The sequence below is a fragment of the Streptomyces sp. NPDC127092 genome (assembly GCF_042722475.1).
Lineage (GTDB): Bacteria > Actinomycetota > Actinomycetes > Streptomycetales > Streptomycetaceae > Streptomyces.
Window position 1 is genome coordinate 57,304 of the sequence record NZ_JBHXFE010000032.1, and the last position, 47,598, is coordinate 104,901.

A 47,598-nucleotide genomic window follows, 5' to 3' on the forward strand; every position below is an offset into this window, starting at 1 on the left:
GATAGAAAGGGAGCCCTGGACGGGCGGAGGAAGGAGGGGGCGAGGGGGCGGGAGGGGCACGGGGATCTGTTTCCTCGCCCGCCGTGCACGTCGAGGGGCTGTGGAAGCGTTTCGGCCAGCAGATCGCGGTGAACGGGATCGATCTGGTGCTGCCCGCCGGTCGGTTCATCGGCCTCGTCGGCCCCAACGGCGCCGGCAAGACCACCACGCTCTCGATGATCACCGGCCTGCTGCGGCCCGACGCGGGCCGCATCCGGGTCGCCGGACACGACGTGTGGGCCGATCCGGAGTCCGTGGCCCAGGTCAAGGCACGGATCGGCATCCTGCCCGAGGGGCTGCGGCTCTTCGAGCGCCTCTCGGGCCGTGAACTCCTCGCGTACAGCGGCCGGCTGCGCGGGCTGCCCGGTGCCGAGGTCGACAAGCGCGCGGCGCAGCTGCTCGACGTGCTCGACCTGACCGGTTCGCAGCACAAGCTGGTGGTGGACTACTCGACCGGCATGCGCAAGAAGATCGGTCTGGCCGCCGCGCTCCTCCACAACCCCGAAGTGCTGTTCCTCGACGAGCCGTTCGAGGGCGTCGACCCGGTGTCGGCGCAGACCATCCGCGGCGTCCTGGAGCGCTACACCGCGTCCGGCGCCACCGTCGTGTTCTCCAGCCACGTGATGGAGCTCGTGGAGTCGCTGTGCGACTGGGTGGCCGTCATGGCGGCCGGGCAGATCCGCGCGCAGGGCCCGCTGGAGCAGGTGCGGGGCGACGCGCCGTCGCTCCAGGCCGCGTTCCTGGAGCTGGTCGGCGCGAACGGGCGGGACGCCGGGGAGTCCCTGGACTGGCTGGGCGGTTCGGCTCGATGAGCGCATGGAACCCGCCGGCCCCCGGCCAGGGCCCCGCCGTGGGCGCCGCCCCGGCCGCGACCGCCGCCGCGCCCTCGCTGACCTCGGTCTTCGTACGGCTCAAGCTGTCGCTCCTGAAGAACGGCCTGAAGCAGTCGGGCGGCCGCACCGCCGCCTACGTGGTGTCGATGGTCGTGTCGGTGCTCTTCGCCGTCGGCATGGTGCTCGGCTTCCTGCTTCTGCGCGGGCACACGAACGCCGCCACCGTCACGGTCCTGCTCATCGGCGTCCTCACGGTCTCCTGGGCGGTCATGCCGCTGTTCGTGGGCGGCGGCGACGAGACCCTCGACCCCTCGCGGCTCGTGATGCTGCCGCTGCGGCCCCGGCCGCTGGTCCGGGCGCTGCTCGTGGCCTCCCTGGTCGGCATCGGCCCGATCCTCACCCTGTGCCTGGCGGTCGGCGCGGCCCTCGCGCTCGCGCGCGGCGCCGCCGGGACGGTCGTCGCCGTGCTCGCCGTACCGCTCGTGGTCGCCGTGTGCGTGGCGCTGTCGCGGGCCGTGGCCGCGGCGAACGTACGGCTCCTCACCTCGCGCAAGGGCCGCGACCTGGCCGTGCTGTCCGGCCTGGTGATCGCGGTCGGCATGCAGCTGGTGAACTTCGGCGCCCAGCGGCTCAGCCAGGCCGGCGGGTTGTCCTCGCTGGAACCGGCCGCCGAGGTCGTGGCCTGGCTGCCGCCGGCGTCCGCGGTCTCCGCGATCGACGCGGCGGGCGACGGCGACTACGCGGTGGCCGCCGCCAGGCTGCTGCTGGCCGCGGTCGCGCTGTTCGGCCTCGTGCACTGGTGGCAGCGGTCGCTGGTGCGGCTGATGGTGGAGCCGGACGGCTCGACCGTCAACGCGGCCTCGGGCGGGGCCGCGGCCAAGGACAAGGCGGCCTCGTCCGGGCTGCTCGGCCGGCTGCTTCCGGGCGGGCGCACGGGCGCCGTGATGGACCGCAGCCTGCGCTACGTGTGGCGTGATCCGAAGACGAAGGCGGCGTGGGTGACCTCGCTCGCGATCGGCGCGATCGTCCCGCTCTTCAACGCCCTCCAGGGCACGGGCACCGTCTACTTCGCGTGCTTCGCCTCGGGCATGCTCGGCATCCAGATGTACAACCAGTTCGGCCAGGACACCTCGGCCTTCTGGATGGTGGCGCAGACCATCTCGACGAAGGCCGACGCGTACGCCGAACTCCGGTCGCGCGCCCTGGCGCTGCTGCTGATCACCGTCCCGTACACGGCGCTGGTGACCACGGCGACGGTCGCCGTCCTCGGCCGGTGGGACCAGCTGCCGGAGGGCCTGGGCCTGTCGTTCGCGCTGCTCGGCGCGATGATGGCGACGGGTGCGGTGGCCTCGGCCAACTTCCCGTACTCGATACCCCAGGACAACGCCTTCAAGAACGTGGCTCCGGGCCAGGCCGGTCTGGCCTGGATCTCGATCTTCGGCGGCATGCTCGCCGCGGCGCTCCTGTGCGCCCCGGTCCTCGGCCTGACCCTCTTCCTCCACCTCGCGGACCACGACTCCCTGCTGTGGATCCTGCTCCCGCTCGGCGTGCTCTACGGCGCGCTGATCGCCTGGGCGGGCCTGAAGGCGGCGGCGCCGCGGGTGGCGAAGCGCCTGCCGGAGATCCTGGCGGCGGTGAGCAAGGGCTAGTCGCCGCTCGACCCGTGACGAGACCGAGGGCCGGACTCCCGCGGGGAGTCCGGCCCTTCGGCGTGCGGCCCCGGCGCTGCCGCTCGCCGCTCACCGCGCGGGGTCGGAGCCTCTTCCCGGTGCGGGGGAGGCTTCTGGTCGACCCGGGACGGACGTAAGTCCTCCAAGTCGCAACCATTTTCGAGTCGGTGCAGGTCAGGCGGTCGTCCGGCATTGAACCGCCGGAGGCGGCGGTCGGAGAGGAGAGGCGGCGGGGGCGCCGGGATCCTTGCGCCAACTGCCCGAACGACCAGTCGGTCGGGCTCGTTCAGGCGGATCGGCCGGAAAGCGACGGACGGATGTGCGATCACCCTCCGCGTCGACAAGACTCCGTTGCGCAGCCGATCGGCTCGCACACATCCCCCGTCTTCCCCCGAAGGGACATCCCCGTGCGTTACTTCCGTGCTCTCGGCGCCACCGCGTTCGCCACCGCGACCGGTCTCGCCCTCGTCGGCACCGCGTTCACCGGCACCGGCACCGCCGAGGCCGCCCCCGCCGCACCGGCCGGGCCCGCCGGCCTGTACGCGCCGTCGGCGCTGGTCCTGACGATCGGCCAGGGCGCGCGCCCCGCGACCGCCACCGTCGTCCGCGCGGTCACGCTGTCCTGCTCCCCCGCCCCGTCGGGCACCCACCCCGCGCCGGAAGCGGCGTGCGCGGAACTCGACGCCGTCGAGGGCGACTTCGGCAGCCTGACGGTCTTAACGGGCGACCGCCGCCCCTGCACGCGCGAGTGGAACCCGGTCACCGTCACCGGCGACGGCGTGTGGGAGGGCAAGCGGGTGCGCTGGTCGGCCACCTACGGCAACACCTGTGAACTCCAGGCGCGTACGGCGGAGGGCGCGGTCTTCGCGTTCTGATCGCGACGGCTGATCCCTAGGCCGGCCCTCAGGAGCAGAAGTAGCCGCCGATGGACTTGTCGGCTCCCGCGTGGAGGTCCACCGCCTGGACGAGCCACGCCGTGTAGCAGCGGTGCACCTCGGTGGGCGTGAAGGTGAACGAGAAGCCGTGGGCGTCACCGTAGCCCGGGTACGCCGCACCGACGTCCGTACGGGTCTGGCTGGCCGGGTAGGGGCCGTAGGTGTTGCCGTCGCTGTACTGGACGTACACCTGCGTGGACGCGGCGGTGTCCGGGTCGAGCGCCCAGCCCCACATGGTGACCGAACCACCGTCGACCCGGTAGCCGTCCAGATGGCCGACGGGGTCGTGGCTCACCGAGTTCGAGCAGCCGAGGCCGGTGTCCGTGCCGTAGCCGGTGTTGATGGCGGTGGCGCAGACCTGGCCGGTGGCGGTGGGCACGCTGACGAAGCCCGAGAACCTGCCGCCCGACTGGTTGGCGTCCAGGGTCGCGATCCATGTGCCGCCCACGGTGATCTTCACCCGGGTCGCGCCGGTGCCGTCTGGGTCGGAGGCCCAGCCGGAGACGTTGACGCCGCCGGGGACGCGGGTCGCCGAGGTCAGCGCGCCCTCGGGGTCGTAGTCCACCGGCGGGTCCTCGACTCCGCCGCCGTCGCACCACTCGGGCGGCGTGGGCCCGTCGCAGATGCTCTGCGCGTGCGCGGCCGGGGCGGCGGCGAGCACGCCCGCCCCGAGCGCCAGGGCGGCGACCGTGGCCGCCAGTCTCTTACGTGTCGTCATTTCTGGTTTCCTCACCGGGAATGCGCATCGTCGCGTGAGGTTCAGGCTGGCAGCCCGGGCGCCGCCCGCCCATCCCAGAAATCTGGGGTGTTCGCCTTCCGTCCGTCAGGACGTGAGGACGCCGTTCAGGAAGGGCGCCACGGCCTCCCACCAGGCGTCCGCGTGTTCGTAGTGGAGGAGGTGGCCCGCGTCCGGGATCTCCGCGTACGCGCCGTGCGGGAGGACGCGGACCATCTCCTGCGCCTCGGCGCGGCCCAGTTCGCCGTCCAGGCCCCGGACGACCAGGGTGGGGCAGCGCACCTGGGCGAGGGAGTCCCAGTGGGCGTCGTGGACCCAGGTCTCGCGGGAGGTGAGCATCTGGGCCGGGTCGAAGACCGGGCGCCAGCCGTCGGCCTGTTCGGCCATCACCTCGGCGAAGAAGGCGCCGCGGGCGGGCCGGGGGCGCTCCACCCAGGGGTCGTCCTCGCCGAACCACTGGCGGACGGCGTCGAGCGAGGGGAAGGGGACGGGCCAGCGGCGGAACCAGTCCTGCCACTCGCGCTGGGAGGCCGCGCCGAGCGCGGAGGCGCGCATGTCGCAGATGACGAGGGCGTGGACGAGGTCGGGCCGCTCGGCGGCGAGCTGCCAGGCGGTGAGGGCGCCCATCGAGTGGCCGACGAGGGTGACCGGGCCGAGGCCGAGCCGCTCGACGGCGGCGATCGCGTCCGCCACGTACGCCTCGCGTGTGAAGGGTCCGGTCGTGGGCTTCTCGCTGTGGCCGTGGCCGCGCTGGTCCAGCGCGACGGTGCGGTGGCGCGGGGCGAGCCGGCGGGCGGCGGGCGCCCAGTGGGAGGCGCGGCCCATCAGTCCGTGGAGCAGTAAGACGCCGGGGCCGGTCTGTGGCGCCGTACGTTCCGTGAAGTCCCAGGCCGCCAGGCGTACGCCGTCGGCTCCCGTGACGTCGAGTCGTCGCACCATGCTGCTCGGCACCCCCTCTTTCCCGTGGAACTGCGCCAGACTATCGAACCTGTATTCGAAAATGCGCTTCTGCCGCTCAACACCCCACGTTCGAGTGACAGGGCTCAAGGATTGACGGCTGCGGCCGAGGGGAGATCTTCAACGGGAGGCGGGCCGCTCGGGGAAAACGGTCCGACGGGAATGACCCTGGGAGCTCGGGGCTCCGGGTCAGCACAGGGGAGGACGGACCCCGGCGCCGTACGGCGCCGGGGTTCCTTGTCGTCCTCGTCGTCCTTCTCGTCCCTGTCGTAGGGAGGGCGGCCCTCATCCCACCAGCGTGGCACGGGAGGGGCCGCGGGCGTGGCGATTCCGCCGTAAAACGGGCCCGGAGACCTGGCTCGGGCGACCCGGAGCCGGCCTAGCGCTTGGCGACGAAGACGTGCGCCGCGACCTCGCTGTCCAGCTCGGCCGCCTCGCCACTGCTGCCGACCAGGACACCGCCCGGGGACTCCGTCACGGAGACCACGGACCCGGGCTGCACGCCCGCCCGCCGCAGCGTGTACATCAGCTGGGCGTCCGTCTGGATCGGCTCGCCGATACGGCGGACGATCACCGTCTTGCCCTCGCCGCCGGCGTCCAGGTCGGCGAGCGAGACCATCGAGTCGTCCAGGAAGGACTCCGTCTCGGCCTTCTCGCCGAGCTCTTCGAGGCCCGGGATCGGGTTGCCGTACGGCGACTCCGTCGGGTGCCGCAGCAGCTCGAGGACGCGGCGCTCCACGGCCTCGCTCATCACGTGCTCCCAGCGGCAGGCCTCGGCGTGGACCTGCTCCCACTCCAGACCGATCACGTCCACGAGCAGACACTCGGCCAGCCGGTGCTTGCGCATCACCCGGGTGGCCAGGCGGCGGCCCTCCTCCGTGAGCTCCAGGTGACGGTCGCTGGCGACGGCCACCAGTCCGTCGCGCTCCATGCGGGCCACCGTCTGGCTGACGGTCGGACCGCTCTGGTCCAGCCGCTCGGCGATCCGGGCGCGCATGGGGACCACACCTTCCTCCTCGAGCTCAAGGATGGTGCGGAGATACATCTCCGTGGTGTCGATCAGTCCGGACATACGTGCCCCTCGATGAGTCGTGCGCTGGCCCTGCACCAATTCTTGCGCATCGCGCCGACAACCGGGGCCCGCCGGGGCGAGGCGGTATTGACAGAGCAATGGTCCAGACCGCACCGTGATCCGCGACCACGAGCAGAAGGAGTCGCCGCCATGGGCGAGAGCAAGCTGGCCGGACAGTTCTTCGACGCCGCCATCGGCCTGCTCCAAAAGGTGCGGGACGAGGACGCGGCGGAGATCGCGGCCGCCGGTACGGCCATCGCCGAGGCCGTCGCGAACGGCAACCGACTCTTCGCGTTCGGCGCGGGGCACTCCTCGCTCGCCGCGCAGGACGTGGTCTACCGGGCCGGCGGCCTCGCCCTGATGAACCTGCTGGCCGTCCCCGGCGTCGTCGGCGTCGACGTCATGCCCGCCACCCTCGGCTCCGCGCTGGAGCGGGTCGACGGCCTGGCCGGCGCGGTCCTGGACTCCTCCCCGGCCAGGGCCGGCGACGTCCTGATCATCATCTCCCTCTCCGGGCGCAACGCCCTGCCGGTCGAGATGGCGATGAACGCGCGGGCGCTCGGCCTGACCGTGATCGGCGTGACCTCGGTGGCGTACGCGACGGAGACGAAGTCCCGGCACGTCTCGGGCACCTTCCTGAAGGACCACTGCGACATCGTCCTCGACTCCCGCATCGCCGTCGGCGACGCCGAGCTCACCCACGACGGCATCGAGGCCCCCTTCGCGCCCGCGTCGACCGTCGTCACCAGCGCCCTCATGCAGGCCACGATGGCGGCGGCGGCCGAGGAGATGGTCCGCCTGGGCATCGAGCCGCCGCTCCTGCGCTCGGGCAACGTGGACGGCGGCCACGAGTGGAACGGCCGGGTGATGACGGAGTACGGCGACCGGATCTTCTTCCGCCACTGAGGCCGGAAACGAACGACGGGGCCGCGGCGAGAACTCGCCGCGGCCCCGTCGCTTTCTGTCAGGTCCTACGCCACGTAGTAGCCGGCGACGTCGGCCAGCAGGTCCACGGACCCGTTCTTGTTGTAGAAGCTCACCTTTCCGTTCACCACCGGCACCACGACCAGGTTGGGGATGGTGGTCCCGGCGGTGAAGTTGAGGTTGGACGCGGAGGTGCGCTGCGTACCGTCCGGGAAGACGGACACGAAGCTCGCCGCCGTCGGCGCGACCGCCGTGACGTTCAGGACGACGGCCGTGACCCCGGACGCCGGAATCCCGCCCTGCCCGGCCACCTGCAGCGTGACGGTCTGCCCGGCCCCGACCTTCGCCTTCGCCACCCCGAGCCCGGAACGGGTGTCCATCAGCCGGGCCGGCGTGACCGGCTGGTACGCCGAACCCGTGCCCTCGGTGGTGAAGTAGCCGGCCACGTCGGCGAGCAGGTCGACGGACCCGGACCTGTTGTAGAAGGTGACCTTGCCGTCGGCGCCGACCGGGACGACGACGAGGTTGGGGATGGTCTGGCCGGCGGTGAAGTTGAGGTTCGACGCCGAGGTGCGGGCCGTACCGGACGGGTAGACGGACACGAAGCTGCCCGCCGTGGGTCCGGTCGCGGTCACGTTGAGGACGACGGCGGTGACCCCGGAGGCGGGAACCCCGCCCTTTCCGGTCACCTGGAGCGACACCGTTTCGGCCGCCCCGACCTTGCCCTGGCGGACGCCGAGTCCGGACCGGGTGTCCATGAGACGGTCGGGCGTGACGGGCTGGTACGTGGCGCCCGAGCCGTCCGTGACGTAGTAGCCCGCCACGTCGGCGATCAGATCCACCGAGCCGTTCTTGTTGTAGAAGTCGACCTTGCCGTTCACGACGGGCACGACCACGAGGTTCGGGATGGTCTGCCCCGCCGTGAAGTTGAGGTTGGTGGCGGAGGTGCGGGTCGTGCCGTTCGGGTACACCGACACGAAGCTGCCCGCGGTCGGCCCGGTCGCGGTGACGTTGAGGGTCACGGCGCTCACCCCCGTGGCGGGGACCCCGCCCTTGCCGGCCACCTGCAGCGTGACGGTCTGTCCCGCGCCGACCTTCCCCTGACGCACGCCCAGACCCGAGCGGGTGTCCATCAGACGCGTCGGCGTGAGCGCCTTGTACGTGCCGAGACCGGCGGTGGCGGGCTTGCTGACGGTGAAGGTGCCGCGCTGGTACTCGTAGGAGTCGCGGACGATGACGCTGACGTTCCAGGTGCTCTCGCCGACGGACGTCAGGTCCAGGGTCGCCGTCAGGGTCCGGGCGTCCGGGGACACGGACACCGTGGTCGCCTTGAGCGTCTGCGAGCCGTTGGTCAGCCGGACGTAGTCCCTCATGCCGAGAGCCGTGCCGGTCACCGTGAGCGTGACGGCCTTGCCGCCCTGGCCGGAGAGCGGCGAGACCGTCCCGATGGATATCGCCTCGGTGCCACAGGGGATCGCGTCACAGTCGAGCCGGGCGCTGAAGTCCGTCAGGGGCGCCTTCTCGGGAAGGCCGAGGACGAAGGTGGTGGGCGACGCCCCCGAGGTGCCGGACACGCCGCACTGGTAGACCCCCGACGAGCTGTAGCACGGGTCGTTGCCCTTGGCGTCGTACAGCCGGGGGACGGCGGTGTCCGTCCGGCCCTCGGTGTCGGCGACCGCCACCTTGAACCGGTCGCCCCCGGCCGTGGGCAGCGCCAGGCAGACCGCCGTGTGCTGCTCGTCGAGCCGGCCCGTGAACGGCCCGTACCCGTAAGGGATGCTCGCGACCCGGGTGCATTCCGGGGCCGGTCCGGCGGGCGTGCCGATGCGCAGCGCGTCGAAGCGGTACGTCTCGGCGGCCTTCAGGTTCGGCGGCACGGTCACCACGACCTGGTAGCGGGTCGAGCCGGTGACCACGCAGGACCGGTTGCGGTAGCCACAGGTGGTGGCGTTGCCGGACGCGTCGTAGGCCAGGATGTTCGCCGTACCGAGCGGGTCGCGCACGTCGAGGTGCAGGACGTCACCGGCGTTCCCGGTGGTCACCTGGCGGCAGCGCAGCTCGCCGGGGGCGCCCATTGCGCCCTCGAAGGAGGCACCGCCGACCGCCGTCGCCGGGGTCGCGGTGCAGCCCTTGGCCGTCTCCGTCACGTCCCGCCGGGCCAGGGTGTAGGCGGACGAGGTGTCACGGCCCACGACCAGCACGGTGTGGGCGAGGCCCGGGGTCAGCGCGCAGGTGGCGAAGCTGCCGAAGTTCGACCAGCCGTTGCACACCTGCTTGCCGGTGGTGTCCAGGACGGAGAACTGCGCGGCCGCCCCGACGCCGCGCAGCTGCACGTTCTCCTGGGTGGAGTGCGCGTCGGCCGGGATCGTCAGGCAGTGGGAGAAGACTCCGCCGCCGGTGTTCACCCGGGTCAGGGCGCTCGTCGCGGTGAAGTCGCCCTGCGGGAACACCTGGCAGTCGTTGGCGCCGTCCGTGCGGTACAGCACCATGCGGTAGGCGCCGGTGGGCGGCTGGGTGTCCTTGGTGGACACGATCGCGCGGTGCGGAGCCGGTCCGGTCAGGACGCAGGTGCCGGCGAGCAGCTTCTCCTCGCCGCAGACGTAGCCACCGTCCGCGTCCCAGACGACGACGTCCGGGCGGGGTTCGGGGCCGCCGGTGGGCTTGAGGAGCGCCGCGTGGGCGTTCCCGGGCAGCGGCAGCGTCAGGCAGTCGATCTCGCCGGGGGTGGCGAACGAGCCGTCGTTCGTGCCGAGGGCGGCCGTCACACAGCCGTCCTCGGCGGCGCGGTCCAGGATCAGCGTCGCCTCGTCGGTGGTCAGCGTGTACGTGACACCGGTCGTCAGCCTGCACTCGTCCCACGGCTCGCAGACGGTCGTGCCCGCACGGTCGTGGACCCTCAGGCGCGAGCGCTGTCCCTCGGCCGCCACGCCGTACACGTCGTACGTACCGGCGGCCGGCACGGTGAAGGTCTTGCAGCCGGTCGCCGGGGAGACGGTCGTCGGCGCGGAGCCGTAGGCGTTCACCGGGACGGTCGCGCAGCCCTGGGGGTCCGAGAGGCGGCGGATCTTCAGCGAGTACGCGGCGGGGAAGCCCTCCGACGCGTAACTGCCCTCGCCGATGATCCGGTACGGGCCGTCACCGGTCAGGACGCAGCCCTCGCCACCGGCGCTCGGGTCGCAGACGGAGCGGCCGGTCTCGTCGGTGACCAGGCTCCTCTCCTCGCCGTAGACGACCATGTCGAACCGGTGCGTGATGCGCTCGCCCGGCCTGGCCGCGAACGGCTGGCAGATGAGGCCGAGCCGGCTGACCAGGGTGCCCTTCAGCGGCTCCTGGTCCCAGGACGTACCGGTCTCGGGCAGGCAGCCCTCGGTGGTGAACAGCGGTGTGACCGACACCGACGCCTCGTCGGGGTCGATCGAGCCGTTGTCGAGACGCAGCGTGAACTGGCCGGAGCGGGCCAGGTCGCACCAGCCCCCGCAGTCGAGCCACGTGTCGCCGTCGTAGACGGTGGCGCGGGTCTCGTAGTGGCCGTCGAGCAGCACCCGGTGCATGCCCGGCTTCTCAGCGGTGAAGGTGAAGCAGGCGCTGCCGTTGCCGGCCAGCGATGCCTTGCCGACGGCGTCGCCCGGGCCGCCGAAGCGGGCGAGGGCGAGCGGCGTGCAGTCCTCGGCGGCGGGCGCCGGCCCGACGGGCGCCTCGGTCGCCGGCTCCGCCGCGGGGGCGGGACCGGCGGACTGCTCGGCCACCGGCGCGGCCACGGCTTCGGCGGCCCGGGCCGGTGCGGTGGAGAACACCGGGAGGAACAGCGACAGGACGAGTGTGAGTACGGCGAGCAAGGCGGTGTACGGCGCGGATCTGGGCGCCGTACACGAAGGTCGTGGCATGGTCCGGTCCCCCCCGGGAGCGGTGGTGGTTCACAGGTTCGCCGCGATGATCGCACAGTTGAACGACATCCCGTTCCGGTTATCCACAGACCACTTCCGGCCACGGACCGTCAGGGTCAGGACCCGCCCGCTCCCCACTCCCCCGCCAGCGCCAGGGACGCCGCCACCCGTGCCGTGACCGTTTCCGCGTAGAGGGTGTCCTCCTGTGCGAAGGCGGGGCGGGACGGGGAGCGGAGGAAGGTGGTGACGCCCAGGGTGCGGGCCTGGGTGCGGAGGGGCAGGCAGAGGGCGTGGGCCGTGTCGGGGGGCCAGAGGCGGTCGGTGCCGGGGGCCGTGCTGGTGCGGGTGGGGCCCGGGCGGGTGAGGGCCTTGAGGGCCGGGTGGGACGGGGCGTAACGGAGCGGGATGCCGCCGGTGGTGACGGGGGCGACCGGGCCGGGGGCGCCGGTCGGGGTGGCGAGGGCGCGGACGAGGCGGCCGTCGGCGGTGGCGCGGTCGACGAGGACGTGGTCCGCGAAGCCCGCCAGGGCGAAGTCGAGGAGGACCGCCGCGGCCCGCACCGGGTCCTCGCACTCCGCCGCGGCCGCGCTCGCCCGGTGCAGCTGGCTCCAGCGGAAACGCAGCCGGTCGGCGTCCTGTTCGGCGAGGCGGGCGTCGGTGACGTCCTGGAAGAGCCAGCCGACGCCGAGCGGCACCGGCTCCGGTCCCTCGGCGAACGGCGTGGCGAGGCGCACGAATCCGCACCGCCAGCAGCGGCGGCGTTCGCCGCGGGCGCCGCGCAGGGTCAGCCACACGTCGGCGGGTTCGGCGGGCGAGCCGGCGGCCAGGACGTGCTGGAGGGCCGCTTCCAGCTCCTCGACGCCCTGGCCGACGATGTCGCCGAGCGGGCGGCCGAGGAGCGAGCCGCGGGCGGCGCCGAGGGCCCGGGCCGCGTAGCCGTTGACGACCGCGGGGCGCAGGTCGACGTCGACGAGGACCACGCCCCACGCGGCGTCGGCGAACAGGGCCTCGCTGAGGGCGAGCGAGCGCTCCAGGTCGATCTGGACGTGGACTTCCCCGAAGGCCAGGTAGACGCCCGCCGGCCGGCCGTCGGCCCCGCGCACGCCCGCCGTCTGCGTACGGACGAGGACCCGGCCGCCGTCCTTGCGCAGCAGGGCGAACTCGTGGACCTGGCGGCCCGGCGCGGTCATCGACCGCAGCAGCCGGGCCAGGATGTCCGCGGCGTCGGCGCTGCGGGCGGCCCAGCCGTCGAAGCCGCGCCGCCCGACGGCCTCGCGGGCGCTCCAGCCGAGGATCCGCTCGGCCTCCCTGTTCCAGTGGGTGACGGTCCCCGTGGCGTCGAGCGCGCACAGCGCCGCGTCCATCCCGTCGAGCAGTGCGGCGAGCAGATCGGCCCCGGGAACCCCCGGAACCCTCGCCGTGTCGGCCGTGTCACTCGCAGAGCCACTCATCCGGCACCCCCCGGCATCATTCAACTCGAACGTGACCCAGGACACACCCCTTTCGCGGAAACCGATACGCGGTGGATACGAGGTGACCGGGGAGCGAGGGGTGAGGGGGAGACGGAGGTGAGGGGGAGACGGGGGCGAGGGGTAAGGGGCGGCGAGGGGGCGGGCGGCGCCGCCGGAGGCGCGATGGGCGAGGGGGCGGGCGGGCCGCGGGTCAGTCGTGGATCCGGACCATGCCGCGTTCCGCGAACGGCGCGTAGTACTCCGTGAACAGCCGGCCGACCAGCTCGCCGCGACTGGACACGCCCACCTTCTCGAAGATGCCCTTGATGTAGTCGCGCACGGTGTGCGGGGAGAGGTGGAGCTGCTCGGCGATCTTCCCGGTCGGCAGCCCGCGCGCGATGCACTGGGTCACCTCGGTCTCCCGCTCGGTCAGTTCGAAGGCGTCGACGATCAGCGGCACGATCTCGGAGGTCTTGGCCGGTTCGATCACCACCGCGGACGGGCCGAGCCGGCCGTCGGACTCGCGCAGGCAGGAGGCGTGGCACACCAGCCAGTGGCCGCCGCGGGTGCGCACCCGTACGCGCGCGTGGCCGCGGTCGCGGTCCTGGGAGATGGCGCGGGCCTTGAGGGCGGTGGCCTGGACCCAGGCGGGCACGCGCAGTCCCGCGCTGGCGACGGCCGGGCCGTCGGGCAGGTCGGCGAGGTGGGCGCGGGCGTCGTCGTTGGCGGAGAGCAGCGCGCCGGAGGCGTCGAAGAGGAGCAGGCCGGGGCCGTGGGGCGAGTCCGGCAGGGGCTGCGGCGCGGTGCCCGCGAAGGAACGGAGCTTGCGGGCGAGCGGAGTCACCAGGCTCTCGACGAGCCGGGTCTCGGCGGGGCCGAAGGCCGGACGGCCGTGCGCACGGAACAGGCTGATGTGGCCGTGCGGGCGTCCGCCGACGCGCAGCACGGCCCGTAACTCGTCCTGGAAGCCCCGGGGTTTCATGAAGGAGTGGTAGAGACTGCTGCGGGCCGGGAGGTCGCCGGTGACCTCGCGCAGGCCCGCCACCGGCACCTTGGCCTGGGCGAGGTCGCGGAACAGGTTCACGTTCTCCGTGAAGAGCTCGGTCTCCCAGTAGACGGCGCAGCCGTGCTCGTCGAGGTTCTCGGCGCGGATCGGGGCGGCCATCATGCCGGTCTCGGGATCCGTGACGCGCCAGACGGCGGCGTCGTACGGGACGAGCCGGCGCACGTGATGCGACGCCTCGGCGAACATGCCGAGGGCGTCGCCGCTCTTCGCTGCCCGCGAGAGGAGTTCCGCGCGGCCGATCTCGATCCGCTCATTGCTCATCCGTCGATCGTGACAGCCGCCGGACGGAGCGCCAACCCCTCACTTGAGGGGTTTCGGACGAGGGTTTCGGATGAAGGGTTTCGGTCACGGCCGGACCGGCTCGGTCACCGTACCGGCCATCGGATCGACAAATGGCGGATTCTGTATCGGATCCGCGGATCATTTGACGGATAAATCATGGGCGGCGCGCCCCTCACCGCAACCCCCTCGAATAGGGGGATGAAACGGAGCGCGCACTCCTGGAGAATTCGGCGCTACACATTCCGGCGGCATGCGGCATGCGGGGATCGGGCCGGATCGGGCTTCCGAAGGAACGCGTATGAAGGTGGGCATCATCGGGGCCGGTGCGATGGGCAGGGCGATGGCCCGGCGTGCCGCGCTCGCCGGCGCGGACGTCCTCCTCACCGACCCCAGCACCGTCCGGGCCGGCCGGGTCGCCCGCGAGGTGACGGCCGGAGCGCCCGGGACCGTCACCGCCGCCGCGGCCCGTTCCGCCCTCCGGCCCGGCCTGGTGATCCTCGCCCTCGACCGGGCGGAGACCCTCGGTTTCCTGCGCTCCCAGCGGCGCTCGCTCACCGGAAAGGTGCTCGTCGAGGTGACCGCGCCCCACCACGAGCCGTGCGGTACGGGGATGGGTGAGCTGACCGCCGCCGCGCCGGGTGCCTCGTGGGTGCGGGCCTGCGCCGCCGGGGACGCCGAGTCGATCTACCGGGGACTCATCGACGGGCATCCCGTGGACGTCTTCGTCGCCGCCGACGACGAATCGGCCAAGATCCGGGTGATCGAACTCGCCGACCGGTCCGGTCTGCGCGCACTCGACGCAGGGCACCTCGACCGGGCGCGGGTCCTCGACGAATTGACATCTCTGGGTAGGGAAATCAGCCATCGGCTGGCAGCGCCGGAAGGCTGGGGAATAAAGTTGCTCCCCAGTTGGTGAGCGGACGACCAGACCATCGCCCAATTCACCGGCATCCGATCTTGGGGGAAGATCCATGACCAGAGAACCGACTGCTTTTCTCGCCCTCGGAGCCCTTGTCGTGCACGGCGCGCGCGGCGAGGTGAAGCTCAGCGGAAACCGCCAGCGCATTCTGCTGACGATGCTCTTGCTGGAGTGCAACCGGGTGGTCGCCGTCGACCGCCTGATCCGGGCCATCTGGGGCGACTCGCCACCGGCGACGGCCCGCAGCCAGATCCGCATCTGCGTCTCCTCGCTGCGCCGCCAGTTCGACGCCGGGGACGTCGCGGCGACCATCGAGACCCACAAGACCGGCTACCGGCTGCGCACCCCGGACACCGGCGTCGACCTGCACCGCTTCGGACAGCTGATATCCCGCGCCAGAGCCGGGGCGGCCGAACACCCCGATCTCGACCTGGCGTTGCTCTACCGAGAGGCCCTCGCCCTGTGGCGGGGGCCTCTCGGCGAAGGGCTCGGCAGCCCGCTGCTCGACACGGTGGCCCTCAAGTACCACGAGGACTACCACTCCGCCCTGGAGGACTGCTACGAGCTGGAGCTGCGGCTCGGCTACCACCGCAGGGTCCTCGGCGAACTCACCCACCACGTCTCCGAACACCCGTTCCGGGAGACCCTCATCGCCCAGCTGATGATCGCCCTCTACCGGTCGGGGCGCACCGCGGACGCCCTCGCGCTGTTCCGCGACACCCACCGCCGCTTCCGCGACGAGCTGGGCATCGTGCCCGGCGAACGGCTCCAGTCGATCGAGAGCCTGATCCTCGGCGCCACCGACAAGCCCGTCGCGCAACAGCCCCGCACCGACGAGGTCCTGCTCTTCGGCGCCGGGGCCGCCGACCGGGCCACCGACCGGGCGGCTGCCCGGACCACCTCGCCGGCGACCCGCCGCTGACCGGTCCTCCCCCTCACCTGAGGGGGGAGACCGGTGCGGAGTCCCTCCTCCGCAGGGGATGGAGCGGACCTGCCGTGACGGAAAGACTCGGCTGCGTTCCCAAGCACAGGCACGGACGGCACCGCACGGCACCGCGCCGTGCCCAACCCGCCGGGCCACACGCGCCGTACGCGCCGTACGCAGCAGAGAGGGGCCGTCCATGGCTCGCCAGCCGCAGCACTCCGTCATCCAGGACAGCGCCGTGGACCGGCTCGTCACCGAGGTGAAGGGCGAGGTCTTCCTCCCTGACGACCCGGGTTACGAGGCCGAGCTCGACGGCTTCAACCGGATCGGCCGGCACCGCCCGGCGCTCGTCGTGGGCGCCGTCACCGCCGAGGACGTCGCCGCGGCCGTCCGCCTGGGCACCGAACTCGGGCTGCCCGTCGGCGTCCAGGCCACCGGGCACGGCATCGCGGCACCCGCCGAGGACGCCGTCCTCGTCACCACCCACCGGATGAACGCCGTCGCCGTCGACCCGATCGCCCGGATCGCCCGCGTCGAGGCCGGCGCCCGCTGGCACCAGGTCATCGCCACCGCCGCCTATCACGGCCTCGCGCCGCTCAACGGCTCCTCGCACCTCGTCGGCGTCGTCGGCTACACCCTCGGCGGCGGGCTCGGCCCGCTGGGCCGGCTGTACGGGTACGCCGCCGACCACGTCACCCGCGTCCACCTCGTCACCGCCGACGGACAGCACCGCACCGTCACCCGCGACACGGACGCCGAGCTGTTCTGGGCGCTGCGCGGCGGCAAGGGCAACTTCGGCATCGTCACCGCCCTCGAGTTCGGCCTCGTCCCCGTCGCCCGGCTGTACGGCGGCGGGCTCTACTTCCCCGGCACCGAGGCCGCCGCCGTGCTCGACACCTGGCGGACCTGGACCGCCGGGCTGCCCGAGACCCTGACCTCCTCCGTGGCGCTGCTCCGGGTGCCCGGGCTGCACCAGGTGCCCGGCCACCCGGCCGGCGAGCTCGCCGTACACGTCCGGATCGCGTTCACCGGCACCCGGGAGGACGGCGAGGAGCTGCTGCGCCCGCTGCGCGAGGCGGGGACGCTGCTCGCCGACACCGTCGGCGAGATGCCGTACAGCGCGGTCGCCGAGATCCACCAGGACCCGACCGAGCCCCTGCCGTACCACGAACGCAACATCGTGCTGCGGGACTTCGACGAGGGCGCGCTCGACGCGCTGCTCGACGCCGCCGGGCCCGGCAGCGGCTGCACCGACCCGATGGTGGAGGTGCGGCACCTGGGCGGGGCGCTGTCCCGGCCGCCGGCGGTACCCAACGCGGTGGGCCGCGACGGGGCGTTCACCCTGTCCACGCTGTCGCTGCCGGGATCGCCCGACGTCGTCCTGAGCCGGCTCGCCGGCTGGTCGACCGGTCGCCGTTACCTCAACTTCCTCGCCGGCGCCGACACCGCCCGGTCCGCCGAGGACTGCTTCGACCGGGCGACCTTCGCCCGGCTGCTCCAGGCCAAGAAGCGGGTCGACCCGCACAACGTCTTCCGCCTCGGCCACGCCCTGCTGCCCGAGCCCTCCTGACGCCCCGGGCCCAGCCCGCTCCCCCGGCTCCGGGCGGGCCCGGCTCCTCCCCGGCCGCGCCCGCCCGGACCCTCGCCGCGGCCCCGTACCGCCCGCGGCCCCTCCCCTCCGTCGCCACCTCCGCCCGACGCTCCCTCGCCCTCCGCGCCCTGCTCGGCCCCCTCGACGTCCTCGCCTTCCTCGATCCCGCTCGCCCTCCTCGCCCTCCTCGATCCCCTCGCCCCTGTCGACCCGCCGTCTCCGTAGGAGGAGACCCATGACCACCGACCAGGCCGTGTCCACCGCCCCCGGGCAGCCGACCGCCGTCCTCAGCGCCCGGTCCGCCGGGCTGCGCTACGGCGCCCTGTTCGGGCCCGCCGTCTTCGGCGTCACCGCCGCCGGAGTCGCCCTGCCCGACGTCGCCAAGGCCCTGAACGCCACTCCCGCCACCGCCGCCTGGGTGCTCACCGCCCACGCGCTCGCCCTCGGCGTCGGCACCGCGCTCTTCGGGCGGCTCGCCGACGCCAGGGGCGTGCGCGCCTCGCTGCTCGTCGGCTCGCTCGTGCTCGCCGTCGGCACCGTCGTCTGCCTGCTCGCCCCGAACATCGGCGTCCTCGTCGGCGGCCGCTTCGTGCTCGCCGCCGGATCCGGCGCCATGACCTCCGGCGCGCTCGCGCTGTCCGCGTCCGCTCCCCCGGCCGACCGTCCCCAGGTGCTCGGCGGGTTCGGCGCCACCATGGCCGTGTTCTCCGCCAGCGCCACCCTCGCCGGCGGCGTCCTCACCCAGTGGGTGACCTGGCGGATCGCGCTCGTCCTGCCCGCGCTGTCGCTGCTCGCCGTGCCGCTGTGCCTGCGCGCCGCCGCGGCCCGGGCCGGCAGCGGCCGCCGGCTCGACCTGCCGGGCGCGGTGCTCCTGACCGTCGCCGCCATGTCCTTCCTGCTGCTCATCCAGTCGTACGCGCTCGGTCTCGCCGTCCCGCTCGTGACCGGGCTCGCCGTCGCGCTCCTGCTGTCCCTGGCCGGCCTGGTGCGGCGGGTGCGCACCGTGGAGGGCTCCTTCGTGCCGCGCCGGCTGGTCGCCGACCGGGTCTTCCTGCGTGCCTCGCTCACCGGCGTCGGCGCCTACGCGGGCCTCTTCGCCGCCATGTACCTGGTGCCGCAGATCCTCGTCGGCGGGCACGGCTGGAGCGTCCTCGCCGTCGGTACGTGGCTGCTGCCCGGCGCGGCCGTCGGCGCCGTCCTGTCCCGCTTCGCGGGCAGGTTCGCGGGCGGCAGGGCCGGTTCGGTGCTGCTCAGCGTGATCGCGCTCGCCATGGCCGTCGTGCTGGCCCTGTCGGCCGCCGTCGGCAACCCGACGCCGCTGCTCGTCGGCGCCTCGCTCGGCTTCGCCGCCTTCGCGGTCACCCAGGTCATCACCACCGCCCTGATGTCCGCACACGTCGAACCCGCCCTGCGCGGCGGCGCGATGGGCCTGCTCAACCTCACCTTCTTCGTCGGCGGCGGCGTCGGCAGCGCCACTGCCGGCGCGCTCGTGAAGTCTATGGAGCTGACGAGCGTGCTGGCCGTCGTCGCGGTCTTCCCGCTGATCGCGGCCGCGGCCGCGCTCACCCTCCGTACCGGCAAGGACTGAAACGCCGTCAATACACCCGCGATAGGCGCCGACCGAAGGATGGGTCCGTCGGCGCCTCTTCGCGTTGAAGGAGACCAGCACCCGCCATGAACGACTCCCCGACGACCCCGGGCGACACCGCGCCCACCGCATTCGACCTTCACATACGGAAGTCGATGGCCTGGCACTTCGGTGCCGACACCGGCTCCCCCTTCTGGCTCGGCAAGCGCGAGAGCCTCGGCTTCGACCCCCTCGCCGACGTCCACGGCCTCGCCGACCTCACCCGCTTCCCCGACGTCAGCGCCGAGCTGCGCACCGTGCCCGTGGGCGACCTGATTCCCCGGGGCCTGAAGGACCGCGTCTTCCGCGTCTACGACTCCGGCGGCACCACCGGCTCGCCGAAGCGGATCGTCGACAGCGCCGCCCGGGCCGAACTCCTCGTCTGGGCCCGGGAACGGCTCCTCGCGAACGGAGTGCCCGCCCAGGGCGACTGGCTCCACCTCGGCCCCAGCGGTCCGCACGTCATCGGCTACGACGTGTCCCGCTACGCCGCCCTGTCCGGTGCCCTCTTCCACACCGTCGACCTCGACCCGCGCTGGGTGAAACGTCTCCTCGCCGACGGCCGCGAGGACGAGGCCGAGCGCTACGTCCAGCACCTGCTCGACCAGGCCGAGACCGTCCTCACCAGCCAGAAGGTCGCCGTCCTCAGCTCCACCCCGCCGCTCCTTGAGGCCCTCTGCGCCCGCCCCGCCCTCTACGAGCTGGTGCGCGAGCAGGTCGGAGCCGTCATCTGGGCGGGCACCTCCATCAGCGCCGAGAGCCTGCGCGTGCTCGACCGGGAGTTCTTCCCCGACGCGGCCGTCGTCGGCGTCTACGGCAACAGCCTCATGGGCGTCGCACCGCAGCGACCGGCCGTCGACGGCGACCGTCACCCGTGCGTCTTCGAGCCGTACCCGGCCACCACTCGGCTCGAACTCGTCGACGACGAAGGCCGGCCCGTCGCGTACGGCGAGCGCGGCCGCGTCCGGCTGCACCTGGTGGCCGAGGAGATGTTCCTGCCGAACGTCCTGGAGCGGGACAGCGCGGTCCGGGTCCCGCCGCGCCCCGGCTCCCCCGTGGACGGCCTCGCCGACGTCCAGACCTACCGCGCCGTCGACGACGTGCGCGTGATCGAGGGGGTCTACTGATGCCGGGCACACCCGCGCCGGACGCCCGCCCGGTCGTCGTCGACCCGCTCGTCTGCGGGCGGCCCGTCACCAGCGCCGACCGCGTCCGGTTGCCCGACGTGCGCGGCGGCGACCTCGCCGACGTCGGCGCCGCCCCGCGGCTCATGGCGCTCTCCGCCCTGCGCGAGCTGCGCCGGCACGCCGACGGCGTTCCGCCGGGGCAGGAGCTCTTCGACGAGGCGGCCACGCTCTTCGAGGAGGCCGAGCTCGACGGCGAGACGCCCGAGGAGTACGCGGCCCGCGTCTCGTACGCCACCGGGCTCACCGCCGCCGCCGTCGCCCAGTCCGTCCGCGACCTCGTCGACGAGCTGCGCGAACTGTCCCGTACGACCGCCGCCGAGCTGCCCGCGACCGGCTTCGCCGCCGATCCCGCGGCCGGCCCGGGGACGGGCTCCGGCAGCGGCTCCGCGATCGGCTTCGCCACCCGCTGGGTGCCGCGCGGCCGGGTCTTCGCCGCCGTCATGGCCAGCAACCACCCCACACCCCACGTCACCTGGGCGCAGGCCCTCTTCCACGGCTACAGCGTCGCCGTGAAGCCCGGCAGCCGTGACCCGTTCACCGCGCTGCGGCTCACCCGGGCGCTGCTCGCCGCCGGACTGCCCCCGCGCAAGCTGGCGTTCCTGCCGGCCTCGCACCGGACCGGCGAGTTCCTGCTCAGGGAGGCCGACCGCGGCATCGTGTACGGCGGCGACAGCGCCGTACGCCGCTGGCAGGGCGACGAGACGGTCGCCGTGCGCGGGCCCGGGCGCACCAAGGCGCTCCTGGACCGCGACGCGGACGAGGCGATCACCGCGCACCTGGCCCTCTCGGCCTCCTACGACGGCGGCACGCGCTGCACCAACCTGTCGGCGGTGCTCACCACCCGGCCCGTCGCCGAGGTCGCCGACGCGCTCGCCCGGCGGCTCGCCACGCTGCCGAGCGTGCCCGTCACCACCGCCACCGCGACCCTCCTGGTCGCCGACCGGGAGCGGGCCGCGCGGATCCGCGCCCAGGTGGACGAGCTGCGCGCGGCGCCCGGAGTGACCGACCACAGCGCCCGGCACGACCCGGCCGCCGGGGAGACGGTCGTCGAACTCGCCGACGGCTCCCACCTGCTGCGGCCGCTGGTGCTGTCCGTCGAGGGGGTCCACCACCCGGCCGTCGGCACCGAGCTGCCGTTCCCGTTCGTGGTCGTCGCCCCCTGGACGCCCGCCGACGGCGTGGCGCCGCTGCGCGAGTCGCTCGTCCTCAACCTGCTCACCGACGACGAGGAACTGGTCGACGCGGCCGTGCGCGAACCGAGCGTCCGCAAGATCACGCGCGGCGCGGTCCTGCCCTGGACGGCGGTCCCGGGCATCCCGCACGACGACAACTACACGCAGTTCCTGCTCGAACCCAAGGGCGTCGTGGCCACCGTCTGACGCCCGTCCCCCGCGAGAAAGGAATCACCCATGTCCCACGGGTCCATCAAGCGACGCGACATGGTCAGGCTGACGGCGGGCGCGGCCCTCGCCGCATCCGCCGCCGCGGTCCCCTTCGCCACCGGCGCCGTCGGGGCGGACGACACGCCCACGACGGCCGACGGCGGCCACCCGGACCACGCCGCCGACGGCGACCACACCGAGACGTACCAGGGCCGCACCATCCGGGTCGCGGCCGGCGGCGCCGTGTTCATCGACGGGCGCCCGCTGCACCTCATGAAGTTCGCCGACGACGCCTACCTCAGCTCGCTGTGCCACTACGAGATGGCGCCGACCCCGCTGCACGCCGCCCGCCGCGCCGTCGAGGAGCTCCGCGGCGCCCGGCTGCTCCCGACCGCCCACGGCGCCCACGTCATGGACGCCACGACGCCCGCCTGACCCGACCGGCCCGGAACGGAGCTCCGCCATGGTGCACGTACGCAAGAACCACCTCGACATGACGGCCGAGGAGAAGCGACGGTTCGTCCACGCGGTCAAGGAGATCAAGCGCAGAGGGATCTACGACCGCTTCGTCGACCTGCACATACGCGTCAACTCCCAGGACTACCTCGACAAGGTGACCGGCAAGCGGCTCGGCCACATCAACCCCGGCTTCCTGCCCTGGCACCGCCAGTACCTGCTGCGCTTCGAACGGGAGCTGCAGAAGGTCGATCCGCGCGTCACGCTCCCGTACTGGGACTGGACCACCGACCACGGCGAGGACTCGCCGCTGTGGGCCGAGAACTTCATGGGCGGCAACGGCCGGCCCGGCGACCGCCGCGTCATGACCGGCCCGTTCGCCCGCGACAACGGCTGGGTCCTCAACGTCAGCGTGGTCCCCGTCGGCGACGAGAACCCGGCGCTCAACGGCAACTACACCCACGACGACCGGGACTTCCTGGTACGCGACATGGGCACGCTCACCGACCGGCTGCCCACCCCGAAGCAGCTCGACGACACCCTCGCCCTGAAGGTGTACGACTCCGCGCCGTTCAACCACACCTCCGGCAGCGAGCCGCCGTACGCGAGCTTCCGCAACCACCTGGAGGGCTACACCAAGTTCGCCTGGGAGGAGGCCGCGGGCAAGCTCCACGCCGCCGGTCACGTGTGGGTCGGCGGCCACATGATGTACATCGGCTCGCCCAACGACCCGGTGTTCTTCCTCAACCACTGCATGATCGACCGCTGTTGGGCCCTGTGGCAGGCCCGCAACCCCGAGGTGCCCCACTACCTGCCGCTGAAGCCGACCACGGACGTCCCCGACATCAACACCCCGCTGGGGCCGTGGCACACGATGACGCCGAAGGACCTCCTCGACCACACCAAGTGGTACCGCTACGACGACTGACACCCGACGGGCGCCGGACCGCGGTCTCCTCCCGGGGAGGCCGCGGTCCTGCGTCTCGCCGCGCCCGGGGCCTGATCCGCCGGACGGGCCCTACACCCATGTGGTGTGCGTGAAACCGAGGGTGGTCAGTCCCTCGGTCCGGCACAGCCGGTCGGAGGGGCCGTCGACCTCCGTCTGGACGAGCTGGTAGCCGGCGCCCTGGGACTGTCCCCAGTGCATGGCGGCCCGCCACAGGAGTCGCCCCAGGCCCCGGCCCCGGGCCTCGGGCAGGACGGCGAAGTACGGGGGCATGAGCTGGGGCCGGCCGGCCGCGTCGGGCCGCACCTCCATGGGGCCGATCGCGCCCGCGACGCGGCCGTCGACGGCGGCGGCGAGGACCGGGCCGCACCGGCCCGCCTGCATCCGGGTGTGGAGGAAGTCCAGGCCGTCCGCGGCCATGGCGGCGGCGAACGGCGCGAAGGTGTCCTGCACGGCGGCCGGCCAGGCGGTGACGGCGCGGACCGGGCCGCCCGGGGCGGGGCAGGGGCGGGCGGTGAGGTCCTTCAGCTGGATGCGGGTCCCGCGCGGGTGGGCGGCCTCGGGACCGGAGGGGCGCACGACCCGGGCGTCGACCGCGCCGTGCGCGGCGGCGAGCTTCGCGGCCAGTTCCGCCGCTTCGTCCACGACGCCGTCGCGCAGCCCGTAGGCGTAGACCCTGACGGTGCCGCGGCCGTGGCGGGTCAGGGTGGGGACGAGGGTGTGCTCGGGGTGGTGGACCACGTCGTCGCGCAGGACCCTCTCGTCCTTCTCGCCGCCCCAGCGCCGGTCCTTGTCGTAGGGCAGGAAGTCCCCCGTGACGGCCGCGCGCAGGATGTCCTCGAAGATCTCGACGGTCAGGGCGTCGGGATGGACCGGACCGAGAGTCGGCACGATCGGCGCGGTCAGTACGGGCCGGAGCCAGTCCCAGCGGAAGAACATGAGCGGCACCCTAACGGTGAACCGGGCAGGGCTCGGGCCCCGACGCGGGTGCGCCGGGGCCCGGACGGGGGGTCGGTCGGCCTACTTCTCCAGGCAGAACTCGTCGATGGGGTAGCCGACGTGCCGGTCCTCGCTCGGCAGGTAGCCGAGGACGACGTCGCCCGGCTTCAGCTCCGTGCTGTTGAGGACCACGCCGTTCGGGCCGAGGACCCGGACGTGCCAGTCGTCCTGGAGGATCAGGTTCACCCGCTGCCCGTTGGGGGCCTCGGCGTCGATGGAGATCAGCGGGCGGGACTCGATCTTCACCCGGCCGACCGTGACGAGCCGCGTGTTGCCCTTCACGTCCACGGCCGTGACCTTGCTGCCGGCCTTGAGCTCGCTGAGGTAGTTGGTGCGCTCGTCCTTCCCCAGTGTGTACGAGTGGATGGCGCCGGCGTTCACCCGGAAGGGGCGGGTCGGCATGTACGGCAGCGGGTGGGTCTCGCTGACGCAGAGGATCATGCCCTTGGAGTGCGAGCCGACCAGAATGCCCTCGTCCTCGCGGAAGTGCGTGCAGGTGTCGACGCAGGCCCGCTCGCCCATGCCGATGTGGGTGGTCTCGACGATCCGCAGCTCGGTGAGGTTGACGTTCGGCACGTCGGCCTCGGCGGCCCGCTTCAGGGCGGCGGTGTCGCCGACCTTCGCCGGCGCCATCATGACGCCGTCGGAGCCGTGCTCCAGGACGCCGAAGATGATCTCCGCCTCCTCGACGTCCTGGGCGACCGTGATGAGCGAGCCGGTCGCGCGGGCCGCGGCGGCGATCACGATCTCCAGCGGGATCTTCGTGGGGTCGCGGAACAGCAGCACGCTCCAGCGCTCGGTGCGCGCCGACTCGCAGGCGTCCTCGAGGGTGGGGGCGTCGACGATCTCGACGAACCGGCCGAACTCCAGGTCCGGGTGGCGCAGGGCGAGTTCGGCCGGGGTGACGCCGTGCCTGGCGGGGTCGACGATGACGACGGTCGCGTCGCCGAAGTCCTCCGGCAGCGGCCTGCCCTGCGGGAAGAGCACCTTGGTCACGGTCGGCGGCAGGTCCTTCAGGTCCGCGGCGTCGTCGGCGACGACCGCTTCCACGCGGTGGTGGAGGGCCTCCTGGAGGATCGCCTCGCGGGCCTCGCCGAGCGAGCGGATGTCGAGCCAGCTGATCTTCACGGAACTCTCCTGATCTGTCGGTGTGCTCTGCGGGGCGTCGGTGTGCGGTGGGGGCGGTGGTTCGGGTCTGCGGGGGCGGTGGTTGCGGTCTGCGGGGCGGCGGGTGCCTCCGGGCGGCGGGTGGCCGGCGGCCGCGGGGGCTCTAGAGGGCGGCGGTGTGCCGGCCGTGCACGAGGTCGGAGAGCTTGTCGGTGAGGGCGCCCGGGTTCGGCGCCTGGAAGACGTTGCGGCCCATCGCGATGCCGGCGGCGCCGCCGGCCAGGGCCTCCTCGACGTACGCGAGGGTGGCGGCCTCGTCGTCGTTGCGCGGCCCGCCGGTCACGACGACCGGGACGGCGGCGGTGGCGGTGACGTCGCGCATCGCGGCGACGGAGCCGACGTACGGGCTCTTGACGACGTCGGCGCCGAGGTCGGCGGCGAGCTGGACGGCGTGGGCGACGAGCGCCGGGTCCCGCGGGTTGTCGATCTTGGGGCCGCGCGGGTACATCATGGCGAGCAGCGGAACGTTCCAGCGGTCGCAGGCGTCGCCCACCGCCGCGAGGTCCGCGATCTGCTGCCGTTCCTCGTCGGAGCCCAGGTTGACGTGGACGCTGACCGCGTCGGCGCCGAGCCGCAGGGCCTCCTCGACGCTCGCCACCAGGTACTTGGCGTTCGGGTCGGGGGCGTGCACGGTGCTGGCGCTCAGGTGCAGGATCAGCGAGGTGTGGGCGAACCACTCGGGGTCGATCCGCCGCAGCGCGCCCTTGTGCAGCACGACGGCGTCGACGTGGTGCCGGGCCAGGTCGCCGACGAGCGCGCCGACCCGGCTGCCGCCGGTCACGGGGCCGTCGGTGACGGAGTGGTCGAGCGGAACGACGAGCAGCCGGTCCGGGGCGTGGCGGTGCAGCCTGCGCAGCCGTAAGCGGCGTGCGAAGGACAACTGGTCGGTCGTCATCGGTACTCCCGGGAGGGTGGTCAGGGCCGGGTGGCCAGGGTCAGCGGGGTGTCGCCCGGCGCGGCGTCGAGCTCGAACTCGGTGTGCAGGAGCCGGACCGCCCGGTCCGCGTCGGCGCGCGGCACGGTCACCGAGATCCGCAGCTGGGAGGCGGAGAACGCGCCGGCGGCGATGCCCCGGCCGGACAGCGCGGACAGCATCCGGGCCGCGTACTGGGGGCGGCTGAGCAGGCCCTTGCCGACGATCGACACCTTGGCCACGGAGTCGTCGACGGTGAGCGCGCCGGCGCCGTCGGCGGCGTGCGCGGCGAGGAACTCCCGTACCGCCGCGACCCGGGTGTGTGGCACGGTCAGGCCGATCGTGTGGCCGCCGCCGCGCTCCTCGTGCACGGAGGTCATGTCGGCGGGGACGGCCCGCCGGCCCAGCTCGCGGAAGACCGTGAGCGCAGGGTTCTCGGCGGCGCCCGCGGTGCGGACGGTGACCCGTGCCGCGTCCTGGTCGTGTACGACCGCCATGACGGCGGCCTGGGTCTCCAGCATGTCGTCCTCGTCCTTCGCGTGGATACGGGTGCCGGTCTCGGGGGCCGCCGAGTGGCCGACGTGGATGTCGAGGCCGCACAGCGCGGCGAGTTCGACCGCGCGCGAGTGCATGACCTTGGCTCCGGCGAAGGCCATCTCGGCCATGACGTCCATGTCGAGCCGGGGCAGCAGCCGGGCCGCGGGCACCACCCGGGGATCGGCGCTGAGGACGCCGGGCACGTCGGTGTAGATCTCGCAGTGCGTGGCGCCGAGTTCGGCCGCCGCGGCGACGGCCGTGGTGTCCGAGCCGCCGCGGCCGAGCGTGACGACGTCGCCGTGCGCGTCGACGCCCTGGAAGCCGGCGAGGACGACGACCCGGCCCGCGTCGAGCAGCCGCTCGGCGCGTTCGGTGTCGATCGCGACGATCACGCCAGCGCCCGGCGGCCCGGCGGCGAGGATGCCGGTCTGGGCGCCGGAGAGGGCGGTGGCGGGGGTGCCGAGGCGCTGCAGGGCCATCGCGGTGAGCGCGGCGGAGGCCGCCTCGCCGGTCGCGAGCAGCTGGTCGACCTCGCGGCCGTCGGCGTCGGGGTTGATCTCGCCGGCGGTGCGGATGAGGTGGTCGGTGGTCCTGCCCCGGGCGGAGACGACGACGGCGACGCGCCGGCCGGTGGCGGCGACGCGGGCGACCCGGCGGGCCACCCGGCGCAGGTGCTCGGTGGTGGCCAGCGAGCTGCCGCCGAACTTCTGCACCACTGTGCCCATGACTCCTCCGCTCGTCGGTGACCTCGTGCCACCGAGCCAACCCGAGCGCCGTATCGGACCCCGTATTGCGCGGGCTATCCGGAGCGCATCGGGCTCGCATCGGAGCGTGACGCCGGGGGGCCGGCGGAGGGCCGGGCGGAAAGCCGAGCGAAAAAAGGGGTTGATGGAGGTGCGGAGGGGTTCTTAGGGTGTGGGCACACGCGAAAGGAGGTGATCCGAAAAAATGGTTTCTTTTCGGACTCGTGAGGTGACTGCGGGCTAAGGCCTGCCGTCGCACTCTGTGCACCTCGGCAGGCCTTCTGCCGAACACCAACGCAGTCACCCGACCCGTGGGCCGCCGGTAAGTCCGGCCGGCTCCCGTCCGAACCTAGGCGGACGGGACCAAGGCCCACGGGTCGTCTGCGTTCACCGCGGTGCGCCGGCTCAGGGCGACAGGCGCTCGACCCGCCAGGTCTCCCCGTCCCGTACGTAACGCAGCCGGTCGTGCAGCCGGTTCTCGTGCCCCTGCCAGAACTCGACGGTGTCCGGTACGACGCGGAAGCCGCCCCACTCCGGCGGCACCGGCACCTGCTCGCGCTCCGGGTAGCGGGCGGCCAGCTCCTCGTAGCGGGCGAGCAGCTCGGCCCGCGACTCGATCACCGAGGACTGGTGGCTGGCCCACGCGCCCAGCTGCGAGCCGTGCGGCCGGGTGCGGAAGTAGGCCACCGTCTCGTCCCGGCCGACGCGGCCGGCGCGGCCCGTGACGACGACCTGGCGGGCCAGCGGGTGCCAGGGGAAGAGCAGGGAGACGTACGGGTTGGCGGCCAGCTCGCGGCCCTTGCGGGAGCCGTAGTTCGTGAAGAAGACGAAGCCGGCCTCGTCGTAGTGCTTGAGCAGCACCGTGCGGGAGGACGGGCGGCCGTCGGGGGTGGCGGTGGAGACGACCATCGCGTTCGGCTCGTGGATCGCCGGGCTTGCGGCGGTCTCCTTGAACCAGCGCGCGAACTGTTCGACCGGTTCGGGTGCGAGGTCGGCCACGGTGAGCTCCATGGTCCGGTACTGCTCGCGCATGTCGGCGGGATCGAGAGCGTCGGGATCGAGAGCGTCGGTCACGGGCCCATCCTGCCGTAGTGGCGCAGTCTGCCCGGCACCGCGTGCCGCTAACCCTTCCTCGCCGGAACGGCGCAGTGTGCCGGATGTCACGCTTCCCCGCATCATCGGAACCGTACAGACTCATGCGCTGGATCCCTGTTGCGTCTGACCAAGACCACCGGTCGAATGATTGATCATCGATCAGCCGTTCCCCACGACTGATCCTCAATGCTGGAGGAGCCGCCCCATGTCCGACTTCGTACCCGGGCTCGAAGGAGTCGTCGCGTTCGAGACGGAGATCGCCGAACCCGACAAGGAGGGCGGCGCCCTTCGCTACCGCGGGGTCGACATCGAGGACCTGGTCGGTCACGTCTCCTTCGGCAACGTGTGGGGCCTGCTGGTCGACGGCGCCTTCAACCCGGGTCTGCCGGCGGCCGAGCCGTTCCCGATCCCGGTGCACTCCGGTGACATCCGGGTCGACGTGCAGTCCGCGCTCGCCATGCTCGCGCCGGTCTGGGGCCTCAAACCGCTCCTGGACATCTCCGCCGAGCGGGCCCGCGACGACCTCGCCCGCGCCGCCGTCATGGCGCTGTCCTACGTCGCCCAGTCGGCGCGCGGCCAGGGCCTGCCGATGGTGCCGCAGCGCGAGATCGACAAGGCGCAGTCGGTCGTGGAGCGGTTCATGATCCGCTGGCGCGGCGAGCCGGACCCGAAGCACGTCAAGGCCGTCGACGCGTACTGGACCTCGGCCGCCGAGCACGGCATGAACGCCTCCACCTTCACCGCCCGCGTCATCGCCTCCACCGGCGCGGACGTGGCCGCGGCCCTGTCCGGTGCCGTCGGCGCCATGTCGGGCCCGCTGCACGGCGGCGCGCCGTCCCGCGTCCTCGGCATGATCGAGGAGATCGAGCGGACGGGCGACGCGACGGCGTACGTGAAGCAGGCGCTCGACAACGGCGAGCGGCTGATGGGCTTCGGCCACCGCGTCTACCGCGCCGAGGACCCGCGCGCCCGCGTCCTGCGCCGCACGGCCAAGGAGCTCGGCGCGCCGCGCTTCGAGGTCGCCGAGGCACTGGAGAAGGCGGCCCTGGAGGAGCTGCACAACCGCCGCCCCGACCGCGTCCTCGCCACGAACGTCGAGTTCTGGGCCGCGATCGTGCTCGACTTCGCCGAGGTCCCGGCGCACATGTTCACGTCGATGTTCACCTGCGCCCGTACGGCGGGCTGGTCGGCGCACATCCTGGAGCAGAAGCGCACCGGCCGGCTCGTGCGCCCCTCGGCGCGCTACACGGGCCCCGGCCAGCGGGACCCGCGCGAGATCGAGGGCTACGCCGACATCACCGGCTGACCGTCCTTGACCAGCAGGTCCGCGTGGTGGCGGGCCGCCGCGAGCGGGTGGGCGCGCAGCTTGCCCTTCAGCTCGTTGAAGCCGTACTCGGCGAACAGCGGGTTCGCCGGGTCGGCGGTCACGCCGGGCGCGGACGCGGCGTACGGGAATTCCAGCGGGGCGATCCGCGCGTCGAGCCGCGGGTTGTAGAAGAACGGGATGGAGAACCGCTCCGTCGCTCCGGGCGGTGACACCACGCGGTGGTTGGTGGCGACGAGGTAGCCGTTCGTCGCCACCTCCAGGAGCTCCCCCAGGTTCACGACGAACGCGCCCGGCAGCGGCGGCACGTCGTGGAAGACGCCGTCCTCCCGCTCCACCTGGAGCCCGCCCACGTGGTCCTGCAGGAGCAGGGTGAGGAAGCCGTAGTCCTTGTGCGCGCCGACGCCCTGGTCGTCGCCCTCGCCGCTGCTGCCGGGGTAGCGGACCAGCTTGAGGTGCGGGTGGGCGCGGGCGCCGAAGACGTCGTCGTAGAAGTCCGGCGCGGCGCCGATGGACGCGAGCAGCTCGTGCAGCAGCCGCTCGGCGACGCCGGACAGCCGCTCGACCCAGTTGAGCGCCGCGAGGCGCAGCTCCGGCAGCACCTCGGGCCACTGGTTGGGCCCCTGCAGCCACCAGTACGGTGGCTCTCCCGGCGCCGGTACGTGCGCGGGACGCTCGGCCCCGATGTCCAGCTGGTCCCGCCAGTCCCGGGCCCCGCCGGTGCGCTCGTCGCCGATCCGGGTGTAGCCGCGGAAGTGCGGCGAGTTGGTGGTGTCGAGCGCGAGCCGGTCGCCCTCGGGCAACGCGAAGAACGCGTGCATCGCGTCGGTCAGCGCCCGGGTCTCGGCCTCGGTCACACCGTGCCCGACGAGCTGGAAGAAGCCCACGTCATGGGCGGCGGAGTGAAGCTGCGCGTGCAGCAGACGACGGGCCTGGGGCCCGCGGTCGGCGGCGGAGAGGTCGACGATGGGAAGCTGCGAGGGGTAACTCATGATCTGCGTCCGCGGTGGGTGTACGGCGCCCGGGATCCGGATGTGCGGCAGGTCGTGCCGTATCGTGTGGTCCGTACCGGGCGATGGGTGGGGCGTGGGGTCAGGGACGACCCGGACAGCCCATGCTCGCGACGCGGAGGAAGTCCACGTGGCGGCGACGTACGAGCGAAAGCATGCGACCAGCGTACTGCGGGGCCGCGGGGGCGGCTGTGGCCCGCGTCACGCGGGGCGGGGTCGGGCTCCCGGGCACCGGGTCAGGCCGGGTTGCGCACGTCCCCGGCTCGTCAGCCCAGGGCGTCGTCCAGGAGTTTCGTCCACTGGGCGACGACGCGTTCGCGGCGGGCGCGGTCGTCGGTGAGGAGGGTGGCGAGGCCCAGGCCGCGGGCCATGTCGAGGAGGCCCTGGACGGACTCGCGGACGCCGGGCTTCGACTCGTCGGCGCCGAGGAGTTCGACGGCGATGCGGTGCGACTCGCGGCCCACGCGGGCTTCGAGCTCGGTGACGCGGGGGCGGAGCTGTTCCTCGTCGGACGCGGCCACCCAGAGGTGGAGGGCGGCGCGGAAGAGGGGGCCGGTGAAGAGGTCGACCAGGGCCGCGACGGCCTCGTGACGGCCGACGGCGGGGAGCTCCCGCAGCGCCTGGGAGCGTTCCTCCGCCACGTACTCGACCGCCGCCGTGAACAGGTCCTCCCGGGTCGGGAAGTGGTGCTGGGCGGCGCCGCGGGACACCCCGGCGCGTTCCGCCACCACCGCGACGGTGGAGCCCGCCCAGCCGTGCTCGGCCAGGCAGGCCACCGCCGCCTCCAGGAGCCGCTGCCGGGTGGCGCGGCTCCTGTCCTGCTTCGGGCCGGTCAGAGCCGCCACATCGGGTCCCGTCGTTCGAGGAAGGCCGTCATCCCTTCGCGCGCCTCGGCCGAGGCGAACAGCGAGGCCGACAGCTGCACCAGCTCCTCCGCCTCGCGCTCGAAGGTGTCCAGGACTCTAGCCGTGACCAGCCGCTTGGCCTCGCGCAGCCCCTGCGGTGAGCCCTGCCGCAGGCCGTCGAGGATCCGGTCCCGCTCGGCGAGCGGCGCCGTCACCAGGCCCGTCCGCAGCGCCTCCGCCGTGCCGAAGCGCTCTCCCGTCAGGTAGTACCGGGCCGCCGCCCGCGGCTCCAGCCGCGGCAGCAGGGTCAGCGAGATCACCGCGGGCGCCACCCCGATCCGTGCCTCCGTGAGCGCGAAGTCCGACTCCTCCGAGGCGAGGACGATGTCACAGGCGCCGAGGAGCCCCAGGCCGCCGGCCCGGGCATGGCCGTCGACGACGCCGACGACCGGCTTCGGCAGCTCGACGATCTGCCGGAGCAGGTCGACGAAGGCGTACGGGCCGGGCGGGGCCTTCAGGTCGGCGCCCGCGCTGAACGTTCCGCCGGTGTGGGTGAGGACCACCGCCCGTACCGCCGGGTCCTTGCCGCACGCGGCGAGCGCGTCGGCGAGCTCGGCCACCAGGGGCGCCGAGAGCGCGTTGCGGTTGGCCGGGGAGTCCAGGGTGAGCGTGGTGATGCCGCGGTCGTGCGCGGTGCCGACAAGGCTCATGTGCGGTCCCTCAGTTCCCGGCGCAGGATCTTGCCCGACGCCGCTCGGGGCACGGTGGCGACGAACTCCACCTGCCGGATCTTCTTGTACGGTGCCACCCGCTCGGCGACGTAGCCGAGGACGTCGGCGGCGGACAGCTCCGCCGCGTGCGGCTGGCGCACCACGAAGGCCTTCGGCACCTCCGTGCCGTCGCCGTCCACGACACCGATGACGGCCGCGTCCGCGATGCCCTCGTGGGTGAGGAGCAGCGCCTCCAGCTCGGCCGGCGGCACCTGGAAGCCCTTGTACTTGATGAGTTCCTTCACCCGGTCGACCACGTACAGCCAGCCGTCCTCGTCGACCCGCCCGACGTCCCCGGTGTGCAGCCAGCCCTCCTCGTCGATCATCGCGGCCGTGGCCTCGGGCCGGCCCAGGTAGCCCTTCATGACCTGCGGCCCGCGGATCGCGATCTCGCCCTCCTCGCCCGGCGGCACGTCCTTCGCCCGGTCGTCGAGGGAGACCAGCCGCATCTCGGTGCCCGGCAGCAGCCTGCCGACGGTGCCGGGCGGGGGAGGGTTCTCGGTCCCGAGCGGGACCAGGTGGGTGGCCGGAGACAGCTCGGTCATGCCGTACGCCTGGAGGATCGGCGGCAGCCCGAGCCGCGCCGAACACGCCTCGGCGAGCGCCGCGTCGAGCGGGGCGGCCGAGCAGACGATGTACCGCAGCGACGACAGGTCGTAGTGCGCGACCGCCGGGTGCTTGGCGAGCGCGAGGACGATCGGCGGCGCCACGTACAGGGCGTTGATCCGGTGCTTCTCGATCGCGGCGAGGAAACCGTCGAGCTCGAAGCGCGGCAGCACGACGACGGTCGCGCCGCGCCGCAGCGGGGCGTTCATCAGCGCCGTCAGGCCGTACACGTGGAAGAACGGCAGCACGGCGAGGATCCGGTCGCCCGGCCCCATCGGCATGAGGGGTTCGAGCTGCGCGAGGTTGGTGGCGATCGAGGTGTGGGTGAGCATCACGCCCTTGGGGATGCCGGTGGTGCCGGAGGAGTACGGCAGGGCGGCGACGTCCGTGTCCGGGTCGATGACGGGGGCGGGCTCGGGGGCGGTGGAGGCGAGGAAGGCCTGGAGGGAGCGGACCGGGGCGGCGGCGACGTCGGGCGCCACGGCGGCCTCGGGAGGCCCGGGTGCCTTCGCCGGCTTCGCCGCCTCGGTCGGCGCCGGTGCCTCGGAAGCCTCCGGCGCCTGGTCGCAGACGAATACCTCCTCGACGCCGCCCGCGAGTTCGGCCGCCGCGCGGGCCGTCGCGAGCAGCGGCGACACGGTCACGATCCAGCGCGCGGCGCAGTCGCGGAGCTGCTTGGCGAACTCCTCGGGCGTGGCGAGCGGATGCACGGTCGTGACGGACGCGCCGGCGCGCGTCGCCGCGTAGAAGGCGACCGGGAACAGCACGGTGTTGGGGCTGTGCAGCGCGAGCACGTCCCCCTTCCGCACGCCCGCCTCCGCCAGTCCCGCGGCGACCCGCCGGTGGAAGGCGTCCACCTGCCCGTACGTGAGCGTGAGCGCCCCCTCCCCGCCGGTGCCGTCGATCAGCGCGGGCTGCTCGCCGAACTCGGCGGCGCGGCCGAGGACGGCGTCGTGGATGGGGAGGGAGACGACCGGGACGTCGGCGTACTCGCTGCGAAACACCATGCGTGCGTGCCCCCTGACTCTGGGTGTTGGTGGCGACAGGATGGCTCGTACCGGTACGGCTTGGGGCGACCTCGGAAGGCCCTGGCTGGACCTTGGCAGCAGGACGGGAAACAAGCAAGCGTGCATGCATGATTCGGGTTTATGGATGGCGTGCCCGGGCGGGGTGTGGTTACGATCGCCGCGATGACGACTCACTCTGTTCTCAGATTGGGGGTCCCGTCCGCGCAAGGTGAGTGCTGATGCTCACTCATGACGCGAACGGTGAGACCCGTTTCCTCTCCTTCTGGCCGCGCGTGCGCGAGTTCGCCGTGCCGGCCTCCGTGATCGAGACCGCGACCGCCCGCCGGCTCGTCGGCGACTGGGCCGGGGCGTGCGCCGCCGCGGGCTTCGACGTCGACCTGGACCTCACGTCCCTCGCGCGTCGCCGCGGCCGGGAGCTCGCGGCCCGGGTCCGTTCCGACCTCCGGCACCTGGCGCCCGACCTGCTGCGCTGGCACATGCCGCGGATCGCCCCCGACGGACTGCTGCGGCCCGGCCTCACCGTCCCTCTGGCCCGGTACGGCCCGGTGCACCTGGTGGTGCGCACGGCGCCGGCCTGGGCGGACGGCGGGCAGCGGATCAGCCTGGCCCTGTGGGACGGGGACAGGGTGGGGGCCGAGGCCGCCGCCCGGCACCCGCACCCCCGGCCGAGCCGACGCTTCCGGCTCGACCTGCACCGACATCTGTGGGACGCCCGCAGGGCCGGTGAACTGCGGGAACGCTCCGGGGCCGCCTGCGGGCCGCCACGACCGGACGCCGAACGGTGGGCGGCCGAGGCCCGGATCCTGCTCGCCGCGGAAGGGCGGTCCGCGGGCCGCGTCGCCGTACGGGCCGGGGACCGGCGCCTCGTCGTCGACGTCGGGCGGCCGGACGCGGTCGCGGGCGTCGAACCCGGCCCCGCCGACGGCCCGTTGCCCCTCCTGCCCGACGCGGCGACCTGGCTGCCGCCGGACCTGGAGCTGCTGCGGGCCGGTGCGATCGAGGCCGACCGGCTGCACCCGCTGGTCGCCGCCGCGCTCGTACCGGAACACGCCGGCACCGAGCCCCCGGCACCTCCCGATCCACGCGCGCCCCGCGTCGTGGAGTGCCGTGGCGCGCCGCACCGGATCGCCCTGGTCGACGGCGTCCTCGCTGCGCTGGACCACGACCCGGACGAGCTGCGGCGCGAGGAACTGCTCGTCGCCCTGTCCGGCACCCCGCTGCCCTGCCTGCGGATCATCGACGAGGCGCACCGCCGGCCCGACAGCCTCGACGACGTACGGGAACGACTGCGGCACGGCGACACGGCCGGGGCACTGGCCGCCGTCGAGGGCCTGCTCGGTCCCGAGGCGGTGCTGCGGTCCGGCCCGCTCCAGGAGGCCCTGGAGGCCGCCGCCGAACGGCGGCTCGTCCACGGGCTCTACCGGGCCGGACTGGCCGGGTTCGAGAACGACCGGCCGCCCGTCCGCCCCACCCCTCCGCAACTACGCCGATCCGCCCGCTTCCGCCCTCGGCACGCCGCCGGTCACTGACCGCGCCCGCTGCTCACGCCCTCGGCGCGCCCTCGGGCAGGGACCCGCGCCCACCCACTGACACCTCCGAACGCCGTCCAGCACGGACCCGCGCCCACTCACTCACACCCCCGGCACACCCTCAGGCACAGACCCGCGCCCACCCACTCGCGCCCCGCACGCCCTCGGGCCCAGACCCGCGCCCACCCACTCACACCCCCGCACGCCCTCAGACACAGACCCGCGCCCACCCACTCGCGCCCTCAACCCCCCAGGTGATGCTCATGACTTCTTCCTTTCCCACGTCCACTCCGCCGGCCCAGCTCGACGTCGCCGCCGATCTGCTCGCCCTGCTGCGTGACACCCGCACCGAGCCCCGCCCCGACACCCAGCTGGAGGCGCTGACGCTCGCCGTCGCCGCCGACCTGCCGGTGCTGCTGTGGGGCGAGCCCGGCATCGGGAAGACCGCCGCGCTGACGCAGCTCGCCGAGGAGCTCGACCTGCCGCTCACCACGGTGATCGCCAGCGTCCACGAGCCGTCCGACTTCTCCGGGCTGCCGATCGTCGGCGACGACCCGGCCGAGCAGGGCGTGCCGCTGGCCCCGCCGGACTGGGCCGTACGCCTCGTGCGGGCCGGGCGCGGGCTGCTGTTCCTGGACGAGCTGTCCACCGCCACGCCCGCCGTGCAGGCCGCGCTGCTACGCCTGGTCCTGGAGCGGCGCATCGGCTCGCTGCAACTTCCTTCCGGGGTACGGATCGTGGCCGCGGCCAACCCGCGCGCCTCGGCCGCCGACGGCTGGGAGCTGAGCCCGCCGCTCGCCAACCGTTTCGTGCACCTGCGGTGGGCCCACGACCACGAGGTGGTGGTGCGCGGGCTCGGCGGCACGTGGCCGCGGGCGAGTCTGCCCAGGCTGGACGCAAGTCTGCTGCCGCAGGCCGTGGACCGCGCCCGCCGGGCGGTGTGCGGGCTGCTCGGCACCCGGCCCGCGCTCGTCCACCGGCTGCCGAGCACCGAGACCCGCAGGGGCGGGGCGTGGCCGTCGCCGCGCAGCTGGGACATGGCGCTGTCCCTGATCGCCTTCGCGACCGCCGCGGGCTCGTCACGGGACGTGCTCTCGCTGCTCGTCCGCGGCACTGTCGGTGACGGGCCCGGGCTCGAACTCCTCGCCTGGCTCGACCGGATGGACCTCCCGGATCCCGAAGTGCTGCTCGCCGACCCGGCGGCCGCCGAGCTGCCGGAGCGCGGCGACCGCCGCCAGGCCACCCTCGAAGGCGTGGTGGAGGCGGTCAAGGCCCGTCCCGAGAAGGATCGTTGGGACGCGGCGTGGACCCTGCTCGTACGGGCCCTGGAGACCGGGGCGCCGGACCTGGTGGTGGTGCCGGCGACCACCCTGGCCGCGCTGCGGCGGGAGGACTGGGACGTTCCGGAGGCGATCGAGCGGCTGGCGGGCGTGGTGTCGGTGTCCCGGCGCGCGGACCGCTCGGTGGCGCGCGCGACCACCGTGGGTGCGGGCCGATGAGCGCCGGCACGCCGCGGCACCAGGGCCTCGACCGGGAGAAGCTGTTCGCGGCGCGGCTGCACGCCGTACGCGTACGGCCGTATCTGGCGACCGCGCTGTTCGCCCTGCACGTCGTCGAGTCGCGGCGGGTGCGGACGATGGGGGTCGACCGGTGGTGGCGGTGCTACGCCTCGCCGGCGTTCGTGGCCGCCACCTCCGTCGAGGAACTCGCCGGCGTCTGGGTGCACGAGGTGTCCCACCTGCTCCGCGACCACCACGGCCGCAGCGACCGGGTGGCCCGCGAGCGCGGGCTCACCGGCGCGTCGGAGCGGCTGCGGATGAACATCGCCGCCGACCTCGAGATCAACGACGACATCTACGGCGAAGGGCTCGTGTGCCCCGAGGGCGCGCTTCTGCCGTCGGACCTGCGGCTCCCGTCGGACGGGCTGATGGAGGACTACCTGCGGCAGTTCCAGCTCGGCTCGTGGCTGCCCGACCTGGCCGCCTGGCTGGACTGCGGCAGCGGCGCCGACGGTCTGGACCGGGAGTGGGAACTCGGCCCGGGCGGCGCGGACGGGCTGAGCGAGCAGGAGCGGGACGCCGTCCGGTTCCGGGTGGCCCAGGGCATCACGGGCCGCCCGGGCGGTGTGCCGGCGGGCTGGCAGCGGTGGGCGGAGGAGGCGTTCCACCCGCCGCAGCCGTGGCGGCAGCTCCTCGGCGCGGCGGTGCGCTCGGCCGCCGCCGCGGCCGGCGCGGGTGACGACCACAGCTACGGCCGGCCGTCCCGCCGCTCGGTCGCCCTGCCCGGCACCGTCCTGCCGAGTCTGCGCCGCCGCCCGCCCCGGGTGTCGGTGGTCGTCGACACCTCCGGGTCGGTCAGCGACGCGGAACTGGGCAGCGCGCTCCTGGAGGTCACCGCCATCTCCCGGGCGGTGGGCGGCCGGCGCGAACTGGTCGACGTCGTCACGTGCGACGCGGCCGCCCGCGTGGTGCACCCGCTGTGCCGGGCGGAGGGCATCCCGCTGGTCGGCGGTGGCGGCACGGACCTGCGTACGGGCTTCGCCACCGCCCTGCGCTCCCGCCCGCGCCCCGACGTCCTGGTCGTCCTCACCGACGGCCAGACCCCCTGGCCGTCCGACCGCCCGCCGTGCCGCACGGTCGTCGGCCTGTTCCCCAGGGACGCCGCGTACGTGAACGAGAACGACCCCGACTACGTACCCGACGCACCGCCGGACTGGGCGCACGTGGTCGACATCGGCTGAGGGACCGGACGGTACGGGCGATCGGCTCTCCGCCGCTTCTCCTACGACCGAGCGGTTCCGCGACCCACCGGACGAGGCCTAGGCTGCGCGGTATGGCCTATCTGCTGATTCGTCAGAAGTTCGCCGACTACGCCCGATGGCGCGAGGCGTTCGACTCGCTCGGAGAACAGCGCGCCGCCCTCGGTCTCGAGACCGTCGCCGTCACCCGGAACATGGCCGATCCGGCGGAGGCCGTCGTCCTCTTCCGGTTCGACGACGTCGAGCAGGTGCGGAAGCACTTTCCCTCGCCCGCGCTCGAAGAGGCCTGGCGGCGTGGTGGCGTCATCGAGGGCACCAACCAGGCCACCTTCCTCCAGGAGGACGTCACACTCTGACGACCCCTACGGCATGCCGGGGAGCCGGACCGTGACGGTGAGACCGCCGCCGGGGCGGGGGGTGAGGTCGAGGGTGCCCTCGTGGGCGCGGACGACGCTGTGGACGATGGCGAGGCCGAGGCCGGCTCCGGCGTGCTCGTCGGTGCGCACGCGTTCCGTGCCGCGGCGGAAGGGTTCGGTGAGGGTCGGGACCAGTTCCGGCGGGAGCGGGCGGCCCGTGTTCTCGACCCGCAGCACGGTCGCGTCGCCCCGCTCCTCGGTGTGGACGGTGACGGTGCCGTCGGCGGGAAGGTTGTGGACGACGGCGTTCTGCACGAGGTTCGTCACCATCCGCAGCAGGAGCTCCCCGGAGCCGCGGGTCCGCGCCGGTCCGCCGGTCACGTCGAGGGTGATCCCGCGCTGTTCGGCGAGCGGGAGCAGGGTCTCCGCGGCCTCTTCGGCGACGAGGGAGAGGTCGACCTCCTCGCGGCTGAAGGTCCCCCGGTCGCTGCGGCTGAGCAGCAGCAGGGCCTCGGTGAGGTCGGTCGCGCGCGTGTTGACGGCCTGGAGGCGGGCGAGGAGTTCGTCCCGGTCCCGCGTGGGGTCCCTGCGGGCGACGTCCAGCAACGCCTGCGAGATCGCCAGCGGGGTGCGCAGCTCGTGGGAGGCGTTCGCGGCGAACCGCTGCTGCTCGGCGACGTGCGACTCGAGCTGTTCGAGCATCGTGTCGAACGCGTCGGCCAGTTCGCGGAACTCGTCCTGGCGGCCCTCCATCCGGATCCGGTGCGACAGCGATCCGCTCCCCGCGGTCCGCGCGGCGGCCGTGATGCGGGTGAGCGGTGCGAGCATCCGGCCCGCGAGGAGCCATCCGCCGACGAGGCCGAACACGAGCAGGAAGCCCATCGCCACGGCCGCCGCGGGGAAGAAGGTGCGCACGAGGAGGTACCGGTTGGGCGAGACGCCGAGCAGACCCTGCTCGTTGTCGGGCACGTAGCGCAGCAGGAAGCCCCACACCACGGCCAGCAGGAGGGCGCCGGCGACGGCGAGGAAGCCGGCGTAGCTGAGGGTGAGCTTGAGCCGGACGCTGAGCCCGGGGCGTCTACCGGTCATGGGCGCCGCCGGTGTCGATGCGGTAGCCGGTGCCCGGGACCGTGGCGATGATCCACGGTTCGCCGAGGCGCTTGCGCAGGGCCGAGACGGTGATGCGGACGGCGTTGGTGAACGGGTCGGTGTTCGCGTCCCAGGCCCGTTCGAGGAGTTCCTCGCTGCTGACGACCCCGCCCTCGGCGGCGACGAGGACCTCCAGCACCGCGAACTGCTTGCGCGTGAGCGCCACGTACCGCCCGTCGCGGAAGACCTCCCGGCGGAACGGGTCGAGGCGCAGGCCCGCGATCTCGCGGACCGGTGGCCGGGCGTACGCGCGCCTGCGGTCGAGGGCCCGCAGCCGCAGGACGAGCTCCCGCAGCTCGAACGGCTTGGTGAGGTAGTCGTCGGCACCGAGCGCGAACCCCGACTCCTTGTCGTCGATCCGGTCGGCCGCGGTCAGCATGAGGATCGGGATGCCACTGCCGGAGGCGACGATGCGCCGGGCGACCTCGTCGCCCGAGGGGCCCGGGATGTCGCGGTCGAGGACCGCGATGTCGTAGGAGTTGACGCCGAGCAGTTCCAGGGCGGTGTCACCGTCGCCGGCGACGTCGGCGGCGATCGCCTCCAGGCGCAGGCCGTCCCGGACGGCTTCGGCCAGGTAGGGCTCGTCCTCCACGATCAGTACGCGCATGCGCGAAGCCTAGGCAACCGGCCGTGGCGCCGCCGTGTGCGCGGCGTCCGACGTGTGCGCGGTGTCCCACGTGCCGCGCCACCAGCGGCGCGAGGCCAGCGCGGCGAGACCGGCGCCGGTGGCGTTGACCAGGACGTCGTCCACGGACGACACCCGGTCGAGCCGCAGGACGTACTGCGCGGTCTCGACCAGGACCGAACAGCCGGCCCCGAGCGCCAGGACCCGCGGCACGGACGCCAGTGCCGCCCACCGCACCGGGGCGAAGAACCCGAGCGACGCGAACACCAGCAGGTTGCCGCCGATCCCGAGCGGCCCCATCGTGACCAGGTCCCGCAGCGGCACCAGGCTCACCCGCCCCGGCACGACGCCGGCCCCGGAGCCCGGCATCATGGTCATCCACACCCACGGCACCGTCCCGTGGACCATGGCCACCTCGGCCAGCGACAGCCGCCACGCCGACGCGACACCGGCGGCACGCCGGCGCCACGCCAGGGCCCACACCACCAGCAGGCTCGACGGGATCGTCACCAGCGTCATGAGCACCACGCCGTTGAACGTGTCGAAGCACCCGTGCCACTGTCCCGCCATGCACCGCGGCGCGGACATCAGGAGCGGTCGGCGCATGACGAACAGGGCGCCCGCCAGGCCGAGGACCGCCACGCCGATGAACACGGCGCGGCGCGTGCGGGTGCGCGTCCGCGCGCGGCCAGGCGGTGCCGGCGGGGCTGACGGTGCCGGTGGGGATGCGTCCAGGGGCGCGTCCAGGGTTGCGTCGTGGCTCATGCCCCCATGGGACACGGAGGGCCGTTGCGGCGGCGTATGCGGTTTTCGATACGCCGGCGATATGCCCGCGATACGCCCGCGAGTACGCCACCATCCGCTCACCCGTACGGCGACGGAGCCGGTTCTACGACGCAGCGACCGCGCGACGCGTCGTCCGGATCAGCAGGGTCCCCGCCAACGCGGCTGCCGCGATGAGCGTCGCGAAGGCCGTGGAGGACGTGGCCACGTCGGTGGCGTCGCTGAGGTAGCCGGTCAGGATCGGCAGGATGCCCGCGAACAGGTAGCCGCCCGCGCTGAGGGCGGCGTTGGCCTCCGCGAGGCGGGTCGGCGGCACCTCGGTGCCCAGGCGGGTGAAGCCTCCGTACTGGCTCATGCCCTGGCCGATGCCCGCGAGGACCGCGGCGGCGGTGAGGGCGGTGAGCGAGCGGGCGTGGACCGCGGCGGCCGTACCGAGCATGGCGAGGCCGGTGACGACGCCCGCGGCGGCCAGGACGCGGCCCGGCGGCACCTTCTTCGCGAGGAACTGGACGCCGGTGGACGCGCCGAACATCAGGCAGCCGATGCCCCCGGTGATCAGGCGGTTGGTGGTGTGCAGGAGTGAGCCGAGCAGGGTGGGGCCCAGGGCGAGCAGCAGGGAGGTTCCCGTCATGCCCGGGGCGTACGCCATGAGGCTCGTGACCAGCCCGCGGCGGTTCGCGCGGGGGACGGAGGGCAGGCGCAGCCACCCGGTACCGGCGGAATCCCGTTCGGCCGACTCCCGCTCGGCCAGATGCCGGCCGGCGGACTCCCCCTCACCCGGACGCCCGTCACCCCGACTCCCGTCGGCGTGTGCCTCTGGGCGTGGCAGGAGCCGGTGGACGACCGCCGCCGCGGACAGCAGCAGGAGTCCTTCGACCACGAAGGCGGTGACGGTGGGGGCGCCGACGTACTGGGAGACGGCGCCGCCGACCAGGGGGCCCGCCGCGAGGCCCGTGCCGATGGCGACGGACGCGGCGAGGGACGCCTGGGTGCGGCGCCCGGGGCCGCCGACGTGGACGACGGCGGCCGTGCCGGCGGAGAGGGCGGCGCCGACGGCCACGCCGGTGAGCAGCCGCGCGACGAGGAGCGTGAGGACGTCGCCCGCCGTCATGAACAGCGCGCAGGCGACGAGCCCGGCGGCCAGTGCGGGGATGAGGACGCGGCGGGCGCCGTAGCGGTCGGCGAGGACGCCGGTGAAGGGGAGGGCCAGGAGCAGACCGCCGATGTAGGCGGCGAAGACGACGGTCGTCATGCCGGTGGAGTAGCCGATGCGGTGCTGCCACAGGCCGAGGAGCGGGGTCGGGATGTTGGACAGCATGAACACGGCCGTGATCGGCCATGCCGCTGCCCAGACATCCCAGGACCGCCGGGGTTCGCGCTTCACAGGCCGCGGAGGAGCGGGAGCAGTTCGGCTGCCGTGCGCCGCACCGCGGTGCGGTAGGCGGCTTCCGTCAGCTCGCTCGTGGGCAGGCGCAGGATCAGGTGACGGGCCCCGTTCCTGACGTACTGCCCCAGCCAGTCGGCGACTTCCTCGGGGGTGCCGCCGAAGATGCCCTGGGTGGTGCGCATCGTGGTCAGCGGCAGTCCGTAGTAGGCCTGGAAGTAGGACCAGAGGGTGTCCTCGGCCTGCTGCCGGGTCCGGTCGACGGCGACGGAGAGGTAGACGGCTCCGGTGACGGCTCCGTCGGGGCGGCCCGCTTCCCGGCGTGCGGCCTCGACCTGGTTCCAGCCCTCGGCGTACTTCTCGGGGGTGGTGGAGGTGGGCATCCAGCCGTCGAACCGGTGCCCCGCACGCTGCAGCATCTTGGGTCCGGAGTGGGCGATCCACAGCGGCGGGCCCTGCGGCTGGTGCGGTACGGGCAGCAGGGCGGCGTCCTTGAGCCGGTAGTGCTTCCCGTCGTACGAGACGGGGTCGCCCTTGGCCGCCCACAGGGCCTGGCAGATCTCGACGGTCTCGCGCATGCGCCCGAAGCGGCTGGTGAAGTCGAGCCCGTAGTTGCCGAACTCGCGTTCCGTGGCCGGTGAGGCGAATCCGGATCCGATGCCGGCGATGAGCCGACCGGCCGACATCCTGTCGAGGCAGGCCAGTTCGTGGGCGAGGTGGACGGGCGGGCGCAGCGGCATGAGGACGGCGGTGCCCAGCTGCAGGCGCTCGGTGGCGGTGGCGGCCGCGGTGAGGGCGAGCAGCGGGTTCATCCGGGAGCGGGCCAGGGGCGATTCGCCGGCCCACACCGAGTCGAAGCCGCTCTCCTCGGCGAGGGCCGCGATGGAGGCGAGGTTCTTCGGGTAGGGGCCGTCGTCGACGACGGACTCGCGTCCGGGCAGGACGATGCCCACCTTGAGGCCGGTCACAGGTCCCACCCCTGTCCGGGGACGATGCCCTCGATCTCGACGAGGAGGTCGTCCCGGCAGACGGCGACGTTGAGGTACTTCACCTCAGCACCAGCACCAAGCGCCTCTTCACAGACTTCACGTACTGCCGGAATGTCGCCGTCATGTCGCACGTACACCTTGATCAGCCGGAGGTCCTTGAGGTCGTGGTCGGTGTCGACGCCCTGGGGCGCGAGGTTGTCGCGGGAGATGAGGTGCGCGATGTTGTCGAGGGTCTGACGGGTCTGGCTGCGCACGTCGCCCCGGTGGACGGTCTCGTGGCCGAGGATGGAGGCCGTGCCCGAGACGTAGAGGGTGTCGTCCAGGAGGGTGGCCCGGGCGAAGCTGGGCGGCTTGGGGCCGTACTGGTCGGGATAGTGGTACGCGGCGGTCTGGTTGCTGTTCTCCACGTGGCGGGGCACTCCCCCGCGGGTGGCGAGCAGGACGAAGGCGATGCCGCGGCCCTGGGTGCCGATGCCGGTGGCGGCGGGCAGCTGGGCGGTGCCGTCGCCGAGGTGGGTGCGGAAGGCCTGGGCGCGGCCCTGGACGAAGTCCTGGTAGACCTCCATGCCCTCGGCGTTGGTGCCGATGATGTCGCCGACGAAGTTCCACATGCGGAAGATGTGGCCGTAGTCGAGGTGGCCGACGAGCGCGAAGGCCTTCTCGTACAGGGCACGGACCGGGGGCGTGTAGACGTCCTGTTCCGGCAGGAGCCCGGCGATGAACAGGTGCCGGCCGTCGTGGGCGTACGCGAGGTCGTCGCGCACGGCCCAGCGGGGGCTGGCGTCCACGGTCCACACCTCGCGGAACGGTTCGCCGTTGGCCACGGCCATGGGCACGGTCAGGTCGGGGTTGCCGTGGTCGGTGAAGGCGAGGCGGGCGGTGTCGCCGTAGGTGACGGTCGCCAGGACGTGCCGGCCCGGTTCGGGCTCGGGTATCTCGGTGGCGGGGACGAAGCGGGCGCGGATGCTCACGTCAGCAGCCTCCTTCGACGCTGCACGCGGCGCCTTGGACGGCGGCGGCCTCCGCCTGCGCGGCCTGTGCGTCGAGGAGCGCCTTGCGCAGCTGCGGGACGCTGGGGACGCCTTCGATCCGGGTGTCGCCGACGAGGAGGGTGGGCACGGACTGGATGCGGTGGGCGGCGGCCTCGCGCAGGGCGTCCTGGTGGGCGGCGGTGTAGGTGCCGTTGTCGAGGGCGGCGCGTAACTCCTCGCCGTTCAGGCCGATCTCCTCCGCGAGCCGGACGAGGACGTCCAGCTGTCCGAGGTCCTGGTCCTCCTGGAAGAAGGCGCGGAACATGCGGGCGGTGTACTCGGCGCCCTTGCCCTGTTCGGCGGCGTACTGGTAGCCCTCGAACGCGAGCCGGGTGTACGGCTGCGGGGAGACCGTGGGCAGCGTGATGTCGACGCCCATGCGGCGGGCCATGGGATAGACGGCGCGCTGCCAGATGGCGGGCAGGTACTCGTCCTCGGGGCGCAGGGTGGGGTGGGGGTGGGGGCGGAGCTCGAAGGGCTTCCACTCGATCTCGACGTCGAAGCCGAGGCCTTCGGTCGCCTCTTCCAGGGGGCCTTCCGCCAGCATGCAGAAGGGACAGACGTAGTCGGACCAGATCTGGATCTTCACCGGGTCGCTCGTGGCGGGGTCGGTCACGGAATCACTCGTCGCGGGGTCGGTCACGGGATCACTCGTCGCGGGGTCGGTCGTGACGGGGTCGGTCACGGTGGGGGCGGTCGTGACGGGGTCGGTCGCGCTGGGGTCGGTCACGGTGGGGTCGGTCACGGTGGGGTCGCTCATTGCATCCGGCCTTTCCGGCCGGTCAGGAACTCCTGGAACGGCACCTCGCTCCCCTCGACGGGGGCGTGCGTCACCTTGAGCGGCCAGGTGGTGGGGTCGGCGGAGAAGATGGAGTACGAGCCGGCGTAGTCGAAGCCGTAGGCCGCCGCGGTCCTGCGGTCGGCCGCGTACACGATGTGCTCGACGTTGAAGTAGAGGGCGGCCATGTAGCAGAGGGCACACGGCTCGCCCGAGGCGATGAGGGTGGATCCCGCGACGCCGAACCGGCCGGCCTTGCGCGTCGCCGCGCGCAGGGCGACGACTTCGGCGTGGGCGGTGGGGTCGTTGTCCTCGGCGACGCGGTTGAAGCCGGTGCCCAGGACGTGGCCGTCGCGTACGACGATCCCGGAGAAGGGGATGCCGCCTTCGGCGACGTGCTGTCGGCTGATCCTGACCGCTTCCTCCACGTAGGGGGCGAGCTGGTCGAGTGAGTCTGTTCGCATGGCGGTCCTTTGCGGGGCGGGGGGCTGGCGACGGGTGCCGGGCGGGCACCGCACCCGGGGCGGCCCGTCGTCCGGCCGAGAGCTGCCCGGGTGTGCTGCGGTGTGCTCAGACCCCGGCGTTCTGGGCCGCCTGCGGACGCTCGACGGCTTCCTGGGTGTCGTCCGCGCCGCTCGTCTTGTCGGCGAGCTTGAGCCAGACGACGCCGGCGATGATGACGGCGAGCCACAGGGACTGGACGAGGTTCAGTCCCTCGTCGAAGAAGACGGGGCCGAGGGCCGCGGCTCCGGCCGCGCCGATGCCGGCCCAGACGGCGTAACCGGTGCCGACGTCGATGGTCTTCAGGGCGACGCTCAGCGCCCACAGCGTCAGCAGGAAGAAGACGACGGCGACCAGGGACCAGGTCAGGCGGGTGAAGCCGTGGCTTCCGCCGACCGAGAGCGCGTAGCCGATCTCGAAGACACCGGCGAGGAGGAGCATGAGCCAGGCGTTGGCCGCGGAGCTGTTGGCGTTCGAGGACATGAGCGGAGTTCCTTTCGCGAAGACGCGGGAGCGTGAGGCGGTGGAGCGTCAGGCGGTGGCGCCTCAGGGGTGACGCTCGGGAGTTGGGATGACGCTTGGGGTGAAGCCTGGGGTGACGCTTGGGGTGACGCTTGGGGTGAAGCTTGGGGAAGGTGACGCCGGGGAGCCGAGGCCTACGGGGGTGAGGCCTCTGACGGTCGGCGCGGGCCCGGTGGGGCCGGCGATCAGGCGGCGGCGCCGCTGAGCTGGAGGCCGACGACGCCGGCGATGATCACCACGATGCCCAGCGCCTTCTTCCAGTTGAGCTTCTGGCCGAACAGCAGGGCGCCGAGGAGGGTGATGCCGACGCCGGAGACCGAGGTCCACAGGGCGTATCCGACGCCGACGTTGAACGTCAGCAGGGCCCGGCTGAGGAAGTAGGTGCCGAGGGCGCCGCTGACCAGGGTGATGGCGGTCCACTTGCGGTTCTTGAAGCCTTCGGCCTTGCCGGCGGCCAGGGCGACGCCGATCTCGAAGACGACGGCGATGGCGAGGTAGAGCCACTGCATGAGGGAAACCCCTTCCACTTCGTTGCTTGTACATGCAAGAACAGGATGACCGACCGCTGCCGGGGGCGCAATCGGGGGAACGCCAGGAGCTTGCATGAGCATGTACTCTGCTGTCAAACAGCCACTCCAGGGAGGACACACCTATGGCAACTCCGCCCCTCGCGACCCAGCGCAATTCCGACCACGCCGTCTGGAACCGGGTACTCGCCCTCCATGCGCACGTGGAGCGCGAACTGACGCTGGCGCTGCAGCGACGGCACTCGATCGGCCTGTCGGAGTTCCGCTCCCTGGAACACCTGCACCGCTCCGAGACGAACGAGCTGCGCATGCAGGACCTGGCCGACAAGGTCGGCCTCGGCCAGTCGTCGGTGACCCGGCTCGTGGGCCGGCTCGAATCGGCGGGCTTCGCCTTCAAGGACCTGTGTCCGTCCGACAAGCGCGGCGTGTACGCGGTCATCACGGACGAGGGACGGCAGCGCTACGAGGCCGCGCGCGCCACCTATACGGAGGTCCTGTCGTCCGCGCTGAACACGTTCGCCGCCGACCCGGAGCTCGGCCCCACGGTCCAGGCGCTGCGGACGCCCCGGGACTGACCGGCACCTCCAGCCGGCACCCGCCCCACCCCACCCCCTCCATCCGCACCACCCCACCCCCTCCACCCCGCACCCCACCCCCTCCACCCCGTCCCCGCGCCCCTCTCCACCCCGTCCCGCACAACTCCACACACGTCAGACGGCCCCGCGACGCGGTGCAGCCGTCCGGACC

Annotated in this window: 42 protein-coding genes and 1 pseudogene; 18 read left to right on the plus strand and 25 right to left on the minus strand. The window is 73.3% G+C overall.

What is annotated here, in order from left to right:
* Nucleotides 1-83 precede the first annotated feature (83 nt).
* The 3 genes from ACFWJO_RS25055 (at nucleotide 84) to ACFWJO_RS25065 (ending at nucleotide 3,417) form a co-directional block, all read left to right on the plus strand.
* The gene (locus tag ACFWJO_RS25055) at nucleotides 84-851 is read left to right on the plus strand and encodes an ABC transporter ATP-binding protein (RefSeq protein ID WP_385435154.1); all 768 of its coding nucleotides are present in this window, start codon (nucleotides 84-86) and stop codon (nucleotides 849-851) included.
* Nucleotides 848-2,521 carry a transporter gene (locus ACFWJO_RS25060; RefSeq protein WP_386868502.1) on the plus strand — a complete coding sequence of 558 codons (1,674 nt, stop codon included), beginning with the start codon at nucleotides 848-850 and terminating at the stop codon, nucleotides 2,519-2,521. The genes ACFWJO_RS25055 and ACFWJO_RS25060 overlap by 4 nt, the downstream gene beginning before the upstream one ends.
* A gap of 428 nt (nucleotides 2,522-2,949) precedes the next feature.
* Nucleotides 2,950-3,417: a subtilase-type protease inhibitor gene (locus ACFWJO_RS25065; protein ID WP_386868504.1), complete on the plus strand. Its 468-nt coding sequence runs from the start codon at nucleotides 2,950-2,952 to the stop codon at nucleotides 3,415-3,417.
* 28 nt (nucleotides 3,418-3,445) lie between these two features.
* Here the strand turns inward: ACFWJO_RS25065 and ACFWJO_RS25070 are convergent, their stop codons facing one another.
* The 3 genes from ACFWJO_RS25070 to ACFWJO_RS25080 form a co-directional block, all read right to left on the minus strand.
* Entirely contained in the window at nucleotides 3,446-4,195 is a 750-nt protein-coding gene (locus ACFWJO_RS25070; RefSeq protein WP_386868506.1) for a hypothetical protein, read from the minus strand.
* A 105-nt stretch (nucleotides 4,196-4,300) separates the two neighbouring features.
* The gene (locus tag ACFWJO_RS25075) at nucleotides 4,301-5,152 is read right to left on the minus strand and encodes an alpha/beta fold hydrolase (protein ID WP_386868508.1); all 852 of its coding nucleotides are present in this window, start codon (nucleotides 5,150-5,152) and stop codon (nucleotides 4,301-4,303) included.
* Nucleotides 5,153-5,549: 397 nt separating this feature from the next.
* A complete protein-coding gene (locus ACFWJO_RS25080) occupies nucleotides 5,550-6,242 on the minus strand; it encodes a metal-dependent transcriptional regulator (protein WP_384423481.1) in 693 nt (230 codons plus the stop codon).
* Between the two features lie 150 nt (nucleotides 6,243-6,392).
* Between ACFWJO_RS25080 and ACFWJO_RS25085 the strand changes: the two genes are divergently transcribed.
* Nucleotides 6,393-7,148, plus strand: a complete 756-nt coding sequence (locus ACFWJO_RS25085) for an SIS domain-containing protein (protein ID WP_386868510.1) — start codon at nucleotides 6,393-6,395, stop codon at nucleotides 7,146-7,148.
* Between the two features lie 65 nt (nucleotides 7,149-7,213).
* Here ACFWJO_RS25085 and ACFWJO_RS25090 read toward each other — a convergent pair whose 3' ends face one another.
* The 3 genes from ACFWJO_RS25090 to ACFWJO_RS25100 form a co-directional block, all read right to left on the minus strand.
* Nucleotides 7,214-11,002, minus strand: coding sequence for a hypothetical protein (locus tag ACFWJO_RS25090; RefSeq protein ID WP_386868512.1), 3,789 nt, complete (start codon nucleotides 11,000-11,002; stop codon nucleotides 7,214-7,216).
* Between the two features lie 164 nt (nucleotides 11,003-11,166).
* Complete coding sequence (locus ACFWJO_RS25095; protein ID WP_386868514.1) at nucleotides 11,167-12,501, minus strand: PAS domain-containing protein; 1,335 nt, start codon at nucleotides 12,499-12,501, stop codon at nucleotides 11,167-11,169.
* Nucleotides 12,502-12,712: 211 nt separating this feature from the next.
* A complete protein-coding gene (locus ACFWJO_RS25100; RefSeq protein WP_386868516.1) occupies nucleotides 12,713-13,828 on the minus strand; it encodes a LuxR C-terminal-related transcriptional regulator in 1,116 nt (371 codons plus the stop codon).
* 319 nt (nucleotides 13,829-14,147) lie between these two features.
* Between ACFWJO_RS25100 and ACFWJO_RS25105 the strand changes: the two genes are divergently transcribed.
* The 8 genes from ACFWJO_RS25105 to griF all read left to right on the plus strand — a co-directional run bounded on the left by ACFWJO_RS25105 (nucleotide 14,148) and on the right by griF (nucleotide 22,864).
* Nucleotides 14,148-14,765: an NAD(P)-binding domain-containing protein gene (locus ACFWJO_RS25105; RefSeq protein WP_386868518.1), complete on the plus strand. Its 618-nt coding sequence runs from the start codon at nucleotides 14,148-14,150 to the stop codon at nucleotides 14,763-14,765.
* A 55-nt stretch (nucleotides 14,766-14,820) separates the two neighbouring features.
* Nucleotides 14,821-15,690: a BTAD domain-containing putative transcriptional regulator gene (locus tag ACFWJO_RS25110; RefSeq protein ID WP_386868520.1), complete on the plus strand. Its 870-nt coding sequence runs from the start codon at nucleotides 14,821-14,823 to the stop codon at nucleotides 15,688-15,690.
* Between the two features lie 199 nt (nucleotides 15,691-15,889).
* Nucleotides 15,890-17,263, plus strand: a complete 1,374-nt coding sequence (locus ACFWJO_RS25115) for an FAD-binding oxidoreductase (RefSeq protein ID WP_386868522.1) — start codon at nucleotides 15,890-15,892, stop codon at nucleotides 17,261-17,263.
* Between the two features lie 256 nt (nucleotides 17,264-17,519).
* Nucleotides 17,520-18,872: an MFS transporter gene (locus ACFWJO_RS25120; protein WP_386868524.1), complete on the plus strand. Its 1,353-nt coding sequence runs from the start codon at nucleotides 17,520-17,522 to the stop codon at nucleotides 18,870-18,872.
* An 86-nt stretch (nucleotides 18,873-18,958) separates the two neighbouring features.
* Nucleotides 18,959-20,038, plus strand: a complete 1,080-nt coding sequence (locus tag ACFWJO_RS25125) for a phenazine biosynthesis protein (RefSeq protein ID WP_386868526.1) — start codon at nucleotides 18,959-18,961, stop codon at nucleotides 20,036-20,038.
* A complete protein-coding gene (locus tag ACFWJO_RS25130) occupies nucleotides 20,038-21,477 on the plus strand; it encodes an aldehyde dehydrogenase family protein (protein ID WP_386868528.1) in 1,440 nt (479 codons plus the stop codon). Before ACFWJO_RS25125 ends, ACFWJO_RS25130 begins: the two co-directional genes overlap by 1 nt.
* A 30-nt stretch (nucleotides 21,478-21,507) precedes the next feature.
* Nucleotides 21,508-21,915, plus strand: coding sequence for a tyrosinase family oxidase copper chaperone (locus ACFWJO_RS25135; RefSeq protein WP_386868529.1), 408 nt, complete (start codon nucleotides 21,508-21,510; stop codon nucleotides 21,913-21,915).
* Nucleotides 21,916-21,943: 28 nt separating this feature from the next.
* Complete coding sequence (griF, locus tag ACFWJO_RS25140; protein WP_386868531.1) at nucleotides 21,944-22,864, plus strand: grixazone synthase; 921 nt, start codon at nucleotides 21,944-21,946, stop codon at nucleotides 22,862-22,864.
* Nucleotides 22,865-22,954: 90 nt separating this feature from the next.
* Here the strand turns inward: griF and ACFWJO_RS25145 are convergent, their stop codons facing one another.
* From ACFWJO_RS25145 to pdxH, 5 genes and pseudogenes are all read right to left on the minus strand, one after another.
* On the minus strand, nucleotides 22,955-23,821 hold the full coding sequence (locus tag ACFWJO_RS25145) for a GNAT family N-acetyltransferase (RefSeq protein WP_386868533.1): 867 nt from the start codon (nucleotides 23,819-23,821) through the stop codon (nucleotides 22,955-22,957).
* Nucleotides 23,822-23,902: 81 nt separating this feature from the next.
* Nucleotides 23,903-25,009, minus strand: coding sequence for a 3-amino-4-hydroxybenzoic acid synthase (gene griH / locus ACFWJO_RS25150; protein WP_386868577.1), 1,107 nt, complete (start codon nucleotides 25,007-25,009; stop codon nucleotides 23,903-23,905).
* Between the two features lie 126 nt (nucleotides 25,010-25,135).
* Nucleotides 25,136-25,943 (minus strand): annotated as a pseudogene (locus tag ACFWJO_RS25155) (2-amino-3,7-dideoxy-D-threo-hept-6-ulosonate synthase); the annotation flags it as partial.
* 20 nt (nucleotides 25,944-25,963) lie between these two features.
* Nucleotides 25,964-27,223: an aspartate kinase gene (locus ACFWJO_RS25160; protein WP_386868535.1), complete on the minus strand. Its 1,260-nt coding sequence runs from the start codon at nucleotides 27,221-27,223 to the stop codon at nucleotides 25,964-25,966.
* Between the two features lie 423 nt (nucleotides 27,224-27,646).
* The gene (pdxH, locus tag ACFWJO_RS25165; protein WP_386868578.1) at nucleotides 27,647-28,273 is read right to left on the minus strand and encodes a pyridoxamine 5'-phosphate oxidase; all 627 of its coding nucleotides are present in this window, start codon (nucleotides 28,271-28,273) and stop codon (nucleotides 27,647-27,649) included.
* A 268-nt stretch (nucleotides 28,274-28,541) separates the two neighbouring features.
* On the opposite strand from pdxH, the gene ACFWJO_RS25170 reads away from it, so the two are divergent.
* Nucleotides 28,542-29,642 (plus strand): citrate synthase 2, encoded by a 1,101-nt coding sequence (locus ACFWJO_RS25170; protein ID WP_384418447.1) that lies wholly within the window; start codon nucleotides 28,542-28,544, stop codon nucleotides 29,640-29,642.
* On the opposite strand, the gene ACFWJO_RS25175 is transcribed toward ACFWJO_RS25170, so the two are convergent.
* The 4 genes from ACFWJO_RS25175 to ACFWJO_RS25190 all read right to left on the minus strand — a co-directional run bounded on the left by ACFWJO_RS25175 (nucleotide 29,621) and on the right by ACFWJO_RS25190 (nucleotide 33,895).
* Nucleotides 29,621-30,652 (minus strand): isopenicillin N synthase family dioxygenase, encoded by a 1,032-nt coding sequence (locus ACFWJO_RS25175; protein ID WP_386868537.1) that lies wholly within the window; start codon nucleotides 30,650-30,652, stop codon nucleotides 29,621-29,623. The two genes, ACFWJO_RS25170 and ACFWJO_RS25175, sit on opposite strands and share 22 nt — an antisense overlap.
* A gap of 284 nt (nucleotides 30,653-30,936) precedes the next feature.
* Nucleotides 30,937-31,515, minus strand: coding sequence for a TetR/AcrR family transcriptional regulator (locus tag ACFWJO_RS25180; RefSeq protein ID WP_386868539.1), 579 nt, complete (start codon nucleotides 31,513-31,515; stop codon nucleotides 30,937-30,939).
* Nucleotides 31,503-32,225, minus strand: coding sequence for an enoyl-CoA hydratase family protein (locus ACFWJO_RS25185; protein WP_386868541.1), 723 nt, complete (start codon nucleotides 32,223-32,225; stop codon nucleotides 31,503-31,505). The genes ACFWJO_RS25180 and ACFWJO_RS25185 overlap by 13 nt, the downstream gene beginning before the upstream one ends.
* Nucleotides 32,222-33,895: a 4-coumarate--CoA ligase family protein gene (locus tag ACFWJO_RS25190; protein WP_386868579.1), complete on the minus strand. Its 1,674-nt coding sequence runs from the start codon at nucleotides 33,893-33,895 to the stop codon at nucleotides 32,222-32,224. The genes ACFWJO_RS25185 and ACFWJO_RS25190 overlap by 4 nt, the downstream gene beginning before the upstream one ends.
* A 242-nt stretch (nucleotides 33,896-34,137) precedes the next feature.
* On the opposite strand from ACFWJO_RS25190, the gene ACFWJO_RS25195 reads away from it, so the two are divergent.
* The 4 genes from ACFWJO_RS25195 (at nucleotide 34,138) to ACFWJO_RS25210 (ending at nucleotide 38,562) form a co-directional block, all read left to right on the plus strand.
* Nucleotides 34,138-35,448, plus strand: a complete 1,311-nt coding sequence (locus ACFWJO_RS25195) for a hypothetical protein (protein ID WP_386868543.1) — start codon at nucleotides 34,138-34,140, stop codon at nucleotides 35,446-35,448.
* A gap of 263 nt (nucleotides 35,449-35,711) precedes the next feature.
* On the plus strand, nucleotides 35,712-36,947 hold the full coding sequence (locus tag ACFWJO_RS25200) for an AAA family ATPase (RefSeq protein WP_386868545.1): 1,236 nt from the start codon (nucleotides 35,712-35,714) through the stop codon (nucleotides 36,945-36,947).
* Nucleotides 36,944-38,188, plus strand: coding sequence for a VWA-like domain-containing protein (locus ACFWJO_RS25205; RefSeq protein ID WP_386868547.1), 1,245 nt, complete (start codon nucleotides 36,944-36,946; stop codon nucleotides 38,186-38,188). Before ACFWJO_RS25200 ends, ACFWJO_RS25205 begins: the two co-directional genes overlap by 4 nt.
* 92 nt (nucleotides 38,189-38,280) lie before the next feature.
* Entirely contained in the window at nucleotides 38,281-38,562 is a 282-nt protein-coding gene (locus ACFWJO_RS25210; protein ID WP_386868549.1) for a hypothetical protein, read from the plus strand.
* 6 nt (nucleotides 38,563-38,568) lie between these two features.
* Here the strand turns inward: ACFWJO_RS25210 and ACFWJO_RS25215 are convergent, their stop codons facing one another.
* The 10 genes from ACFWJO_RS25215 to ACFWJO_RS25260 all read right to left on the minus strand — a co-directional run bounded on the left by ACFWJO_RS25215 (nucleotide 38,569) and on the right by ACFWJO_RS25260 (nucleotide 46,833).
* Entirely contained in the window at nucleotides 38,569-39,651 is a 1,083-nt protein-coding gene (locus ACFWJO_RS25215) for a sensor histidine kinase (RefSeq protein WP_386868551.1), read from the minus strand.
* Nucleotides 39,641-40,318, minus strand: a complete 678-nt coding sequence (locus tag ACFWJO_RS25220) for a response regulator transcription factor (protein ID WP_386868553.1) — start codon at nucleotides 40,316-40,318, stop codon at nucleotides 39,641-39,643. The genes ACFWJO_RS25215 and ACFWJO_RS25220 overlap by 11 nt, the downstream gene beginning before the upstream one ends.
* A gap of 9 nt (nucleotides 40,319-40,327) precedes the next feature.
* Nucleotides 40,328-41,101, minus strand: a complete 774-nt coding sequence (locus tag ACFWJO_RS25225) for a VanZ family protein (RefSeq protein WP_386868555.1) — start codon at nucleotides 41,099-41,101, stop codon at nucleotides 40,328-40,330.
* A gap of 124 nt (nucleotides 41,102-41,225) precedes the next feature.
* Nucleotides 41,226-42,437 (minus strand): MFS transporter, encoded by a 1,212-nt coding sequence (locus tag ACFWJO_RS25230; RefSeq protein ID WP_386868557.1) that lies wholly within the window; start codon nucleotides 42,435-42,437, stop codon nucleotides 41,226-41,228.
* A gap of 62 nt (nucleotides 42,438-42,499) precedes the next feature.
* The gene (locus ACFWJO_RS25235; RefSeq protein WP_386868558.1) at nucleotides 42,500-43,471 is read right to left on the minus strand and encodes an LLM class flavin-dependent oxidoreductase; all 972 of its coding nucleotides are present in this window, start codon (nucleotides 43,469-43,471) and stop codon (nucleotides 42,500-42,502) included.
* A complete protein-coding gene (locus ACFWJO_RS25240) occupies nucleotides 43,468-44,463 on the minus strand; it encodes an FkbO/Hyg5 family chorismatase (RefSeq protein WP_384418411.1) in 996 nt (331 codons plus the stop codon). Before ACFWJO_RS25240 ends, ACFWJO_RS25235 begins: the two co-directional genes overlap by 4 nt.
* A gap of 1 nt (nucleotide 44,464) precedes the next feature.
* Nucleotides 44,465-45,283 carry a DsbA family protein gene (locus tag ACFWJO_RS25245; protein ID WP_386868560.1) on the minus strand — a complete coding sequence of 273 codons (819 nt, stop codon included), beginning with the start codon at nucleotides 45,281-45,283 and terminating at the stop codon, nucleotides 44,465-44,467.
* Nucleotides 45,280-45,765 (minus strand): nucleoside deaminase, encoded by a 486-nt coding sequence (locus tag ACFWJO_RS25250; protein WP_384418405.1) that lies wholly within the window; start codon nucleotides 45,763-45,765, stop codon nucleotides 45,280-45,282. Before ACFWJO_RS25250 ends, ACFWJO_RS25245 begins: the two co-directional genes overlap by 4 nt.
* 106 nt (nucleotides 45,766-45,871) lie before the next feature.
* On the minus strand, nucleotides 45,872-46,285 hold the full coding sequence (locus ACFWJO_RS25255; protein ID WP_386868562.1) for a DMT family transporter: 414 nt from the start codon (nucleotides 46,283-46,285) through the stop codon (nucleotides 45,872-45,874).
* Between the two features lie 224 nt (nucleotides 46,286-46,509).
* Nucleotides 46,510-46,833, minus strand: coding sequence for a DMT family transporter (locus ACFWJO_RS25260; RefSeq protein WP_386868564.1), 324 nt, complete (start codon nucleotides 46,831-46,833; stop codon nucleotides 46,510-46,512).
* A gap of 143 nt (nucleotides 46,834-46,976) precedes the next feature.
* On the opposite strand from ACFWJO_RS25260, the gene ACFWJO_RS25265 reads away from it, so the two are divergent.
* A complete protein-coding gene (locus tag ACFWJO_RS25265; RefSeq protein WP_384418398.1) occupies nucleotides 46,977-47,426 on the plus strand; it encodes a MarR family winged helix-turn-helix transcriptional regulator in 450 nt (149 codons plus the stop codon).
* Nucleotides 47,427-47,598: the final 172 nt, after the last annotated feature.

Excerpts from the sequence above, each read along its gene's own strand:
- ACFWJO_RS25060 (WP_386868502.1), top strand. The coding sequence starts at position 848 with ATGAGCGCATGGAACCCGCCGGCCCCCGGCCAGGGCCCCGCCGTGGGC.
- ACFWJO_RS25070 (WP_386868506.1), bottom strand. The coding sequence starts at position 4,195 with ATGACGACACGTAAGAGACTGGCGGCCACGGTCGCCGCCCTGGCGCTC.
- ACFWJO_RS25075 (WP_386868508.1), bottom strand. The coding sequence starts at position 5,152 with ATGGTGCGACGACTCGACGTCACGGGAGCCGACGGCGTACGCCTGGCG.
- ACFWJO_RS25080 (WP_384423481.1), bottom strand. The coding sequence starts at position 6,242 with ATGTCCGGACTGATCGACACCACGGAGATGTATCTCCGCACCATCCTT.
- ACFWJO_RS25085 (WP_386868510.1), top strand. The coding sequence starts at position 6,393 with ATGGGCGAGAGCAAGCTGGCCGGACAGTTCTTCGACGCCGCCATCGGC.
- ACFWJO_RS25095 (WP_386868514.1), bottom strand. The coding sequence starts at position 12,501 with ATGAGTGGCTCTGCGAGTGACACGGCCGACACGGCGAGGGTTCCGGGG.
- ACFWJO_RS25100 (WP_386868516.1), bottom strand. The coding sequence starts at position 13,828 with ATGAGCAATGAGCGGATCGAGATCGGCCGCGCGGAACTCCTCTCGCGG.
- ACFWJO_RS25105 (WP_386868518.1), top strand. The coding sequence starts at position 14,148 with ATGAAGGTGGGCATCATCGGGGCCGGTGCGATGGGCAGGGCGATGGCC.
- ACFWJO_RS25110 (WP_386868520.1), top strand. The coding sequence starts at position 14,821 with ATGACCAGAGAACCGACTGCTTTTCTCGCCCTCGGAGCCCTTGTCGTG.
- ACFWJO_RS25115 (WP_386868522.1), top strand. The coding sequence starts at position 15,890 with ATGGCTCGCCAGCCGCAGCACTCCGTCATCCAGGACAGCGCCGTGGAC.
- ACFWJO_RS25120 (WP_386868524.1), top strand. The coding sequence starts at position 17,520 with ATGACCACCGACCAGGCCGTGTCCACCGCCCCCGGGCAGCCGACCGCC.
- ACFWJO_RS25125 (WP_386868526.1), top strand. The coding sequence starts at position 18,959 with ATGAACGACTCCCCGACGACCCCGGGCGACACCGCGCCCACCGCATTC.
- ACFWJO_RS25130 (WP_386868528.1), top strand. The coding sequence starts at position 20,038 with ATGCCGGGCACACCCGCGCCGGACGCCCGCCCGGTCGTCGTCGACCCG.
- ACFWJO_RS25135 (WP_386868529.1), top strand. The coding sequence starts at position 21,508 with ATGTCCCACGGGTCCATCAAGCGACGCGACATGGTCAGGCTGACGGCG.
- griF (WP_386868531.1), top strand. The coding sequence starts at position 21,944 with ATGGTGCACGTACGCAAGAACCACCTCGACATGACGGCCGAGGAGAAG.
- ACFWJO_RS25145 (WP_386868533.1), bottom strand. The coding sequence starts at position 23,821 with ATGTTCTTCCGCTGGGACTGGCTCCGGCCCGTACTGACCGCGCCGATC.
- ACFWJO_RS25160 (WP_386868535.1), bottom strand. The coding sequence starts at position 27,223 with ATGGGCACAGTGGTGCAGAAGTTCGGCGGCAGCTCGCTGGCCACCACC.
- pdxH (WP_386868578.1), bottom strand. The coding sequence starts at position 28,273 with ATGCGCGAGCAGTACCGGACCATGGAGCTCACCGTGGCCGACCTCGCA.
- ACFWJO_RS25170 (WP_384418447.1), top strand. The coding sequence starts at position 28,542 with ATGTCCGACTTCGTACCCGGGCTCGAAGGAGTCGTCGCGTTCGAGACG.
- ACFWJO_RS25175 (WP_386868537.1), bottom strand. The coding sequence starts at position 30,652 with ATGAGTTACCCCTCGCAGCTTCCCATCGTCGACCTCTCCGCCGCCGAC.
- ACFWJO_RS25185 (WP_386868541.1), bottom strand. The coding sequence starts at position 32,225 with ATGAGCCTTGTCGGCACCGCGCACGACCGCGGCATCACCACGCTCACC.
- ACFWJO_RS25195 (WP_386868543.1), top strand. The coding sequence starts at position 34,138 with ATGCTCACTCATGACGCGAACGGTGAGACCCGTTTCCTCTCCTTCTGG.
- ACFWJO_RS25200 (WP_386868545.1), top strand. The coding sequence starts at position 35,712 with ATGACTTCTTCCTTTCCCACGTCCACTCCGCCGGCCCAGCTCGACGTC.
- ACFWJO_RS25205 (WP_386868547.1), top strand. The coding sequence starts at position 36,944 with ATGAGCGCCGGCACGCCGCGGCACCAGGGCCTCGACCGGGAGAAGCTG.
- ACFWJO_RS25210 (WP_386868549.1), top strand. The coding sequence starts at position 38,281 with ATGGCCTATCTGCTGATTCGTCAGAAGTTCGCCGACTACGCCCGATGG.
- ACFWJO_RS25215 (WP_386868551.1), bottom strand. The coding sequence starts at position 39,651 with ATGACCGGTAGACGCCCCGGGCTCAGCGTCCGGCTCAAGCTCACCCTC.
- ACFWJO_RS25220 (WP_386868553.1), bottom strand. The coding sequence starts at position 40,318 with ATGCGCGTACTGATCGTGGAGGACGAGCCCTACCTGGCCGAAGCCGTC.
- ACFWJO_RS25225 (WP_386868555.1), bottom strand. The coding sequence starts at position 41,101 with ATGAGCCACGACGCAACCCTGGACGCGCCCCTGGACGCATCCCCACCG.
- ACFWJO_RS25230 (WP_386868557.1), bottom strand. The coding sequence starts at position 42,437 with ATGCTGTCCAACATCCCGACCCCGCTCCTCGGCCTGTGGCAGCACCGC.
- ACFWJO_RS25245 (WP_386868560.1), bottom strand. The coding sequence starts at position 45,283 with ATGAGCGACCCCACCGTGACCGACCCCACCGTGACCGACCCCAGCGCG.
- ACFWJO_RS25250 (WP_384418405.1), bottom strand. The coding sequence starts at position 45,765 with ATGCGAACAGACTCACTCGACCAGCTCGCCCCCTACGTGGAGGAAGCG.
- ACFWJO_RS25255 (WP_386868562.1), bottom strand. The coding sequence starts at position 46,285 with ATGTCCTCGAACGCCAACAGCTCCGCGGCCAACGCCTGGCTCATGCTC.
- ACFWJO_RS25260 (WP_386868564.1), bottom strand. The coding sequence starts at position 46,833 with ATGCAGTGGCTCTACCTCGCCATCGCCGTCGTCTTCGAGATCGGCGTC.
- ACFWJO_RS25265 (WP_384418398.1), top strand. The coding sequence starts at position 46,977 with ATGGCAACTCCGCCCCTCGCGACCCAGCGCAATTCCGACCACGCCGTC.